Raw genomic sequence first — 57,671 nt, 5'->3', positions numbered from 1 at the left:
ATCTTCATTTTTTGATTGCCCGATAGCTCTATTTAGATTGTCGGCGGCGGTACCTGATTGTGAGCTATGTGCTTCATCTATAATTACGGCAAATCGTTTATCACTTAAATCTGCAATGCCATCTACAATAAAAGGGAACTTTTGAATCGTCGTTATGATAATCTTTTTTCCTTCCTCAAGATTCTCTCGTAGTTGTCTACTTGAATGTGCTGGAGCCACAATATTTTTTACTTCTGAGAAACCTCTTATGTTTTCTCGTATTTGCTTGTCTAGCAAACGCCTGTCAGTAACCACGATAACAGAGTCAAAAATAGGTGTATCCATCGATTTTGGACCAGCTGCGGCCTTATTCTGAGGATACGCTTCTATTAATTGATAAGCTGCCCACGTAATACTATTAGACTTTCCAGAACCTGCCGAGTGCTGAATTAAGTAACGATGTCCAGTACCATTATCACTTACGTGTTGTACAATTTTACGTACCACGCGCATTTGATGGTATCTTGGAAAAAAAAGTGTTCTAGATGGTAGTGGATCACTTGCTTTACCATCTAAGCGTACGAAATGCTGAATAATATTAGCTAGACTTTGAGGTTTAAAAACCTCGTTCCATAAATAAGCAGTTTTATGTCCAAAAGGATTAGGCGGGTTTCCTTTACCATTATTGTGACCAAGATTAAAAGGTAAAAAGAATGTCTTGTCACCAGCAAGTTTGGTCGTCATATAAACTTCATCTGTATCTACTGCCATATGTACCATACAGCGTCCAAAATGAAGAAGGGTCTCTTTGGTATCTCGTTGCTTTTTGTATTGGTTTTGCCCGTGAAGTTTGGCAGACTGACCTGTCCATTGATTTTTGAGCTCAATAGTAATGATAGGTAGGCCATTTATAAAAAGTACCATATCAATATCCTCACGAGGATTACTGGCAGAGTAGGGCACTTGACGCATTACACTAAACTGATTGCTTTCAAACTGCTTTTGAACACGCTCACTACTGCTACCTAAGGGTAGTGGATAAAAGAATTTCAAAAAAGCATCATCTATAGGTAACCCTTTTTTAAGCACGTGAATAATCCCGTGCTTTTTAATAATGCGATCTAAGCGTTGCAGTATTTTTAATTGCCAGTCATTACTGCGCTTTAATTTATTGAGTTCTTCTTCTTGTGTTTTCTCAAGAAAATCCCAAAAACGAGTTTTATCAATGGCATAAGTAGCATCATAATCTTTACGGTGGCCTATGTAATAATCTCCTTGCTTCAGGTATTGCGAATTTGATTCTTGCACGCCATTTAAAGTCTCAATTGTAGTTCCTGACAGAGCTAATTGTATAGCAGCTTCTAAAGCTTGTTCGTTGGTGTTGTCATTCATTCTTTAATCTTTATCAAGTTTCATATGCACGATGTACTCGTTAGTTATTACTTGGTATTTTTTATTCGTAAAAAAGTCATAAATCGGAATGATGTCTTGTTTGTTTTTAACAAGCCATATTTCATAATCTTTTAGATTCTGTTTACCAAAATCATACTCTGATTTTGATAGAAAAAAAGAACCTGTATCGAAGGTCTTTACTTCCACATATTTCACCACACCTTCTGCATTTGTATATCGTATGTCATAATGTAAACCTTCATTATCTTTACTTATATGGTCTACGTTAGTGAACCTCATTTTCACCAATTCATCGTAAACAATTTGTTCTGATGTATTTCCAATTATTTTAAGTTTCCTTTGGTCTTTTTCTCCAGGTGTGAAAACATTATTACTACCTTTAAAAATTCCAGCCTTTTTTGGTTTTAATAGTTTGCTGCTTAAGACTCTGGTTGTATTAGGTCTTGTAGATGGACCAGACGTCTCGTTGGAGATGGTTTCTTCCTTGGTGTTGGCTTTTTCGGCTATCAATTCTTTTTTTATCTCATCTATTTTATCCTCAAAATAAAGCAAACTTTTCAATCTTGGATTTAGGCTGATCTCATATAGTTCAGTAGTTGTAAATTTTTCTTCATTCTTACTTCTTATTAAAGCGATATTCTCTTTAGATTCTATTTTGATTGTAGGATATATTAGAGCGATATATTCCCTGTAAACAGCCGTTTTATCCACTTTGAAGTTATGCCTTAATTCGTGAGCTTTTTGTTGAGCAAATTGTAGATAATTGTTAAATCTATTACAAATATCTAAGAACTGTGCCTTTTTCTCTAGGTCACTATTTCTTAGATTTTCCCTAATAGAAGCCTTTACCAATTGGTTTTTTGATAAAATCGCATCTTTTATTGTGGACAAATGCCATTGCGCTAAACTTATCTTATAGCTGTAATGCGATGCAAATACACTTAACTCAATATCCAATTTATTGAATAACCCCTCTATTTTAACTAGTTCACTTTCGGTATTAATTTGCTCATAATCTATGGAACTACTATCGTATTCTAATCCAAAGATCTCTGCAATCCGTTTTTCAAGACTTAAATCGTCCAAGAAGTCATCATAGACTTTGTCTTTTGATAAGAATACTGCCTGCCAAAACGCTTGCTTGTAGTCTGCAAGACCTAATAATTCTCTAGCATCATTAAAAGTATCTATTCCTAGGTCATTTTTGATACTATTTTGCACATCATCAATATCACTTCTTAAAATATACTTGTATTCATTTTTATCGTTATTTACGTCAAATGCTAGAGAGATACAATTTGCAAAACTATTTGTGAACTCAACATTTCGTTTTAAAGAGTCAATTGTGTCGTGTTCGCTTATTTTTATATAATACGTTTGTTCTGAACGGTGAAGAAACTCGTAATCTGATACCACAAAGCTTTTATCGTATACTTCATACTTAATTTCAGAGCATAGTATTATCTCAATTTTTTTACAAATGGATGCTTGCGTTTTTCTTGGCTCTATATCCTCGATAACATTTAACCTGTAGCTTAATAAAAGTGGTTTTAACTCATCTAAAAGATTGCCAAAATCTGCTGTAAGTCCGTCAATTTCATTCTTATAAGTGATATTGATATTAATTGTTTTGAGATCATTTATACCAAAAAACTTTATTGCATCTGCTCCACCTGCGCGTGCTGGGTAATTAAATATTGGGTAGGCTTCTCTTAATTTATTAGGCAGCTTTATTTTATCGCTGAAATATATCTGCTCTTGAGGATACAACCTTAATTCATTACCGTTGCTGGCAAATAATGATAACGGTTGTTCGATTTCAACATTGTTCTTATTGTAGTGACTAAGAGCTCTTTTATAGAATGTCTGTGATTTAGCACCAGACGGATAAATATTAGGTAATTTATTGATGATTTCTGCCACTCTTTTAATTGATAGGTCGTTAAAATCATCTGTAGCACCTAAGCTGACTAAGATTTCATTAATTTTTGTTTTATTGAGGTTCTGCTCTAGATTAATAAGCTGGTTGTAATTGATTCTAAAATCATTCACCCAAGAGTATTTTTCATCTATAAGAAGGTCTGAAAATTTGAACTTATAATTTTTAGCTAAGTAATACTTAATGTAGGAAGGCTTGGTATAAACTGTCTTGTAATTAAAATAATAGTACTCGTATTTATCTTCGTTGGCGCTATCATATAGTTGTCGTTTTAACCTATCATCATAATAAACCCATAGGATTAGTTTTTCTATAGATAATCTATTCAGTATTTCTTCAAAATCTGTGATGTACAGAAACTCTAATTTGTAAGACGACCTATTTGTATAACCATCATAGCTTTGTACATAGTTTACATAGTCTACGAGGTTTGAGGTGATGTTTGTTCTTCTTTTATATCTCGCATAGCTATTTACTTTTATCCACTTTAGAAATTTTTCTAGTTGATATTTGTCTTCAGCATTAGGTAAACCTAGTATAGATGGACTTGCCACAAAATCACTATTATCGTAAACTTCCTCAAAGATGAGTGTAGTTTTAATACCAGTAGGATAGTCGCTTGATAGCACAAGGTTTTCAGTATCCACGATAGTACTAGCTTTTGAAATAGATGGTATTGTAATTACATCATCAGGGATTTTAGTATCCTCTTTCATTAATTTGAAATTATGATAGAGGCAACTATTCATTTCCTTAATAATTGCTATGCTTTGAGCATTATGCCGTTCTATCTGATTCTTGGTTTCCCTAATTATTTTTTGTGATAGCGTTGCTGGTTCGTAACTGTGAATATTGAAATATCCCTTAAGTTCATCATAAATAAAACGGCCTTTATTAGGATTGTCACTATCGTAAAATTTAAATTCTCTTAGCAGTGCTTCAAAAAATTTATCTCCTACAAATTGGATATCTGTAAAACTGGGTGTTTTTAAGGGATTATTTTTAGTTACTGGGGTATAGATATATTCTTTTCCCTTAATTATGGTGTTATTATTATTTACAAGAAAATCGAGTTGATTTGGTTTTGCCTTTTTTATGAATGCGGCTTTTTGAGTTAATAGCCTAATCCATTTTGCTCTTTGTCCAATGGATAGTGGTTGACTACCGATAGAATTTAAAACATCGATATAATTTTCTAATACATCTACTTGTCTATCGACCTTTTCATCTAAATCAAATTGAGTAAGTGTTTTACCTTTAAGTGGTATTAAATGGCAGTTTATAGTATCTGTAGCACTGCTCTCGATTAATAGTTGAGCAAACTCATCATTAACATACAAAATCTCTGCTATTTTTTTATATGTATTGTCTATACAAGGAAATACAGCTTCAGTATTTATTGCCTCTTCAATAATGTCATAATAGCCTAAATTTTGTAGCGTATCTGCTTTATGTTTGTGATGTAAAATTGATAAGGGCTGATAAGACACTTTTTTATCAGTAAAATATCTAGCTACTTTTGTTGTAAATGCTACTACTTTTTCTAGAATAAATCTATTTTTTTCTGAATCATTAAGTTGATTACGTGTAGCGTCCAAATCAAAGGTTGCGTGTAAGACATAAGGTTGATTGAGCTTAATGTTAGTAGGGAAAAATGAATACAGATAAGGTGATGTTTTTTCAAAATTATCTTCAACGGCAATTTTAATTTGATAAAACTCTTTTTCTGTTTTATTGACATCCTGAAACTCTAGCGGTAACTCATCTTCTTCTTCAAAAATAGACCAGGAATTGTTTGGAAATTGAATTGCTTCTTGAGGACTGAATGTTGTACTAGATTTGATATGAGCGCTTCTATTACATTTAATTTGCGGTTTGTCTTCAAAACCTATAAAATCAATTTGCTTGATGTGATTTAAAAAGAGTAAAGTTTCTGGGGTAATACTTTTGACCTGCTTATAAATATCTTTGAAGGCCTTCTCTTTATAGCTGATTACAATACTTGTTTTAAAGTTTTCTTGCGTTATTTCTTTTATGACAGGAAGGCATAAAAAAGGCATAGGAATCACGGTAGAACTTAAATTTTCCTCTTTAGCTATAGTTGCTCGTTGCTCTGTAGTAAATAAACTCTCATAACGCGCTTTAGTATTGGTTTCAGAGTATTGTAAAGAAAGGTCGTTGCTTTGAATCTCTATGGCATTGCTCCAATTTATAATAGACCTAAAACCAAGACCCTTGTTTCCTATGTATTTTCGTTTTGAAGTTTTGGACGATAGATTTGCTATAAATAAAGAACGGTAGCCTTTTTTAGAAAAAGACGTATCTCCATTATTGTTAATGCTTATCGTTTTACTTGCCGTATCTAATTTAATAGCCACTTGCGTAGCACCTTCATCGTCGGAATTTTGTAAGAGTTCTAGTAATTGTCTACCGTTATAGCCTTTAATGGTTTCTAGCTCACGGTTGTAGTCACCTAGCATTTCGCTATAATCATCTTTATAGCGTTTAGTTTTTTTAGTACTTAATTCTTGTATAAATTCTTTCAAATTGCTTTTTATTCTTGTACTGTGTGCTTTATTATTATCCTAAAACTAGGATTCCATTGTGCTTCCCTTCGTGCAACAGATATTCTATTATTCATATTTAAACCTACAAAATCATCAGGTTCTTTGTTATCGTTGTTTTCTTCCTCATTAAAATCATTATGGCCTTTTTCTGTTTTTAGAGTGTCAATAAAATTATCTTTTAAAGGATAATAATTTCTGCAGTCTTCTTCTATTTCTTGAATGGTAAAACAATTCTCGTCTGCTACGTCATTATGATAGCAACAGGTTAGAACTCGCCAAGGCTCTGCTAGGTCTGGATGAAAGCTTTCATAAGTGGCTTTTATGAATTGTCCTCTGATATTTTTACGGTTAGCCACAGCTTCTACATCATCTAAATCTACCAAAGAACAGCCAAATTGATTTTCTCTAAACGGTCTATCACAACTATCCGTATAAATAGGGCTAGTCGCATTTCTAAATTTTCCATTAAAAAGTAAATAATACCCTTTGCAAGAGGTCATCTTTTCTAGAATTCGTAGTTTTTCCCATTGCTGTCTTGGCTTACCGTTATATCTTAAGGTTTGATATTTATTATCCTTAAACAAGACTTTAGCTTGTAATGCAAACCATTTGTAGCATCCTGGAGTAGTTTCTAGAAATATATCTATATCACCACCATAAGTAGCTTCATCTTTTGCAGCACGAGCATACACATCAAAATTTTGCTCATAGGCTGTCCTAAAGTTGCGAATGTCTGCAATAATTTTTGCCGTGACGCCTATTTCTGGTTTGTTTACTGACACGTTATGATGATAAACTATATCATCCCATACCTCAGCTGCAATGCCTTGAAATAATTGACATCTAAGTGTTTCTTCTATTCTTTTTGATGGCATACAATTTATTTTTAACAAACCCTAACCTTACCAGTTACAACCCCATTTATCAAACTCCCCTTATACTCCTTTAACTTCTCAATCTCTTGCTCCTTTAAACCAATAGCCGTTTCTATCTTTTGAGAAGCAGTTTCTATATATTCAACAATCTCTTTTTGTTCATTGAAAGGTGGATAGGGCACTTTTACATTTCCGAACTTATCAAAATATAATCTTAACCTCATATCCATTATACCTCTAGAATGTTTTTTTAACTCTGATTTACAGTTAGGTGTTCTAAAAAGATTGTGATAGAAATAACCTGCTATTGGTCTGGTGGGTCTTAGAATATCATACGCAGGACTTGTTACACCATTATAATCTGATATCCCTATTGCTCCCATCCACGCAAGTAATTTATTAACAACGATGTCATTTTTTTTAACTAACCAATAACCATCAGTAGTTGAAGCCTTATTGCCTCTTTCTTCTAATTCTTTCCTTGGTTTAACGCCAATATCTGTATAAACTGAGAGTAATTCATAATCATTATTTTTTGCAGCAGGTTCAATTACTAACCTAAAAATATTTTTAACTTTTATAAATTCCCAATGCACAGGAATCTCCCCAATCCACTCCACACCAGTATCTTTTAACTTCACACGATCAACCAGACCACGAGTTACTGCTTTGTGTATTAAAATTTGTTTGCGTTCTTTAAGAAGATTAATTTGTTGCTCTTTAATAGCAATAGCATCATCTATTTTGGTGGTTTTATCGTCTAAAAATTGGGCTATTTTGGTTTGTTCTTTAAGTGGTGGAAGCAGCATTGTTAGATTATTCAAAACTCTTCCGTTAACGTGAGGAATACCCATTCCAATTGTATTTTTTCTTAATTCAACTTCTAGAACTTTTGAATGATACCAAGAAAATTTCTGGTCAATATTATTAAAAAGAATATGTGCTACAGTTGATGAGATAACACCTTTTCTGCTTTTTAAAAATTCACCAGAATTGGAACCATCCCAAAGTAATAAAATTTCATTTTCATTAATTATTAGAGCATCTTTATCCTTAACCCACTGATTTTCTTCACCGCCACGTAAATATTCCATACTCATATAAGGTGGTAAACTGTCATCATTAATAGACACTATATTTTTTGGCAGTTTCCCTTTATTAGCATTTGCTAAAAATTTAAATCTTTTCATTTTCCAATGTTCAGGAACTTCTCCCAACCATTCTACCCCAGAGTCTTTATAGGTATCGTAACGTTGTACTTTATTTTCTATTGCTACCATTACACCAAGTTTAAAATTTCAGAAATTAAACCATCGCTTAGTTTTTCTAAGTCTAAAATATCTTTGGTTACGTCGTCTATATTACGTAAAGGTGTGTGCTTGTAAAAGTATTTATTAAAGCTGATCTCATAACCTATTTTAGTAGCGTCTAGATTGATCCAAGCTTCTGCTACGTGTGGTTGTACTTCGCGTTTAAAGTAGCTGTGTATGTTGTCTTTAAGTGGTACGTTTTCGGTATCGCGTAGGTCGCTTTCGGTCTCGTAAACAATGTACTCTCCTTTTTTAGCAGTACCGTAATAGCCAAAGTCCGCAAGGTCTTCTTCTTTACAATCTAAGTGTTCTAGAAGTTGGGTGAGTTTATCCCCTGTGAGTTTTACTATTTTTTTAATTACCTTTTCGGCAGCTGCGTCGTACCAACTCACTGCATTTAAAATTGCTTTTTTATCACTAGCAGCGATGGCTATTTTTTGTGCTTTAAGCGCATCATCTACTTCCTTTTTAAATACATTATAATCTGTGTACACGGTATCGCCAAAGATATTTTGCAACTTCTTTGCTGTGGTTACCTGTCGCAAGTGTTTATCCCACGTATCTTGCTTGCATAACTTGGTTTTATGTGCAGAAGAGAGGTTGAGCTCTTCTTTTTCCACCCATTCTAGAAGTTCCTTTTGGTGCTTTTTTATATCTCGATACACGCTATCGCCATACGTTTCATACGCATATTGCATCGCTTCTTGCAACACGCGGTCGTAGCGCAGTGTTTCTATACGGGCATCTGTACATTGTGCCTTAAGACGTTTTGGCCGTTCTATTGTTGCTTTATAATACCCAAAATCACTATTATCAAAAACAAGACTCTCTAGGGGTAGCTCCTCAGTACGCTTTCGCGAAAGCGCACTCATATACACCTCTGTTATTTTATCAATATGTTTCTTTGTAAACTCACAGTTTTTATTCCCTAGATTCTTGCGTAGTTTTTTATATAAATCACTCGCATCTATGAGTTGTACTTTTCCTTTACGAGCGGCGGTCTTGTTATTACTCAATACCCAGATGTAGGTGGTAATTCCCGTGTTATAAAATAAATTATTAGGTAGCTGTATGATGGCTTCTAGCATATCATTTTCTATAATGTAACGGCGTATGTTACTCTCGCCACCACCAGCATCACCTGTAAATAAGCTAGAACCGTTGTGTATACTCGCAATGCGTGTGCCCGTAGGAGATTGCTCCAGTGTTTTCATCTTAGAAACCATCTCCATAAGAAACAGTAATTGACCGTCTGAGGATCTAGGTACCGCATCTACATCTTCTACCGTACCCCAGTAATCTGTCAGTTGTATTTTAAAACGTGGGTCTATCACGTCTTTACCATCCTTAATATACTTTTGCTCACTGCTCCACGATTTACCATACGGAGGGTTAGAAAGCATAAAGTCAAAGCTTGTTCCTGTAAACTCATCTGTAGAGAGGGTAGAACCTACACGTATATTTTCTGGGCTATTGCCCTTAATCATCATATCACTCTTACAGATGGCATACGTCTCGTCATTTATTTCCTTTCCGTATAAATAGACATCTCCCGTAGCTTTTATAGCGCCTTCTGGATCTTTTATAAAGTTTTGACTCTCTGTAAGCATCCCACCACTACCACAGGCAGGATCATAAATAGTCATCACAGGTGGTAACTGGTCTTTTATAGGCTCAAAAATAATATGCGTCATAAGCTCTATTACCTCACGTGGTGTAAAGTGCTCTCCCGCTTCCTCATTATTTTCTTCATTAAACTTACGTATGAGCTCTTCAAAAACGTATCCCATCCCAAGATTAGATAAGGCAGGGAGTTTACGTCCTTCTGGGTCTTCCTTTTCAAAAGGGGTGAGGTTTATGTGTGAAGAAGTAAATTTTTCTAGTACATCTAGCAATACATCTTTGCCAGCCATATGCTTAATCTGGCTCACTAGGTTAAATTTATCTACTATCTCTTTTACGTTAGGGCTAAAACCTAGTAGATAGTCTTCAAAATTGGCCAGAAGTATACTTTGGTTATTAGATGCGGTGTCTTTTAATAATTGAAGTGTCCACTTACTTGTGTTGTAAAACACATAACCAGAAGCTGCTTTAAGGCCTTCATTTTCTAGTTCTGTAAATCCAGCTTCTACTTTCTGGAAGTGTACCTCGTCCATCACCTCTTTTTTAGTAGGCTCAAGCAGTGCATCTAGACGGCGTAGTACCACCATAGGTAGTATCACGTCACGATATTTACCACGTACATAAACGTCACGTAGGCAGTCGTCTGCAATAGACCAGATAAAGGAAATAAGTTTTGAGTGGGATGAGTTATTCATAAGTTATAACTGTATGCTTAAGGTGTTTTTATAATCGTTTTGCCAAGATACTATTTATAGATTGTACGTCTTTACGTGTTTCCGTAAAAGTGTAAGATTTTACTGTTAAAATTCAATAATTCATTAGTTGGAGTTTAATGTCTAAACGCACAAAACCCCGCAACAATGTTGCAGGGTTTTGGATATCAAAAATTGACTTTCTACAAGCTATTTTTTAAGCGACTAACACCTACTTATTCCCCACGGCAAACTCAGCCGTAGTATTTATATATAAAATCACTCCTTGTGCACCAGCACTAATCTGGTGTTGTGAGACTCCCTTAGCGCCAAAATAGCTACCCAGCATCGTAGTCACCGGTGTAGTCGCTGTTGCTGCTTTATAGCTCGCATCACCGCTCACAATAACTGCTTTAAAATCTCCCTCACCCGTGGTGATGTTTCCTGTAAACCCAGGCGCGAGACGTAGGTAAAAACCTTTGTGCTTTTTACTAGTTTGTGATTGCCACAAGGCTGCAAGTGACGCTCCTTTTAGAGCACCTGTTTTGTTAAGCCAGTTTATGTCTTTGCCATCTAGCCATACTACGTTTGTATCGTGTACATTAATAGGTCGCTCTGTGGTTTCAAAAGCCTCCTCAACAGGTTTTACTACGTAAGGCCCGTTATCTATCTCTACAAAAGCCATATTAGTCGCTGCGCGTGCTGCTGTGATGTGCGTCTCTCCAGAAGGTTGCGTCCAGAAAGAGCCATCTGGCATCCAGAGTTCGCGGGCATCCTTATCTGCATTGTGAATCTCTCCATCTAGTACAATTGCTCTATAGGTCGCATCGTGTATGTGTGGAGGAGAAGCAAACCCTTCTTTAAATTTTACCAGCATACCAGAAGGACCTTCTTTAGTACGATCTCCCCATAGGTTGGTCGCGCGCGGTCCATTCTCACCACGTGCTGGGTTAAGTGCTCCCCAGGTAACATCTGTAGCGAGCATAAGCTCATAGGTAGCCTCGTTATAGGAGATGGCTTCTGTAGGTGGTGTGTCTTTTGTTTCTTGTTGTGACGTTTGCTCTGCGCAGCTTGCCGTAAGTAAGGCAAGTGCTGCTGTGGCGATGAGATGTTTCATAGGTCTCGATTTTTGTGTTTTATGATATGTTTTTTAAAATCTGTTGTGTTGTGGCGATTAAGTGTGTGCGTTTTTCCTTACTGTAGGCATCTGTATGCGCCCTGCCAAAGCTTCCTTTGTCATTATCAAAATAATCACCGCTATGGCTCGCATAGTTAGGGTTTGTAGCCAGGTCTTGTAAAATAGTCGCCCCTTTATCTGCTGGTGACCAGTGATGACCGTAGGCTTCTTTTACCATATTTGTATTAAGCAAAGAACCTGGGTTTACAGGGATAACCGTAAGTGCTGGCTCTTGTATTGCTAGGTCAAAGCTCCACATTAATAAAGCAAGCTTACTCTGTGCGTAGGTCTCCTGCTGGCTCTCTTCTTTAGTACCTGCTAGCACGCTATCTATTACAGATGACTGTGCTGCAGAGCTCAGGTTTATAATGCGCGTGCGGTCGCCTTTTTTAAGAAGATCGAGTAGGGAAGTGGTGAGCAGGTAAGGCGCTATATAATTTACCGCCATACGCATATCAAGCCCATCTGCCGTAAACAGCTCGCGGCTTTTAAAAACCCCTGCGTTGTTTATGAGTACATCTAGCGTTGTGAGTTTTTCGTTTACCTCACTAGCCATAGCGCGCACTGCTGCCATACTAGAAAAATCTGCTACAAAACCGTCTATGTGTTCATTATTAGATTCGGCTTTTATGGTGGCAATGGTCTCTGCTACTTTTGTGGCATTACGACCGTGTATGTACAAGGTATGTCCCTGTTTTGCTAGCTGTATGGCGGCTAGTTTACCTATGCCGTCAGTACTTCCAGTAATTAATATGGTCTTGCTCATTGCTATATATTTATGTTGATGAAAACTGGCACTCCTTGTATTGCCAGTTCTTTTAATTTTATTCTTGTTCTAAGATAATCATTACGGCTGCGTTTCTTAAAAAGGTGCAGCGGTATCTTTAGGACCATCAGGTAAACTCCATCGCTGGCGAGCGGTTACGTTTTCTAAAGCAACATCTTTAATGGTGTCGCTGTTGCTAATATTTCCGTAACTACTATTACTACCACGTGGTATCTGCATACGGTCTCCATATAACCACACCACTAAATTACTACGTTGTCCGCTTGTAATGGGATGTGTTGCGTGTGGGACATTACCTCTATGGATGATTGCTTTACCCGGCTCAAAAATAGCTTGTACCGTTTTTCCTGATTCTTTATCATAAAAATCAACCTCAGATCCTGTAAACTTTTCATCTGGTAAGTTGATATTGATATTCAAGGTAGCAGCAGAGGCATCGGTATGTGCGTGTAAATCCTTGTCTTTATCTGGGTTGTACTGGATTGAAAAACCAAAAGTCTGACTGTCATAACCGTAAGTTCCTAATAACAAACGCGCTATAGGACGCATAAAACGATCCATCATATCATTATAAAATGCCTGAAAATGAGGTGCTGCCAGATGACCTTCAGAACGAGGGTCTAACATCATTCCATATCGGTTTAATTGTATTCCATAAGGTGCACGTTTTGGCACTCCAGAGTTTGCTACGGCTTCTAGATAGTTACGAAAATCTGCTAAGCGATCTAGATCAAAAAACTGTGCTACATAAACACCAGGTATAATTTCTTCCCACAAATCGGCAACAGCAGATTCTTTTTCTGGGTTTTCCCAAGCGTCTTTAATAACTTGACGTAATCTTGGGTCTAGGAAGGTTTCGTCAGGAACTAATAAATCATCTTTGTTTTCGATTTCCCATTCTGCCCAAGCAGCTTCTAGTAATTTACGATTTTCGTTCCAAAATTGATAAACAGATGGATCGCGTCTTAATGATAATTCTCGTGATGGTACTTTTAAAGCACGAGCTTCTGCAAGTGCATTTGTATGTTCTATGGTATTCATAATTATATGTTTTACGTACTGCCTTAATAAGCTTATTAACGCGGTTTTAGTTAGTTACCACTACTTTACCTATGGCTTTTCCACTCTCTAGTCTTGCATAAGCATCGCCTACATTGTCTATCGCAAATGTGCTGTCTACAAGCGGTACTAGTGCTTTGTCTTGTGCGATGTTGCTTAGCTCTTTTAAAATCGCACCGTGCTCTTCTCGCTTGTAGTTGTGTAGCATAGGGATGAGCATAAACACGACGTGTAGTGATAACCCTTTAAAGTGTGCTGGAGTAAGATCTAGGTTGCACATAGATACTGTAGTAGCAATTTGTGCATTAAGTGCTGCTGCCTCAAAAGACTTTGTAAGGTTATCTGCACCTACGGTATCATAAATAAGGTCAAAACCTGCACCATCTGTATATTTTGCTACATATGATTCAACCGTTTCCTCTTTATAGTTAATTGCTGTTGCTCCATAACCTTCTATAATTTTTTGTTGCTTTGGTCCTCCACAAGTAGCATATACATCTGCGCCAAAGTGAATAGCTAGTTGTACCGCTACGTGGCCTACACCTCCAGATCCACCTTGTACAAGTACCTTTTGTCCTTTTTTAATCCCTGCACGCATTAACCCCTCATAAGCAGTAATTGCTACAAGTGGTAGTGATGCCGCCTCTATCATAGATAAGTTGGCAGCTTTGTGAGCAATAAGTTTACTGTCTGCCACGATATATTCGGCTAGCGTACCTTGTAAGTCGGCAAGGCCACCTACACAACCGTATACCTCGTCACCTACTTTAAAGTCATTTACACCTTCACCTACTGCTTCTATCACTCCTGCAAAGTCCATTCCTAATATAGCTGGTGCTGCTGGTGATAAAGGTAGGTCTGACCCCATCTTGCGTATCATTGTATCTACCGTGTTCACACTAGAGGCTGCAATCTTGATACTCACGTGACCTGGAGTTACTGCTGGTTTTGCTACTTCGCTTGCTGTGAATACGGCATTCTCACCGTATTCGTTTATAATCATTGCTTTCATATATGCTTTCTTTTTATAGTTTGTGATTTTCTTTGATGATACAAAAGTAGTGGGATAGGTCGCTGGTTTATTTGTATGAAAAATGGTTAATTAGGTATAAATAGAGGTTATTGGGTGTATTATGATAATTTTAACGCTATAAAACCCTAAATTTGCCCCTAAATCATACTACTATGCAAGTATTAGAAGCTTATAAACCTTTTGAAATACAAGAAATGGAGTTGTCTGAGTGGAAACAACGCCCAGTTAAAAACAACTTTTTTGAACTTGTGCTTATTGAAAGTGGAGAGGGTACGCAGTGTATTAATTACAACTTTTACGATTATAAAAAGGATAGTATCTTTTTACTACCTCCCTTAAAGTGTCACTCTTTTAATATAGAGAAGCGTACAAAATTTGTCTTTTTAAAGTTTACCAATTCGTTTTTTAAAAGCTCTAATAAGATGACGCTGGATAAGTCTGAGTGGTTTAAAGAAGCCGCCTACATCTTGTCTAACTATAACCAGCTGCCTGGCGATATCATTAAAAGTGATGCAGATAGGGAGCATCTCAAACAGCTTACGGCAATTATTTTAAGAGAGACTAGAAACTATGGAGAGGTCTCTGTATCGCTTATCTCAAGTCTTATGGTAAGTATCTTAGAAGTGGTTATTAGAAATATAAAAAAAGGGAGTCACTATGAGATTGTAAATACAACAAGTGATGATAGAGCAACAAAAATGCTCACCTACATCAACGAGAATATTGCAAAAAGTGAATTACTTAAAGTAGATAGACTTGCAGAAACATTTATGATGTCTGCCACCTACGTAAGTGAGTTTTTTAGAAAACAGGTAGGGATGTCCTTACGTGAGTATATTATGAAAGCCAAACTTAGACTAGTAGAGATACGTCTTCTCAACTCAGATTTTACCCTTACTGAAATCGCAGATGAGCTAGGCTTTACAGATGTAAGTCACCTCTCAAAAACATTTAAACGCTATACAGGCACTTCTGTAAGAGAGTTTAAAAATGCTGGGGAGTATATGCTACTTAAAAGAGCCTCTTGCGGTGTGAGTGCTTAAGATGTACTCGTTTTTTATAACCAATCAAATATTAATGTATGAGTGGTGCGCTTTCGCGAAAGCGTAAAAACTCCACACACCATTAGTCTACAACTATCTGAGGCTTGCATAAAAAAAGCCTTTACTAGCGCTTGGGAGAACTAGGAAGGCTTTGAGTCATTGGGTAAAGAACAATGAGTTGCTACCTACTAACCACAATAAAATCTGAACGTCTATTTTCTAAATACTGCACCTCTGTACAGCTATCGTCTGCCTCATCACAAATGTGTATGGGCCTTGATTCACCAAATCCTTTGGCGCTCGCAATGCGCGAACTCGAAATACCATTTTTAATCAAATAGTCTCGGGTAGAAATGGCTCTATTTTCTGATAAAGTCTGATTATATGAAGCTCCACCACGTTGATCTGTGTGGGATTCTATCTTGATGACGAGGTCTGGATACTCGTTCATAATATCAATGATGCGCTGGAGCTGTTGTGCGGCAAATATGTTGATCGAATAACGGTTAGAATCAAAATTAATAGGGTTGATTTTAATTTTTTCTATCTCACCATCTGTAACAAAAATGTCTGAAAGGTTAGCTAGTTTAAAATCTACAAAGTTAATAAGCCCATTAGGCTCTGTGCCTGTATTTAAATCCAGTTCATCTTTTGAGTAGCCTATTTTTGACGCCTTAAAGTTATATCTAATGTTACAGCCCATCTGCAAGGTGTAGGTTCCCGCAGCGTCTGTAAGTGTTTCGGCTACTTGGTTATTGTTAGTGTCATAAGCAATGATAGTAACTTCTGGAAGCGGTGCTCCCGTTTGTGAATCTGTAACGGTTCCTTCTATGGTCTGGAAGCACTCTCCTTGCTCATATACAAAGTAATAAATATCGTCATCACCTTTCCCGCCTTCTCTGTTTGAGCTAAAATATCCTTCATTTTTTGTGTTACTAGCCACATAAGCAAAGTCGTCTGCATTACTATTAATGCCTAGCCCAAGATTACGCGCATTGCTATACACACCATCTCTAAGCTTTGCTTTATAAATATCAAGCCCGCCAAAACCCACGTGACCCTTAGAGGCAAAATAGAGTTCTTTATTTTTTACAAAAGGAAAAAAGTCGTCATAAGGAGTATTAATCGCATCGCCCAGATTGCGAGGGGTAGAGAGCGAGCCATCCTCGCGTATATCACATACATAAATATCTGCACGGCCATAACCACCTGGCATATCTGACACAAAATACAGCTGACTACCATCTATAGTCACAAAAGGCTGCCCTACTGAAAAGCCGTTTCCGTTAATAGGGAGTTCCTCTTTATCAAATTTGTTATCGTTAATCTGCACACGGTAGAGCTTAAAGAAGTTTCTCTTGTTCTTTGTGTAAATTTTACGTGAGCCAGATTGTGCACTTGATGCATATACGAGTGTTTGGTCATTATTGTAAAAGGTTGCAGTTGCATCGTGGTATTGTGTCTCTAGATCCTCACTAAAAAGTTTAATATTTGAATATGCACCAGTACTATCTACCGTGGCCTCATAGAGCGATAGGTACGGGGTGTTATCTCTTTTATAGAGTTTATTTTCTTTTTCATTACGAGCAGAGGAAAACACCAGTTTATTTTTATATAAAGAACCACCAAAATCTGCATAACTGGAGTTTATCTCAAGGTTTCTAATCTGATAAAGCGTGTCATTTGCTATAATATCATTGAATCGAGATTTCTCCTCATAATATCTATTGAGCTCCTTGTCTTTTTTTGAGAGCTTTAAATAAGCTACATAAAAATCATCTGCTTGGTCATACTTTTTTAAGAAGCGCAGCACATCAAAATATTGCCAAATGTGTGCAGGTTCCATCGTGTATCCTAACGCATCAAAGGTTTTTGTGTATGCAATTTCTGCACGTTCATAATTTTTGAGATTGTAATGCGTATCGGCTATATGCTGCCAGGTTGCTGGCGATACCTTTTCTGAGTTATTGAGATGCTGGTCATAAAGCACTGCAGCATCTGCATACATATGTCTATCATAAAGCTCATCTGCTTTTTTTAAATCATTCTGTGCATAACTGGAGCATACACACAAAAGGAATAAAATATATAGTGATTTCTTCATAGTGGTTTGATATTAAAAGAATCTAGGTGAGAATGACATTCCCTTTTTCTTCAATAAAGAGAACTTTAAAATAACTTCGTGGGTTCCATCATTATAATTTGTAAACTCAGTAGTGTTATAATCAAAGGAATAGCCTAAAAACAGACTATCAGAAATTTGAAAACCAGCCAGCGCACTTACTGCAGCATCCACTTGATAACTAGCTCCTACGGTAAGTTTATCATAAAAGAGAAAATTGGCCGAAAGATTATATCGCAGCGGACTACCATTTACATAATTTACAAGTACAGCAGGTTTAAAGCGGATGTTATCAGTAATGCCAAAAACATAACCAGCAGTAAGGTACGTTTGCAACTCATCTGCTACGACAGCTTCCTCTACATTATTATAATACTCATCGTTAAAGAAATCGGGGACAGAAACACCTAGGTACCAATTGTATTTATATAAAAATGCACCTGCGCCCAGCGTAGTAAGTAACCTATTCTCAATGTTATTAGTAAGTAGGGGATCGCCTTGATTTACAAACTCCCCTTTTGAAAAGTCAACATTGAGTAACTGAGCACCTCCTTTTATTCCAAATGCCAAATTAAGATCTCTATCCAACTGAATATTATAAGAGAAATTACCATCAAAGTTGAATCTTTCGGCAGGACCGTTTACATCTTTTGTGACATTAACGCCTATACCTACACGATCATTGAGCCGCGTTTCAACACTGAGGTTATACGTCTCTGGAGCGCCATCAAAACCAGCCCACTGAGATCGATATATCCCCACCATATTTAAGCCGTCTGAAGATCCTGCGTATGCTGGATTTATAGCCATAGTGTTATACATGTATTGTGTATAATTAGGCGCTTGTTGCGCAGAGATATGTATGCTTATACAACACATAATAAGCATTAAATAAACCTTATATATTTTAAACATAGTCGTTGTTTTAAGTTAGGTTATTAAAGTGCAATGTATACCCAGCCAGTAAGCGGCTCACTACCATCTTTTAAGTCTAGAATGTAATAGTAAGTAGATGATGGAAGGCCGTCATCTTTATTTACAGTACCATTGGAAGTAGAAGTTCCTGCCCACACATTTGCATATCCATCCATCTCATATACTAAGTTACCAGCGCGATTGTAAATTTTCAAGTTGTTTTCTGGATATGACTCAATACAGTGTATCGTAAAGGTGTCATTAAAGCCGTCTCCATTGGGTGAGAATTCATTAAACACTTTAATACAGCTAGGCGTGATATCTACTTGCGATACATTGTTAGTAAGGTCACTATCCATAGGGCTAGACTGCGTGATGGTCGCGATATTTAGGTAATCTCCTTCCTCAAGTACGACAGCGGTTATTTCTAACACCACAGTAGCACTGGCCACCACCGCAGGAACTAGCCAGGTACCTGCTGCATTATCAAAAGTTCCACTATCTGTCACCGCCGAGACAAATTGCAATCCGGATGGTAATATATCTTGAACCTCAACATCTGTAAAATCCGTGTCACCTACATTAGTCACTGTAATGGTATACACAACCTCCGTATTAAGTTGCGGCAGGGCATTATTTACAGTTTTAAGAATCGTAAGGTCAGAACAAGAGGCAACTTCCACGTCTAGTGTAGCGTCTGCTAAAGGCATACAACTATTGGAAGATTCATAGTTTACAGCAACAGATTGCTCGCCAAGTTCGTCCCATATGACCGTAACAAAATCATCTGTAAGATCACCACCAGTGATGATTGTTCCTCCAGAAGAAATGGTCCATAAATAATCGTTCATGTCGGATTCAGTCTGATAAGTGATTTCATTACCCACACAAGTCATTTCATTACTGCTCGTAATGCTTGCCGTAGACGTCTCATCTATCGTAATACTCACCTCTAGACGAGTGCTACTCTCACAACCATTATTTACTAGAGCCCCGTAATAATTACCAGTAACTAGAAGTGCATCTGCTGCCAGTGGAGTGCCCCCTGTTGCTTGAGCATACCATATCACATCAGGTTCATTTACGTTAATATCACTTACGGTAGCCAGAGTATCAATACAAAATGATTGCATACTAGCGGTGGTAGTAGGCGTAGGCGTACTGATAATAGTAACAGTAATAGCTAGCCTATTTGCGCTCTCGATTCCATTTGTAACAAGTGCCGCATAATAAATAGTGTTGTTCATCAATGCAGTATCGTTAGTTAAAACTGTTCCACCAGAAGCACTGAGGTACCAATTTACAGAGGTCTCATTTACCTGAATATCTGCAATTGTTGGGTTTTCGCTTTCGCAAAAAAGTTGCTGGTCATTTTCTGTCGTTACGATACCTGATTGTATGGTAAGCTCATCTACCGTAGTATCTGATGCCATATTTCCTGCTAAATCCTCTGCAGTTGCTTGCACATCGTACGTGCCATCTCCAAGTTCATTTTCATCTGGAATCTGCAAGCTCCAAGTATCATCACCGTTGTCGGTCAGGTTACCATCACCTTCTGTGTAGGTGATTCCATTTACGATTACTGCTAGCTCATCATCAGAATCTGCCGTTCCTGTGATCATTGGAGTAGTGTCACTCGTATCTTGAGGAGTCACCGTAGGCGTAATAGGAGTAGTGGTGTCAACTGTTAACTCATTAGTAGTTACATCTGATGCCGAATTTCCAAACATATCTTGAGTTGTGGCTTGTACATCATAGGTACCATCTGCAATGTCATTAGCTCCTGGAATTTGTAAGCTCCAGGTATCATCTCCATTATCTACAAGATTCCCATCGCCTTCTGTGTAGGTAACTCCATTTACGATTACTGTTAGCTCATCATCCGAATCTGCTGTACCTGTAATCAATGGTGTGGTATCATTTGTAATTTGCGGATCAACCGTTGGCGTTGTAGGCGCTGTTGCATTAATAGTTACTTCATCCGTAGTGGTATCTGTAGCCGTATTCCCTACGTTATCTTCCACAGTAGCATCTACATCATAAGTTCCATCTGGTAGTTCGTTTCCATCAGGGATTTGTAAGCTCCAAGTGTCATCTCCATTATCGATAAGGTTTCCATCACCTTCGGTGTAGGTAACTCCATTTACGATTACTGTTAGCTCATCATCCGAATCTGCTGTACCTGTAATCAATGGTGTGGTATCATTTGTAGTTTGCGGATCAACCGTTGGCGTTGTAGGCGCTGTTGCATCAATAGTTACTTCATCCGTAGTGGTATCTGTAGCGGTATTTCCTGCGTTATCTTCCACAGAAACATCTACATCATAAGTTCCATCTGGTAGTTCGTTTCCATCAGGGATTTGTAAGCTCCAAGTGTCATCTCCGTTATCGGTCAGGTTTCCATCACCTTCGGTGTAGGTCACTCCATTTACGATTACTGTTAGCTCATCATCAGAATCTGCTGTACCCGTAATCAATGGTGTGGTGTCATTGGTAGTTTGCGGATCAACCGTTGGCGTCGTTGGGGAAGCAGAGTCAATGGTTAATTCATCTGTTGTAATATCAGAAGCCGTATTCCCAACGGTATCTTCCACAGAAACATCTACATCATAGGTTCCATCTGGTAGTTCGCTTCCATCAGGGACTTGTAGAGACCACGTATCGTCTCCATTATCGGTCAGATTCCCATCACCTTCGGTGTAGGTCACCCCGTTTACGGTTACCGTGATCTCATCATCCGAATCTGCTGTACCTGTAATCAATGGTGTGGTATCATTTGTAGTTTGCGGATCAACCGTTGGCGTCGTTGGGGAAGCAGAGTCAATGGTTAATTCATCAGTTGTAATATCAGAAGCCGTATTCCCAACGGTATCTTCCACAGTAGCATCTACATCATAGGTACCATCTGGTAGTTCGTTTCCATCAGGTATTTGTAAGCTCCAAGTATCATCTCCATTATCGATAAGGTTTCCATCACCTTCGGTATAGGTCACCCCATTTACGATTACTATTAGCTCATCATCCGAATCTGCTGTGCCTGTAATCAATGGTGTGGTATCATTTGTAGTTTGCGCAGTAACTGTTGGAGTCATAGGCGGTGTTGCATCAATAGTTACTTCATCCGTAGTGGTATCTGTAGCGGTATTTCCTGCGGTGTCTTCTGCAGTAACTTCCACATCATAGGTTCCATCTGGTAATTCGTTTCCATCAGGTATTTGTAAGCTCCAAGTATCATCTCCATTATCGATAAGGTTTCCATCACCTTCGGTATAGGTCACCCCATCTACGATTACTGTTAGCTCATCATCCGAATCTGCTGTACCTGTAATCAATGGTGTGGTATCATTGGTAGTTTGTGCTGTTACCGTTGGAGTAGTAGGTGCTGTTGCATCAATAGTTACTTCATCCGTAGTGGTATCAGAAGCCGTATTTCCAATGGTATCTTCCACAGAAACATCTACATCATAAGTTCCATCTGGTAGTTCGTTTTCATCAGGTATTTGTAAGCTCCACGTATCATCTCCATTATCGATAAGGTTTCCATCACCTTCGGTATAGGTCACCCCGTTTACGATTACTGTTAGCTCATCATCCGAATCTGCTGTACCTGTAATCAATGGTGTTGTATCATTTGTAGTTTGCGGATCAACCGTTGGAGTAGTAGGTGCTGTTGCATCAATTACTAGCTCGTCTGTTGTTGTATCGGAAGCCGTATTTCCAACGGTATCTTCCACAGAAACATCTACATCATAGGTACCATCTGGTAGTTCATTTCCATCAGGTATTTGTAAGCTCCACGTATCATCTCCATTATCTACAAGATTCCCATCACCTTCGGTATAGGTCACTCCGTTTACGATTACTGTTAGCTCATCATCCGAATCTGCTGTACCTGTAATCAATGGTGTGGTATCATTTGTAGTTTGCGGATCAACCGTTGGCGTCGTTGGGGAAGCAGAGTCAATGGTTAATTCATCAGTTGTAATATCAGAAGCCGTATTCCCAACGGTATCTTCCACAGTAACGTCTACATCATAGGTGCCATCTGGTAGTTCGTTTCCATCAGGTATTTGTAAGCTCCACGTATCATCTCCATTATCGGTCAGATTCCCATCACCTTCAGTGTAGGTCACCCCGTTTACAGTTACCGTGAGCTCATCATCCGAATCTGCTGTACCTGTAATCAATGGTGTGGTATCATTTGTAGTTTGCAGATCAACTGTTGGAGTCGTAGGCGCTGTTGCGTCAATTACTAGCTCGTCTGTTGTTGTATCAGAAGCCGTATTTCCAACGGTATCTTCCACAGAAACATCTACATCATAGGTACCATCTGGTAGTTCGTTTCCATCAGGGATTTGTAGAGACCACGTATCATCTCCATTATCGATAAGGTTTCCATCACCTTCTGTGTAGGTCACCCCGTTTACGATTACTGTTAGCTCATCATCCGAATCTGCTGTACCTGTAATCAATGGTGTTGTATCATTTGTAGTTTGCGGGTCAACCGTTGGAGTAGTAGGTGCTGTTGCATCAATTACTAGCTCGTCTGTTGTTGTATCAGAAGCCGTATTTCCAATGGTATCTTCCACAGAAACATCTACATCATAGGTTCCATCTGGTAGTTCGTTTCCATCAGGTATTTGTAAGCTCCACGTATCATCTCCATTATCGATAAGGTTTCCATCACCTTCTGTGTAGATCACCCCGTTTACGGTTACTGTTAGCTCATCATCCGAATCTGCTGTACCTGTAATCAATGGTGTAGTATCATTTGTAGTTTGCGGATCAACCGTTGGAGTAGTAGGTGCTGTTGCATCAATTACTAGCTCGTCTGTTGTTGTATCAGAAGCCGTATTCCCAACGGTATCTTCCATAGAAACATCTACATCATAGGTTCCATCTGGTAGTTCGTTTCCATCAGGTATTTGTAAGCTCCACGTATCATCTCCATTATCGATAAGGTTTCCATCACCTTCTGTGTAGGTCACCCCGTTTACGGTTACCGTGAGCTCATCATCCGAATCTGCTGTACCTGTAATCAATGGTGTGGTGTCATTGGTAGTTTGTGCTATTACCGTTGGAGTAGTAGGTGCTGTTGCGTCAATTACTAGCTCGTCTGTTGTTGTATCAGAAGCCGTATTTCCAACGGTATCTTCCACAGAAACATCTACATCATAAGTTCCATCTGGTAGTTCGTTTCCATCAGGTATTTGTAAGCTCCACGTATCATCTCCATTATCGATAAGGTTTCCATCACCTTCTGTGTAGGTCACCCCATTTACGATTACTGTTAGCTCATCATCCGAATCTGCTGTACCTGTAATCAATGGTGTGGTATCATTGGTAGTTTGCGCAGTAACTGTTGGAGTTGTAGGCGCTGTTGCATCAATTACTAGCTCGTCTGTTGTTGTATCAGAAGCCGTATTTCCTGCGGTATCTTCTGCAGTAACTTCCACATCATAGGTTCCATCTGGTAGTTCGTTTCCATCAGGGACTTGTAGAGACCACGTATCATCTCCATTATCGGTCAAGTTTCCATCACCTTCGGTGTAGGTCACCCCATTTACAATTACTGTTAGCTCATCATCCGAATCTGCTGTACCTGTAATCAATGGTGTGGTGTCATTGGTAGTTTGCGGATCTACTGTTGGCGTGGTGGGATTAGTAATGTCTATTGAATATGTTTCGGTGTCTGTTACTGTTACAGTACACATATTTGCGGTAACAGTTATAGATGCCTCAATTGTTAAGTCGCTATCTAAAACAAGTTCATTACCTGGTATAAGAATTGAATAATTCAAATTCACATCAAGCGTTGCTGAATAATCAACATTATTTACAGTTATAATTACGTTATCATTCTCTTGAGCGTCACCAGTTACTGTACCGGATATATTAATATCACCATCTTTCTCTGTATTATTTATAGTATCATCAGCTGTAATATCATCAGTAATATCTAATGTTACTTCTGGGCCATCTGCAATGGTTAAGGAAACAACTTTTAATTCGTTATCCTTATTTTCACATCCCGTTACAGGGTCAATTACAGATATGTAGATTGTATTAGGGTTATTAGTTGTATTAAGACCACTAATAAAAAGTTCACCTTCAAGGTTGATTGTGTAGTCTATTCCGTTAAGATTTAGTCCATTGGTAATCGCAGAAGTCTTACTAGAATCAAAATAATACTTAAATTCATTTGATATCGAACTGGTAGGCGAAATACTTATAGTTTCTGTTAAACAAATGTCGTCATCAAAACCTGTTACGTCTATGTCTGATGCCCCAGGGGTGCTATTTACTACCACCACGACAGGAGTTCTTGCCGATTCTTGTGTACAACCATTTTTTATCGAAGAGACATAAAATGTAGTGTCGTCTTGTAAAGGCACTGTGATAAATGCTTCTCCACTTTCAACAGTAGCCAATAAATTTCCATCTTGCGGACTATCGTACCATTTTAATTGAGTATTTGCGGCTGTCGTAGTAGCAATAAGACTTGCAGTTTCACCAGAACAAATAGACAAGTTTTGTGATGCAGCTCCAATTTCGGGTATATTCGGCGTTAGGGTAACTTCATATAAGTCTAATCGTTGACTTAATGAAGTATTTAATAGTGCTGAGTACCTTACAACCACTCTATTTATAGGAGAAGAAGTTTCAAAGCCTATATCAATAGGAGAATTACTTTGTAACAAATTTAAAAGCTCTAGATTAAGTAGAGAGTTTAAGTCTAGGGATGCAACTAATGTGGCTCCATTATATGCTTCAAATTCGATATTATTTGCAACTCCAAGAGCAAGCAAGCTAGGATCTACTGCTAATCTGATTTTCACGTCATCAGTAGCATCTGATTGATTTTGGAAATAAATAATTTGCTCAATAGACGCAGCTACAGAAACTATTCCCAAACTTAATTCTGAATAGCTAGTTGGGTCGTTATCAATAGCATTTTCAATATTTGTAACTCCAGCGCCTCCTAGGTTTATTAAATCTAGGTTAAGTCCCGTCCCATCAAATGAAGTGAAATTTGGCGCATTACAATCGGGAGCAGTACTACCATAAAAAGCACCGTAAACTCGTAAAGATCTTTCTTGATTCAAACCTATAAGAGATCCAATGTGATTTGTTATTTCAATACTACTATAGGCTTGACTTGGCGTCAGAGCTATATAGTAATTTCCATCTATATCTGTAATAATACGCGTTCTATTTCCACTAAATGAATTTGGATCTGTAGAAGTCGCACTAAGAACCTCCGTATTTCCATCTTTTGCAGTTACTGTGAATTCTTGATTTCCAATGAGAACTACACCTAATACATCTGCAAGTAAATTACCAAGACTACCACCTAAAAGCGTAGGTAGTAAATCATCTTCGGTTTCTATTTTAATATATGATGTAGTATTTGCAGGCAGTAGTTGTCCATATGATAACTCAAGTACACCGTCATATGCATTAAAAATAAGTGTTCCAGAGCTTGCTCTAACCTCAGCAAAATCGGTTAAGTTGCCATTCACAGAAAGATTTGCATTGTCAACATTCTCTTGATTAAGAATGGTGGTTGCAAATGATTGTTCTTGCGCATTTATTGAGAAGCAGGCAAGTAAGAAAATCACAATGAAGCTGTTCAAGGGCGATGGATAGGTAGTTTTTCTCATCATAGTAGTCGTTTTAAATGATTTTAATAAAACATTTGATTAATGAATGTCGAGTACACATCATTAAAACAATAAAATTCAAATTTGATTAATGTATAAGAGTCCGTTTAATCAAAGCGATACCTACCGCTAGTTTTGTTTAAGACTAGTGTTTGGCATCTGTGTAATTAAGAACTTTTACTTGTACAAAATTGGTTGTAGAATATTGATTTATACAAGTTTAATATGTAGGAAAATTAATTATTTGCTTTAGTAAAAGCAAGACTAAATACTATTAAAATAAATAAATTAACACTTTACCTTAAGGAATTAACATTTCACAGAATTTCACAAGTATAAAGTAATGAGATTGTTAACTCTGATTTATATAATTACGCTTTCGCGAAAGCGTGATTAAACAAAACTGTTAATAAAAGTAATTCTGCTTTATAACATTATACTTGTATAATAATTGATTTGTTTACATTTTGAGTTAAAAATGACCTATAATATTAGTAGCAATTCCCTCGCTTGATAATTTGTGTAGTAAATTTCATAGTTACTGGTGAGTGGGTAATCAAATTTTTGGTCTAATTTGAGATGGGTGTTATACTCGCGCTCGTCTGTATCACCCTCGTAGCCTACATTATTTACCGTAAGGCAGCTTCCTGCTCTTGATCGTATAATCTAGCAGAGCCAGACAATGAAAGCTTGTAACTAAAGTTATAATACACACGACCTTTTACAGTGTAGTTTACAAATGGATTTACTGTCTGTCCTTCATTTTCTGGTGTGAGATCATAACCATTGCTAGAGTTTCGGTTTGCAAACAGGGCATATCTCAATTTTTCAAACCCCTGCTTGATGCTGGCTTGCACATCTTGTGTGTTATTTGAGCCTATGCGATAGGACACATCACCATCTAGCTGTTCTGATCGTGGCTTTTGTAATAATATTCATAACTCCGCCCAGCGCCTAATAAAGAGTGTGATTAGTGGGAGGGAAGATAACTGTAGTTTTGTACAAGTAGCTGTGAGGATCACATCTTCTAGTTCTTCTGGTGTTACAGCCTCTGGTTGCTCTTGAGAAAAAGTGTTTCTGAGGTTATAAGAAGTACTCACCTTATTGCTAGAGTCTTAAGATTCATTTTATTTAGATTGACTCTTAATAGTAAATAGATTAAGTAATTATTGTTATTTAGATTTAATAAAAATAACTATTTTTACACCACAAATTACTTAACAACATCCCTATCAGATGAAAAGGATTTTATTTACCCTACTTATAATAAGTATAGGATTACAAACCACAGCACAGACTAATAAGAAGGAGCTCGATAAAGAAGCCATAAAGAAGATGTGCGGCTGCTTTGAAGTGACTTTTAACTTTGCAGAGACCTTTAATTATAGTAATGACTCATTATATAAGCCTTCAAAAAATAAGGTAAGCAAAGGACTAGAGTGGGCGCAACTCGTTACAGATAAGGGGGATCAAATTGAGATACAACACTTATTACAAGTAGGAAGTCCAGAACAACCTATGATTGTAAAGCACTGGAGACAAAACTGGCTTTATGAAATCACAAACCTCTACTCATACAATGCAGATAATGTATGGACTTATGAGAGTAAAAGTGCAGATGAGGTAGCTGGACAGTGGACACAAAAGGTGTATCAAGTAGATGATAGTCCGCGTTACGAAGGCTCTGCAACCTGGGTACACGTAGATGGTAAGAGCTACTGGGAGAATACCGCAAATGCACCTTTACCTAGGCGAGAGTATACTACTAGAAGTGACTATAACCTAACGGTACGTGGTAATCGCCAAGAGATCACTCCTTATGGATGGGTACACGATCAAGATAATAGTAAAGTAGTGCGCACCGCAAATCAAGAAGATCAAGTAATAGCCAAAGAAAAAGGATACAACACCTACAAGCGTGTAGATGATAGTAAATGTGCTGCCGCTGCACAGTGGTGGGTAGATAACAAAGAAAAATGGGCGCTTGTGCGTGCTAAATGGGATGAAGTTTACAATAAGAACAAAGACCTACACCTAGAGCAAAAAGTAGATAATAAAGTATTATACAAGCACCTTTTTGGCGAAGGATATGAAGATCAAGAAAGTATAAACCAACTTATAGAATCATTTGTAAAAGAATAATTATGAAAAGAGCACATAACATATTACTACTGGCTATTCTTCTAGCAAGTACGCTAGTAAACGCACAAAATGATAACATTTTTCTAAATAGAGATTTTTGGAAAGGTGATGTCACAGTAAGTACCGTCGCACAAAAAATAAAAGAAGGTAACGACCCAGCAATGCTCAATGCAAACGCCTTTGATGCTACGGTGTATGCACTACTTGAAAAGAAAGATGTAGCTGTAATTAAATATCTCCTGGCACAGCCAGGTAATGACGTAGCAAAAAAGACACACGACAGCCGTATCTATTTACACTGGGCTGCATATGCGGGTGATGTAGCGACTGTAACCTATTTACTTAACGAGGGGTCTAGTACAACAGCACTAGATAGCCATAGTTTTACTCCGCTAGCTTTCGGGATTAATGCTGGGCAGGTTAATCCAGCCATCATTGATGCTTTTGAAGATGCAGGCGTAAACCTCACCGCTCAAAAAAGTGATACAGGTGTAAACTTACTTTTACTTGCAGCACCATCATTAAAAACAGATGAAGATCTTGATTATTTTTTAAATAAAGGTTTTGACATAAATGCTACAGATATTAAGGGGAATGGCATTTTTAACTATGCCGCAAAAAAAGGAAATATTGATTTTCTTAAAATCCTTGTAGCACGTGGCGTGGCTTATAAAGAGCTAGCAAGTGATGGAGGTAACGCATTTATGTTTGCAGCTCAAGGTGGTCGTGGTTACAGTAACTCGCTAGCCGTTTATGAGTATTTACAATCGCTAGGTCTTGAGGCAAATGTGGTTACAAAACAAGGTACAACACCTTTACACCGTCTTGCGTATAGCAACAAAGACGCAGCTATTTTTAATTTCTTTATAAATGCAGGCGTAGATGTAAATCAGAAAGATAAAAGTGGTACAACCGCCTTTCACAATGCTGCTGCCAGAAATAATCTCGCAATCGTGCAGTTACTCGAAAAGCAACTTACAGATATCAATACAGTAAATGATAAGGGGCAAACACCTCTTATGCTTGCTGTAAGTGGTAATGATATAAGCGTTGTACAATATATACTAGATAATGGTGGTGACGCTTTCGCGAAAGATAAAGCCGGTAACTCACTAGCATCATACCTTGTACAATCTTATAGCGCTAGAAATTCAAAAGCTTTTGAAGCTAAACTGGCTCTATTAGATACCAAAGGCGTCTCACTAACCACTACACAAGCCGAAGGAAATACACCATTACATCTTGCAGTTTTAAAAAATGATGTAAACCTTGTAAAGCAGCTTCTCGCATATAAACCAGCCATTAATGCAAAAAACAGTGAAGGACTTACCGCACTTCACATTGCAGCAATGAAGGCAAAAGACGACCGTCTTATGAAGTTACTCATAGCTAGTGGCGCAGATCACACAGTAAAAACAGATTTTGAAGAGTCTGTACTAGACCTCGCTACCGAAAACGAACTATTACAGCAAAATAACATCCCTCTAACATTTTTAAAATAATGAAAAGTATCTATAAAATCATACCAGCCCTGTTACTCACGGGGCTTTTATTAAGTGCGTTTACCACAGCGACTACAAAACCTGTAAAGTGCCTTATCCAGATGACTAACTATAGTGGAGAAGGAGCCTACCTTGTAGTATCGCTTCTAGATCCTACCGGTGCGTATCAAGAGACACTTTATGTGCAAGGTAAAGACAGCGAGTGGTATAGTGAGATTACTGCCTGGTGGCAATTTTATGGGAAGCGCCGCCCTAATATAGATGCAATTTCTGGGGCTACCATAAGTGGTGGTGAGCGCACAGTAACTGTATTACAAATACCAGAAGATAAAATTGATCAAGGTTATAGTTTACGTTTTGAAACCTCTGTAGAAGATCAAGAATATTATGAGGATGATATTCAATTTGAGCTTACTTCAGAAAACCTGAAAGCCAAGAAAGAAGGTAAAGGTTTTATACGCTACGTAAGAATGTTACCTCAGTAAGACACCTATGACCCTATCTATCTGGCGATATAGTCACTTTGTACTAGCCTTAGTTTCATCTTTATTTTTACTTGTCGCAGCTATAACGGGTGTTATACTTGCGGTAGAACCTATTGCTCATCAAGCAAAAGGATATGATGTACGCGAGTTAGATAGCATATCACTAGGCACTACAATAGGTGTAGTTAAAGAAAACTATGATGAGGTTTTTGCGCTAGAGGTAACCACTGCCGGATTTGTAAAAGCGGCTGTGCTTACCTCAGAGATGGAGACGCAAGATGTCTACATTGACGCGCTTACGGGTGAAACCCTTGCCATTGTACAAGAGCGCCCAGCCATCTATAGCTTTGCGACTAACTTGCACAGATCACTGTTTTTAAAAACCCTAGGACGTGTCTTTGTAGGTATAATAGCACTATTATTACTCGCTATAGCTCTTACAGGTTTTCTATTGCTTATACAGCGACAAGGTGGTTTAAGAAAGATATTTACCAGAGTACATAAAGATTACCCAGAGTTACGATATCACGTTGTGCTTAGTAGGTGGTTTATCATCCCCATAATCATAATTGCTTTTACAGGCGTCTATCTCTCTGCCGAAAAGTTTGAATTAATACCTTCTCCAGAAACAGAACTAGTGGAGTACACTCCTCAAGATAATGCTGTGAGGTATGATCGTGTTACTGAGATACCCTTTTTTAAAGAAACAATGCTCAGTGACGTGCGTGAGGTCGCTTTTCCATTTTCTAGTGATCCAGAGGAGTATTATGAGATTGCACTTAGAGATAAAGAGGTTTATGTAAATCAAGCTACTGGTGAGATTGTAAGGAGTACTACATATCCATTTATAGAAGCTGTATCTAAGATAAGTTGGGTATTACATACCGGAGAAGGAACCGTTTTATGGTCTATCGTACTACTACTGGCTAGTATTTCTATTTTATATTTTATGTACTCGGGTTGTGTAATGAGTATAAAACGACTGTCAAAGAAGGGGAGAACGCTCAAAATGCCAGATAAGGATGACTGTGAGTATATCATTCTTGTAGGTTCGGAGACGGGTACAAGTCATTCATATGCACGCGCCCTGTATCAAGATCTTACTGCTGGCGGTAAAAATGTGTTTATGACGATGCTTAACTCGTATTCCGCTTTCGCGAAAGCGCAACACATCATCATTTTTACATCTACATATGGAGAAGGTGAGGCACCTACAAATGCCAGAAAGTTTATTGAAAAATTTAAAACCATATCACAACCCAACGAGATTGCCTATGCTGTGGTAGGTTTTGGCTCACGTGAGTATCCAGACTACTGTAAGTTTGCCATACAAGTAGATGGACTTTTACAGGCTCAACCCGGTTTTGTACCCCAGCTACCGTTACATAAAATTAATAATGGAGATGTGGCTCAAGTAAAAGAATGGGGCGCACAATATGGAAAATATATAGGTGTAACATTACCGCTAGACACTAAGAAAAAAGTAAAAAAGGCAGCCGCTTTACAAGACTTCAAAGTCCTTAAAAGAACTGAAATAAATGTAGATGAAACCTTCATTATTACCTTACAGCCTGTAAAAAAGACCTCATTTACATCTGGAGATTTACTTGAAATCATTCCACCAGATACAACAGTCGCTAGACAGTACTCCATTGCTAGGGTAGGAGACACCATAGTTTTAAGTGTAAAAAAGCACAGTATGGGTAAAGGGTCTTCTTATTTATACAGTCTTAATGAGGGTTCTATTATTAAAGCGAGTATAAATCATAATAGCCACTTTCACTTACCTAAAAAAGCTAGACAAGTGGTAATGATTGCAAATGGTACTGGTATCGCACCTTTTATAGGGATGCTAGATACAAAAGCACCTACGGAGTTTTACGTGTTTTGGGGGAGTCGTACAGGGGCATCTACTGCGCTTTATGACGATTACCTCTTAGAAAAGTATGCAACAAACCCGCGTGTACAATTTTATAAAAGCTACTCCAGAGAGGGGGACAAGCAGTATGTGCAAGATGCTTTAAGAATACGTCGCGACGTACTGCTTAAAGTGATAGAGGATAAGGGTGTCATAATGATATGTGGATCGCTGGCGATGCAAAACGATGTACTTGACCTTCTAGAAGAAACGCTTGCACAATATGGCACAACAGATATTGCAAGCCTTAAGGAGTCTGGACAGCTAAAAACAGATTGCTATTAAAAACAATGCTTATGTGTACAAATCTCAAAACACTTTCAAAAAATATAGAAGGAGAGCTCTCATACTGCAAGGGGTGTAAGGTATATCATCTCTATTTTAATAATATATACCTTCAGTTTACTCCTAGAGAGTTTAAGGCGTTTACCACGTTTGTTTTTGAGATTGATGTTGCATATTGGGAAGCTTCTTGCCAGCGTGCATTGCTCAAGCGTAAGATACCTATACAGTCTATGCAACAAAATCTGGCAATGGTTTTTAATCAAAGTGAGCTCAACGCACTTAAGGACTTATTAAAAGTTAAGACCAAAACAAACCGTTTTCTTAAACCCTACGAGATAGACTATACCTCTTTTTTGAATTAATAGAGCGAAGGCATAAAATCTATAATATATTACAAGTTTATATTTTGTAATTAAAAATAAAATTGCTAAGTGGTTAGCAGTCAGCCAGTCGTATCGCTATGAGACTAAATACTAGTATAAAATATCATTTTGCTTTCGCGAAAGCGTAAAAAACACCCTTTTTTACCACTCGTCGACACTTATCTACCATCCGTCGACAGTAAAATATGTGTTCAACTAATTTTTACTAAGGGATTGATTTTTAATTTCCATATTTGTTCACATTTAAAAATAATGGTTTGGGGTCAAAAAAATTAAAAGTTCTTTTAATAGAGGACGATGCTATTGAAGTTATGAAGCTTAAGAGAGCGATAAAGAAGCTCAAGATGCAACATGACCTCATAGAAGCAAAAAATGGAGAAGAAGCGCTTGCTATTCTTAAGGATGAAAATGTGGTTCCAGATATCATATTTTTAGACCTCAATATGCCACGTATAAATGGCATTGAATTCTTAAAAATATTAAAAGAAGATGAGGTACTTAGATATCTACCTACCATTATTCTTACTACATCAAGTAACAGAAAAGATGTGCTAGAGTGCTATAAGCACGGAGTTGCTGGTTATATCTTAAAGCCACTTAAATATGATGATTACGTTCAGAAAATAGAACGCACACTTAATTACTGGAGTCAGAACGAACTAATAAAAGCATAATGAAAGGAATCGTATTTACAGAATTTTTAGATCTTGTAGAAGATAAGTTTGGACTAGAAATGGTTGATACCATATTATCTAATTCCGATCTCCCTTCAAATGGTGTTTATACTGCTGTAGGAACTTACAGCTTTGCAGAAATGGTAAGCTTACTCACCAATCTCAATAAAGAAACAGGTATCGCTATAGACGACTTATTATTAGTTTATGGAGAGCACTTTTTTAGTGTAGTAAAGAGAAGTTATCCAGAGTTTTTACTTCAGTTTACAGATCCTTTACAGATGCTTGCATCTATAGAAAATCATATACACGTAGAGGTGATAAAAATATATCCAGACGCAGAGCTACCTACCTTTGAAATCGTTAAACAGACTGAAAATGAGCTGGTAATGATTTATACATCTAGTAGAGCAATGCACTCTTTTGGAAAAGGATTAATGAATAAAACTTTTGAGCATTTTAATCAAAAAGCTACTATCTTAGTCGAGAAACTTAATGATCAGGGAACTGAAGTTAAGTTTAGTATAACGACTAATGAGTGAAGATAAATTAAAAATGTATGAACGAGCGCTCGCTCGTGAAAAAGCAGCCCGTAAAGAGGCTGAGCGTATACTTGAGGATAAGTCACGAGAGCTTTTTTACAAAAGCCAAGAACTTCAAAAAGCAAACATTCAGCTTGAAAGACTTGTTCAAGAAAAAACATCTGAGCTTAAAGGTGTTTTTGAAAATATAGTAGATGCCTATGTGGTGACTAACTTACTGGGCGATGTCTTAAAAATGAATGAAGCAGCAGAAGCTTTATTAGATTTTACTATCGAGGATAAAAAAAATCTAATGGATACGCTTCATCCAGATGATTATGAAAAGGCTGCTAGTGGTTTTCAAAAGTTATATAAAACGGGCTCTCTTACTGGTTTTAATATACGCATTGTTGCACACGGTAACACAATCCTTCTAGAGCTTAATGCTAGTATTGTATACGACGAAAACAAACAACCTATAGCCGCGCAAGGAATTGTAAGGGATATTACACAACAGAAAGCAGCAGAACAAAAACTCATTAATTCTGAAAACAGACTATCTGCAGTGATCTCAAATCTTGAGAGCGGGATATTACTAGAAGACGAAAACAGAAAAGTAGTTATTGCAAATGAGCGTTTTTGTGACTTCTTTAGTCTAGCTATTACTCCTGCTGAGCTCATAGGTCAAGATTGTACAAATGCAGCAGAGCGATACAAACACCTTTTTGAGAATGAAGAGCGTTTTGTAACTAGAATTAACACACTTATTAAACTTAAAGAGCAAGTGGTAGGTGATGAGTTACAACTCAAAGATGGTAGGATACTAGAAAGAGATTTTATACCCATCTATGAAGAAGGCATTTACAAAGGTCACCTTACCACTTACAGGGATGTAACACTTCATAGAAGGTTTAGAAAAAATATTGAGGCAGAAAGAGCTAAGTATAGTAGCATTATTGCAAATATGGAACTGGGTCTTGTTGAGGTAGATACTAATGACAAGATACTTATGGTAAACCAAAGTCTCGAAGAAATGTCTGGATATGAAGAACAAGAGCTTCTAGGCAAAAGAGGTCGAGATATACTATTAGATAAAGAATCACAACAAAGACTTTTAGAAGAAAATAAAAAGCGCCTTAAAGGTACTTCAAACTCATATGAAGTGGTTGCTATTACAAAACAAGGAGAAAAGAGACACTGGCTTATCAGTGGCGCTCCAAATTACGATGTAAGTGGGAACATTATAGGTTCGATAGGTATCCATCTTGATATTACAGCCATTAAAGAACTTGAATTACAAAAAGAGAGTTTATTACAAAAGCTAGCTTCTAGTAATCACGAGTTGCAAGAATATGCACACGTGGTTTCTCACGATTTAAAGTCTCCATTACGCAGTCTTGATGCCCTATTAACTTGGGTAAAAGAAGATAATGTAGATGTGCTATCTAGCGACAGTTTAGAAAATCTAGACTTAATGGGTACGACCCTGGAAAAGATGGAGCAACTTATATCTGATGTATTAGAATACTCAAGTGTCTCATCAGATGATAAAGAGGAGGAAGATGTATCTGTCTCTGGAGTAATAGATGATATAGAAAAGTTACTCCACATCCCTGATAATATACGTATAGAGCGAGAAGACACCTTACCTATCATTAAGGCAGATAGGGTACGTATACAACAACTCTTTCAGAACTTAATGAGTAATGCCATACGCTACTCAGATAAAGAGATGGGCATTATAAAAATAGGATGTGAGCAAGGTAAAGTGTATAATACATTCTCTGTATCTGATAATGGAATAGGTATCGAAAAGGAATACCACGATAAAATATTTGAAATTTTCCAATCACTTAACAAACACAAAGATTCTACAGGTATAGGTTTATCTATAGTTAAGAAAATAGTAGATCTTTATTCTGGTAAAATCTGGTTAGAAAGTACTCCTGGAGAAGGAACAACATTTTTCTTTACATTAAAAAAATAATAATATGAAAACAGTACAGTTACAGCGACAAAAAGATAAAGAATGGCAGTACCTGTCTGAAAATGTTTTGTTAAAATCGCCTTTGGTTCTCGTTTTTGGTAACAGGTATTTGCTTGAGGATGCTGCTATTTATGAAGAAGTACGATCACTGTTTCCAGATGGCCACCTCATTTTTGGTTCTTCTAGTGGTGAGATTGTTGCTGGTGCGGTAAATGATGAGCACATTACAATTACAGCAATTGAGTTTGAAAAGACGCGATTTGAAGTACAAACAACATCTATTATAGAAGCTCATAATGATAGTGAGCAAGCGGGAAGAACTGTGGTAGATAAGCTTAGTAAAGAGGGGCTTAAGCACATTTTTGTAATTTCTGAAGGTAGCTCTGTAAATGGATCTGCACTTACAAAAGGAATGCAAGAGGCCGCACCAGATGTTCTTATCACTGGAGGTCTTTGTGGTGATGATGCTCGTTTTGAGAGAACGCTTGCTTCATATAACCAGCAACCCAAAGAGGGTGAGATTATAGTTATAGGTTTTTATGGAGAAACATTTGAAGCCTCCTTTTCAATCTATGGTGGTTGGACACCTTTTGGACCAGAGCGACTTATTACTAAGTCTGAAGGAAACGTTCTTTATGAAATAGATGGTAAACCGGCTTTAGATTTATACAAGAGATACTTGGGAGATAAAGCAGCGGAGTTACCTGGATCTGCACTTATATATCCGCTTAATGTGAAAAGTGAGGAAAATGAACAATCTTTTGTGCGCACAATACTTAATATAGATGAGGAGCAAAATGCGATGATACTTGCTGGTGATGTACTGGAGAAGGCTACAGTACAACTTATGATGACTAATATGGATAACATAGCCGTTGCATCAGAGACTGCAGCAAGTAGAGCGATGGAAGGAAGAAAAACACCTCCAGAGCTTGCGCTACTTATAAGTTGCATAGGGCGTAAACTCGTACTAGACCAGCGTGTAGAAGAAGAGGTAGATGAAGTAATGAGCGTGATAGGTAATGATACCACCATAGCCGGTATGTATTCTTATGGTGAGATTGCACCATTTTATGGTGAGCATAGTTGTAAATTGCATAACCAGACAATGACTATCACTTTAATAAGCGAATAGATGAACCCTCTTTTAAAAAGACAATTACGTAAATATCTACCTGATGATCTTAAGGATAGAGAAGATCTTGATGTTTTTTTAGAGGCAGTAAGTGGTTCATACGATACCCTTGAAAATCAGTTCAAAATGACCCAGAGAGCAATGATGCTTAGTTCAGAAGAGCTTTTTGAGGCAAATAAATTATTAAGACAAGAAACAACTCAACAAAAGTCATTACTAGATAGGTTACAAGCTGTAATTCATAAAGCAAATCCAGATAATATTGATGAGAATGCAGAGGAGAGAAACCTAGCAGAGTACATAAGTGAGCAAGCAGAAGAGCTTATACGGGTTAATGAAAATCAAGAGTTGTTATTACAAGAACTTGCATTACAAAATCAAGAACTTAATGATTATGCTCATATCGTTTCTCACGACTTAAAATCACCACTGCGCAGTATAGAAGCTCTCATAAGCTGGCTACAAGAAGATTATGAAGAGGCACTAGGTGATGATGGTAAAGAGCAAATAAAACTCATTGTATCACATCTAGAAAAGATGGACGCCCTCATCTCTGGTATATTGAGCTACTCCTCTATAGACAAGGACTTACGTAAAGAGCGAGAGATAGATCTTAATGTATTACTAGATGATGTGTTAAATCTACAAGCTGTACCTAGTAATGTTGAGGTAATTATAAAAAAACTACCTACTATCGTGGCAGATAAGGTAAAAATCCAGCAATTATTTCAAAACCTCGTAGGTAATGCCATTGCAAATATGGATAAACCAGAAGGTAAGGTCACCGTAAGTTGCGAGATTGTCGCTGGGGCTCCCAGATTTAGAATAGCAGATAATGGTAAGGGTATCAACAAAGCCTACTTTGAGAAAATTTTTCAGATTTTCCAAAAATTAGATAGTGATACTTCAGGTACCGGCATAGGGCTCTCCATAGTAAAAAAGATTGTAAGCTTTTACGGTGGTAAGATCTGGCTCGAGAGCGAAGAAGGAGTGGGTACAACTTTTTATTTTACATTACCATATACTACATAAATGGAAAAGCCTAATCTAAGCTACATACAAGAACTTTCAGGTGGAGACGCATCTTTTGAAAAAGTACTCATCGGGGTGGTACAAGCGGAGCTTCCTGTAGAGATCGCAGAGTATAAAGAGAATATGAAGAATTCCGCTTTCGCGAAAGCGGCAGAAAACGTACATAAAATCAAGCACAAACTAGGCATAGTAGGGCTCGTAGATGGGTACGAACTTGCCATCACTTATGAAGCCGAACTCAAAGAAAATAACACACGCCTGGAACAAGCATTTAAAGACATCTTAAATAGCGTCATAGATTTTATAAAAGATTTATAATCTGTAAATTGCATATACAATACTAAATGCCTCATATGTTGAATTGTATAATTGTAGATGATGAAACTGCTGCGAGAACTATAGTCTCGCATTTATGTAATCAAGTAGATAACCTTACTGTAGTAGATGACTTCCCAAACGCGATGCAAGCGATTAAGTTTTTAAATAAAAACGAGGTCGATCTTATATTCTTGGATATACATATGCCAGATTTTACGGGTTTTGACTTTATAGACTCGCTTAAAAATCCGCCAAAGATCGTTCTCACCACTTCAGACCGTGACTTTGCTATAGAGGCTTTTGAGTACGATTGTATTGTAGATTACCTAGTAAAACCTATTACATTACCTAGATTCCTTAAGGCAATGCAAAAGGTAGAAAGCTTTAAACCACCTGTAGTTCAAAAAGCAGCTCCTGTCGTACAAGAAACTAAGCAGGAGCAGTCAGAAAAGGAGATGTATGTTAATATAGACAGGCGTCTCATAAAGATTGAGTTTGATAAAATCTTTCTTGTAGAAGCCAAAGGTGACTACGTACTCATAAAAACCGAAGGGAAGAATTATACAGTACACTCTACACTTAAAAAGATAGAAGAAAAACTGCCAGACAGCTTATTCTTAAAAGTACATCGCTCTTACATCATTAATATTAAGAAAATAGTTGATATTGAGGATAATAGCGTCCTTATAGCAAGAGATGTAATCCCTATAAGTCGTTCTAATAGACCAGAACTTATGAAGCGACTTAACTTGTTGTAATTTAAGTATTTCCATTCGTCTACAGAAAACTACCACTCGTCGATATCACGACTAGTGCTATCGAAAATTAAAAAATACAGGGTATAAACGACCTAATTTTGTTTCTATAATCAAATCCATAGAAGCATTATGAAATCAAATCTTTACTCACTAGCACAACAAGTTCTTTTAGTAGCTTGCTTAGTATGTACTTTTAATGTAAGTGCACAAAACATCCCATTTAACTGTGATTACAGTGCATACTTATTTCAGTATAATGATGTATATGCGATTGACCTTGCCTCTGGAAACTCTTTTCTAGCGGCCGAAAATGTAACCACTGGTAATATTAACGCTGCAGCATATAACCCTGCAGATGGTTTTATATGGGGATATTTATCTAGCCCATCAAAATCTATTGTGAGAATAGGTAAAGACTTTAATACAACCGTTTTTACTATAGATGCACTTACCACGGGTAATAAGTATGTAGGAGACATAAGCGCTACGGGACAGTATTATTTTAAAGCTGGTGGTAGTACCTACTATAAAGTAGACTTAGACCCAACCTCAAGTACCTATACAGAACTTTTAAGCACAGAGACGCTATCACAAAGCATTAACGTGCACGACTGGGCTTTTAATGCAGTAGATAATCAATTATATACTGTAGAAAAAGGTACAAACATAATATATAGAATAAACCCTGATAATGGTGTTGTTACACCACTAGGTATTGTACCAATTCTTTCAGGATTAAACTACACCTATGGTGCTGTATATTTTGATGCATCAGGGAGGTTTTATGTTTCTGCAAACCAAACAGGAACTATCTATGTAATACAAAGTGTACAAGACCTTGATGGAATTAATGTTATAGATTCAAACCTCTTTGCTTTTGGACCATCAAGTGCTAGTAATGATGGCGCGCGTTGTCCTACTGCACCAGTGTTACAAGAAATATGTGATAACGGTATAGATGACGACGGTGACGGTCTTACAGATTGTGAAGATCCATCTTGCTCTGGATATGGAGACTGTGCAACTATAGACCCAGAAGCTTCTACTGGTAATAAGGGCGGTCTTGAGAGTAACAATAGATTATCTAATGCGATTGCAAAACGTAATTTTAATCGTGCAAAAGAGAGCTATACATTTAATAAAGACCTAGCCCCACTTAAAGAAAAAACAGCAAACTATGGAGTGAGAAATGCACAGTCATTTACACTACAAGATTTCATCCCTCTAGAAGAAATAGATGAAGATTATGTAGTAGAGTCTACTCCAGAAGACCTTGTTGATATTACAAACGCTACAGAAGTATATGCTGTAGACTATATTAAAAATGATATCTCTACTGCTTCTATACTAGCACTCAAAACTGAAAATGGCGTATATGAGCACACTAAGTATATCTGTGATCGTTTACTAGGAGCAGAGCTTACCTCTGTGTCTACCATAGAGATTAATGGACAGCAGTTTATTAAATCCCTTATAAGAAATATAGATGGTAGTGTAGAATTTGTTTTAAGCCTTTCGGCGAAAGAAGTAAATAACGGAGCAGAGTTTGCCGTAGAGAGCCACTGGAATCTAGATCGCTATGAAGAAGAGGTAACTTTTTACAACTTCCAAATATGGGCAAACTCAATAGATGACCTTCATAAACTAGGACAACAATTATTAAACTTACTTGAAGTACAAAAACCAGTAACATCTTATGAGGTAACAACACCACCTACAGTTTTTGTAAAAAGTGGTAGCTATACAAATGGTGCATTACAACTAGAGATTGTAAACACAAATGCAACAGAGAGTGTAACCTTTGATGCAGGTATAAGAGCTACAGAGACAAGTGATCTCGTGACAACTACCTCTACAATAGATCTAGGAGAACAGTACATCACAGAAGTTACTATTGATACAGGGTATTTATTTGACATAGGCTTTAGAATAGGTGACGGCATTAATACTCCAGATGACTTATTTCTATCTGACGGTCCTTGGGGAGTAGATGCTTCACAAGATGGTACAGAAGTACTCTCTTATGAGATTACAGAAAATGAGAATACGTATAGTGATGAGGTATATGCTATAGAGCGTAACCTTGCCTTCACAGCAACAACAACGAGTTATGTAGGAGCTTACAGAGCACTTACACCACGTTTTCAAGCGGTAGATGTAAGTAACTATAACGCACTACAGATGAGTGCGAAAGGAACAGGTAACCTAGAAGTAACTTTTGTAAAAGCAAGCATAGAAAACTGGGAAGAGCAGTACAAAGCAACCATTGAGCTTACAGATAGCTATCAAGAGATAGACTTCTCACTAGAGAACTTTGTAAACGGCTCTGGTGCACCACTAGTTCTTGATGATCTTGTAACGATAGTATTTACAATGGTATCTCAAGACGGAACAGCACAAACTAAAGAGATGTTCCTTAATGACATAAGATTTGCAAACTCTGAAGCTCTTTCGGTAGAAGATGTAGATGCTACAGTAGAGGCGCTAGCCTTAACAAACTATCCTAATCCTTTTATAGGAGAAACTACGATAAGCCTAGCAAAAGCAAGTGCAACGGTACAAATCACAGTAGTAGATATGCTAGGACGTATAGTAGACACGCAAGATATAACAACAAATAATGGAGGGTTAACAGCTGTATACACAGCTCCAAACCTACAGACAGGCATCTATACCTATAAACTAATAGATAGTGCCTCACAACAACACAGTGGCAAGTTTGTCATAAGGAAATAAGTAAGTAGTTTTTTTGATTTGATGTTTGGCCATCACCGGGGACGGTGGTGGCTTTTTTTTGTGGGGTGGGGTATTAGGTTGCATTGCTTAGTAAGCTTTATAGCTACGCTCTCTCGGTGGTCGTAAATCTCACAAGTTCGCTTTCGCGAAAGCATACCTCAAGTAAGAGAAATAAAAAGAACTCATCACAGAGGTAAATAAACTTTCCAAATTAGCCATTGTATTCAATGAAGTAGTAAGACCAAGTTGCTAGAATTATAGATTAAGATTAGCTTAGAAGTATTTATTGAGGTGAGTTGAGCTAGGCTTGTGTTTTAACTGAGTTGTTTGTTGGGGGTAGTTTTTATAATTTCATTAAAAGGTCAATTGCCTTCTGTCTAATATTTCGATAAAGGGAATTAAAGTTATCAGGAAATGTATAAATATAAACGTCAAGTTTTTTTTCCATTCCAAGTAGCGATTGTGTATCATCTTTCATTGTACCATAAGAATTTGGTTCCGTTCGAAAATGCTCTAATGAACTTTCTATTCCTAAAATGGTATGATGCATTACAATTTTGCATTCAAAAAAACCCTCGCTATTTTCCATTTCTTTTCTGACTAAATCTACGGTTGCTTTTCTTAAAGTGTAGGGGTTTATATCTATTTTATTCCAAGATACTATTACATTTTAGATTCGATAATCACAATTTTTGGCCTCTGCCGACTTAATACCTTGAATTTCATTTAAACAGAATTGTTTAAGTTCAATAAAATCATACTTTTTCGACAGGTCAAATAAATCACTTATTATCACAGAAATTTTTTCTTCTCCTATAGTAAGTTGTTTTATATAATTTGATATTTCATCATTTAAAGAATTTGACTCGTTCTTTTTGGGTAACGATTTTAGCCAATCATAGATTCTAATAATATCAAAAGCATTAGCTTCTGTATTTGAAGTACCGTTTCGGTAATAAACTTTTCCGACTTCAAGTCCTTTTAGATCTTTAATTGTGGGAACAATAGGGAATTCATATCGCCTAATAGGAAATTCAAGAATTCCATATTTTTTATCATTAAAGTCGATTGTGTAAAATGAAAAATCCGGTCTAGGAAAAACTTTGTCTTTTACTTTATCCTGGAGAATTGCATCATCTACTTTTTCATTAATTCCTTTATGTTCAATGTCTCCATTATCTAACTCTTGAATTCCGAAAATAATAAATGATTTTTCTGTTCTTATTGTATTCGAAAATGAAATTACATCTTTCACAAATTTTGCTGTAACTGAATTATTTTTGTCTTTTTTAAAATCATAAAATTCTCTTTTAAAGTCTAATATTGAACTTTCATTTTTTTTAATTAAACTCTTGAATTCATTTTCTGTTATCATTTCTCAAATGGGTTATTACAGACCTCTATATAAAGCGAGTGTAGTTATCGGCGATATGGGTTTACTTTAAATTTTGATGTTGTAAGTTTGATCTAAATATACAATGAATATTGTAGTTCTATGTTTCTTAAAACTAATAGCATACTAACACTATGAAGAAGTATAATCTGTATATTATAACAACAAAAAAACGCCCAGCTGGGCGTTTTTTTAATATCAAATAGCGTCTTGAAGATTACATCTTTATAATTCCTTTGTCAAGCACTTGCCATCTTAGTTTTAGACCTACTTCCATAAATTCAAATCCTGCTGCGGTTGCAGAGGCAATGTTACTGTACTTACCATAAGCACCCATCTGGAAGCGGTTTGATATCGCATATTGTACTCGGGCTTCTACGCGAAAAAGGGTAGTAGCCTCATCATCTTCTACTACTTGTAAACCTCCTGCAGCGTTTGCTGCATAGCTCCACTTTCCTGCCTGCCCAGTAAGATCTAAAAACAACTCAACTGCTTGATATTTTGACGGGCTAAAGTACAACGTAGGTACTTGATCCTTAAAACCTACATACTGGTAATTGATACCACCTTTAAGCGTTGGGTTTTTTGTAAAGTTGTAGTATAAAGAAGTAAATAATAAGTTACGAGCGTTTCCATCTGTTTGCTGCGTGTGCATTAAACCAGTGTACCACCCTAGATTTATGTTTGTTCCCATATTGTAGTTAAGGGAATAGTTATTCATAAAGATTTTTTCATCTATTAGTGCTGCGTTGAAATCTTGTAACGTCCTGCTGTAACCCACCTCTAAAAACTGAAGCGGAAAAGGTCTTGACTTTACAAAAATAGATCCATTTACATCTGTATACTCATTTGCATCTGCATCTGCCTTTACAAACCCTAGTGTTCCTTCTAGCCAGGTATTATTTATGACTCTATAATGAGCTCCAAGGCTTGCATTTGTGTTATAAGCCATCGTGTTTGTGGTCATATTTTCGGTAGTACGGTAGTTGTAAGAAAATATAGCCTTAAACCTACTTGTAAATGGCAAGGTAGCGGTAAGACCAGCCGAGTATGCCTGGTTATCACCATTATCTTCGGTGTATGCAGCTCGTGTTTCGATCACGGGAGCGAGGCTACTTTCTATTGTTTTCATTAAACCAGTAGCGTCTTTCTGGTTAGGGTAGAAGGTTAAGGTGTTTTTCGCGAAAGCGTAAGCCTCATCCAGATTACCTTGTGCACGGTATGCATTTGCAATCCCGAGATTTCCGTCAAAAGAGGCACTGTCCTTCTCAAGGATACCGTTATACACCTGGATACTCTTTTTAAAAGTCCCCGTGTACATCCCTAAAGTTGCCTTAAGTGCAGCCACGCGGGCATTAGTCGGGAAGGTGCTTTTAAGATCTGCAATGGCAGTTCTTGCGGTGGCATATTTTCCGTTCCAGATGAGTGCTTGTATGTAGCGCTCGTTTGCGGTAATGATTTTTGTAGTGTCCGCTTTCGCGAAAGCGATACTCTCCTGCGCCAGTGATAATGCAAGCTTGTCGTCCTTCTGTAAGTGAGCAACTAGTGATTTACCCACTTGCGATGTTAAGGTATCTGACAGCTTGCTGTACATTGTGTTTGCATTCTCATAATCCTTCTTTGCGATATAGGTATTTGCAAGCGCGCTTATGATTTGCTCATCGTTAGGCATATCCTCAAGAGCACTTTTAAGTAATTGTATTGCCGCATCATATTGAAAGGCAGTTGTGAGTTGGTTTGCCTTACCTAAACGCATAAACTTTTTTGACACCGCAGCATTTGCGTTACCAGGTTGTACGGTAAGCGCCTTGTTTACATAAGCGATTGCCGCGTCATATTCTTTGAGATTAGAAAGCGTGTTTGCATAGCCGAGTAGGGCAGAGAAGCTTGTACTGTCTTTGGCAACGAGGGTTTCATAAAAGTCTTTTGCAGCGCCAAAATCACTATCCCATAAAAGAGACTCGGCGTAGTTTAAGCCCACTTCAAAATCTGCAGGGTAGTCTGCTTTAAGGTTTGTAAAAAGTGTTCTTGCTTTGCCACTTTCACCACTCAACCCTAGAGCGCGACCGTAACAGAGTCTTGCCGTTTTATTATCTGGGTAATCTTCAAGCACTTCGCCAAAAAATGTTTTTGCCTCCTCATATTTTCCAGTTTCTAATAAAGTGAAACCAGCAGACATATCTTGGCTGTATGCTGTTGCACCTAGTAGGAAAAGAATAATATATGTTAGTTGTCTCATTGCGTATGTTTTACAAGTGCAAGTTATGGCAATATACAAAGGATTCAATCTTAATATATCTGCAATTCGTCGACACTTATCGTCGACTGGTGGAGGTTGCGTAAAGTGTGAATGGAGTTTTGAGGGAAGTGAGCTTCGGACATCTCCCCAACCCCTCTTCGAAGAGGGGCTTTTTTTCTCCTCCTCTTCGAAGAGGAGGCTGGGAGGAGATGTTTTGCGTGTGAGTAGGAAGATGGCTGCGAACATCTCCCCAACCCCTCTTCAAAAGAGGGGCTTCAAGTTGACACTCCTCCTCTTTGCAGAGGAGGCTGGGAGGAGATGTTTTTGAGTTTGATTGAGTAATATATAAATGTCTGGAGGACATGTTTTTGCGCGTGAGTGAGAAAAGCAACAACTAAGTAAACTACAATGACTCTTGAATTTTGTCTTCTATTGCTGTAAGTACGACATCTATTTCTTCAAAAACCTCTTCATTTTTAAATCTCAAAAAGTGTACACCTTTTTCTTCTAATCGTCCCTGACGGATTCCGTCTTGCATAACTTGATTGTCGTGTATGTTACCATCAATTTCGATAGCTAGCCCAATCTCGTGACAGTAAAAGTCTACTATATAGTCAAGAAGAGGAACTTGCCTATGAAATTCTACACCCAAAGATTTACGACGAATTTTATCCCAAAGAGCCAACTCTGCAAGTGTCATATTTTTTCTAAGCTCTTGAGCACGCACTTTCAAATCTCTTCGATATGGAATTAATCTCTGCAATATTTTTCTATAAATATAAGTAAATCAATATTGTATAATTTTCAATTGCCGCCAACATCTCCCCAAATATACCTTCCTCTCGTTCATACTTCACTCGTCGGAGGCGAGATCAAAGAGGGGCTTCATTTTTTCAATCCTCCTCTTAGAAGAGGGGGCTGGGAGGAGATGTTTTGCGTGTGAGTGAGTAATATATAAATGTTGGGAGGAGATGTTTTACGTTTGAGTAGGAAGATGGCTGCGAACATCTCCCCAACCCCTCTTCAAAGAGGGGCTTCAAGTTGTCACTCCTCCTCTTTGAAGAGGAGGCCGGGAGGAGATGTTTTGCGTGTGAGTGAGTAATATATAAATGTCGGGAGGAGATGTTTTGAGTTTGAGTAAGAAGATAGTTATTAACCTCTCTTCAAAGAGGGGCTTCAAGTTGACACTCCTCCTCTTCGAAGAGGAGGCTGGGAGGAGATGTTTTTCCGTTTGAGTAAGTAATACATAAAGTTCGGGAGGAGATGTTTTTTCGTGCGAGTAATAACCACACCCCAAACCCCCAAAACCCAGTCCTTATATAGTATCACATTAAACTTTCGCGAAAGCGACATATCCACAAAATATGCTTTAAAGATAAAACACGACCACTCGTCTACAGTAAAATTCTACTCATCGAAATTTCAACCGAAAGCCTCTTAATTGCTCGCATCTTTGTACCAGAAACAAACAACAAAACAATTATGGGACTTACAGTAATAAATAACTCAAACACATTAAAAGTAGTACACAACGCTAGAAATACACAAGCTAGTAATACATTAAGTGTAGTACATAGAAAAGTAGACAAACCAGTCATTCAATTAATGACTTATTAGTAACTTGCTATGATCGCTATACAACACAAAATCAAAAAGTTACTTACCCCTGAGCAAATATTTATGCTCAGTGCCTTTGTGGTAAATGGAGGAAACTACCTCTATAATTTAGGACTGGGTAGAGTACTAGGCCCTGGTGCCTTTGCAGATGCTGCTATACTTATCACCTTACTACTTGTACTATCATTTGTTGCAATGACTTTTCAGCTAGCAGTTGCAAAGTTTACAACGGAGTTTGACAAGTCAAAAAAGGAAGCATTTGTACAAAGAGCTTATAAACAAGCGACCACCTTTGGAATCATATTAGGTGCGGCAATTGTAGTTTTTGCAGGATCGTTGCAAACACTTTTTCAAACAGAGTCTTCTGTAATGTTTACCATTTTTGGAATAGCAGTCCCTCTTTATTTCATAATGAGCGTAAACAGAGGAAACCTTCAAGGACGTAAATCCTTTATTGCATTATCAATCACCTACCAATTGGAAATGGTATGCAGACTCGCACTTACATTTGCATTATTACTTTTCTTCAATATAGAATCGTCTGTCGCAGTAGCTACAGCAATCGCAATCTCTTTTATAGCAGGTGTGTTTCCATTTAAAAAATTAACGTCTAAAAAGGCAGTGCAATCTGCCCTTACCTCAAAAGAGAGCAAGGCAGTTATGAACTTCTTTGTACTTACTGCGTGCTATGAGCTTACCCAGATCATTTGTAACAACAGTGATATACTCTTAGTAAAACACTATTTTCCATCTTATGATGCAGGGTTATATGCATCTCTAGCGCTTATAGGTCGCGTAGTTTACTTTGTAACCTGGATGTTTGTGATGTTACTATTACCTACAGTAGTATCTATGCGCAAGGAAGGCAAGAACTCTGTACCTGTACTTATGAAGTATGTAGGGTACATCACAGCCCTTGCTAGTGGTATCGTGTTGTTTACATTTCTGTTTCCATCATTTGCAGTACAAATATTATTTGGAGAACAGTATATGTCTATTGCTCCATTATTAGGTTGGTATGCACTTGCGACATCTTTTTTTGCCCTATCAAACATTTTTGCCTACTACTATCTATCCCTAGATCATTATAAACCTATTGTAATTGCTGCCATTTTTGGAGTGTTACAAATAGTATTAATCATATTATTCCACGATTCATTGTTTGAAGTTGTTTTAGCCCAAGTAGTTGCAATGGGAAGTTTACTCATTGCTCAATTACTTTATTTCTGGAAGATGCAAGTAAAGTAACAGTTTCCCCAAATTGTAGTTGCCCTCTTACATAAGCATTTGCTTTTGTGAGAGGGTTTTTGTTTTGACTAACTCAAGCCTATTATGGAGGGCTCTAACATCCCTTTATATACTACTTACCTATATCAAATCTCTATCTGGTGATATCTAATCTTAGTGGCTGCATTATAGTGACTTAGCCTATGTGAGCTGTAATTGTAAGAAAGTCAAAAATCGTTTATCGAAGGTCAAATACCATTCGTCTATACTAACGGTCGAGTAAACGTTTTTCGTCCGCTTTCGCGAAAACAAAGCCCCATATTTGTACTATCAAAAAAACATAACTACTTAAAAACAAATATTATGGCACTAGAAATAAACAACATTTACGGAGTAACTTGTATCAAAGGAAAAGTATCAAATACACACGTGCAAGAAGTAAAAGGATACTTTAAAGCATTATTATCTGTAGAAGATAATGTCATCATAAATTTATGTGGGGTTAAAAAAGGAGCTAAGAAATTAGTAAGAGTTTTAGAAAGCTTACAAGCCGAAATCTCAGAAGAAAAATCACTTAAGTTTTTCAGCTATCCAGAGCCAGCAGTTGCCGAATTATATGCGCAAATTAATAACCAGGCTAACTATTATCAGGCAGCAGCATAAAACAAAATAAATTACAACAACATCAAATCTATATATTATGAAACTAGCAATCGTAACGGCTTATCCACCGAGCAAAGTAACTTTAAACGAATATGCATACCACTTAGTAAAGCACTTTCGTCAAAACCAAGAAGTAACAGAACTGGTACTTCTTACAGATGTAACTCCAGACCAAGCAGATATCACTTTTGAAGAAGATGGATGTGAGATTACAGTAAAGCAATGTTGGAAATTCAACAGCTTAAAAAATGTATTCTCTATCGCAAAAGCCGTAAGAGCAACACAACCAGACGCAGTACTTTATAACCTACAGTTTATGAAGTTTGGAGATAAGAAGGTAGCTGCAGCGCTAGGATTGTTTTCTCCTTGGGTATCAAAAATGATGGGAGTAAAAACAACGGTATTACTTCACAATATAATGGAAACTGTAGATCTTGACAGTGCAGGTTTTACAAGTAATAAATTAAAAATAAAGGCATATAACTTCATAGGCGAGATGCTTACTCGTGTGGTACTTAAAGCAGATACTGTGGCGCTTACCATCAGTAAATATGTAGACATACTAGAAGAGAAGTATAACGCAAAAAATTGTGTACTAATCCCTCACGGTACCTTTGAGATTCCAGAAGAGCCATCTTATGATGTAGCACCAGGTCCTTTAAAAATAATGACCTTCGGAAAATTTGGAACGTATAAGAAAGTAGAGATACTTATAGAAGCTGTTCAAATCGTAAGAGAGCAAACTGGTCGTGATCTTGAGATAGTAATTGCTGGTACAGATAGTCCTAACACGCCAGGATACCTAGCAGAAGTTCAAGAAACATATAAACACGTTCCTAATCTTACATTTACAGGTTATGTAGAAGAAGAAGATGTACCTGTAATCTTCTCAGAAAGTGCGATGGTTGTTTTTCCATACACATCTACAACGGGAAGCTCAGGAGTATTACATCAAGCAGGAAGCTATGGTAAGGCAGTAGTAATGCCAGACTTAGGAGATCTAGGTATTCTTGTAAAAGAAGAAGGATACAGAGGTGAGTTTTTTAATCCAGAAAGTATGCACAGTCTTGCTACAGGAATCCAAAATCTAGTAACAAACGAAGCTTACAGAACAGAAATAGCAAAAGCAAATTATCAAGCAGCAACAGCATTACCTATGAGCCGTATTGCTCAAATGTATATAGATGTTTTTAATGGCACATCAAGAAGAACAAAAATCACCACAATAATGGCAGCATAATTACCGGTTCTTAATGACCAAATAGGCATCGTCTTTCACCCCAAGTGTATTAACAATTCCAAAAAAAGCCTGTTTGTTCTTTCGCCACGGTAATCTACCAGCCACTTCACTCGGTATATCCCTAAAATCATAAAGTGTCCAAGAGAGATAGTGTATACTATCTCTTTTCTGGGTTTTATAAAACTCGGTATAATATGCCGCTTGGTCTTCTTCATCTGGGCCTATAGGATTCCATAAACCGTGGTAAGCGGCAAGACCAAATTCTTGTAAAACCACAGGTTTACTAGTTACATCTGTAATTGATTTGTGAGCAGCACTTAGGTCCTTGAGATCTTTATAATAATGATATGAGATAAGATCTACCTTCTCTTCTAGATGTAATGCAGCCTCTGGCGAAGACCAGCCTATGGTTACTGGATGCTCGTTGTCTAAGGTTTTAAGGTAATCTATCGTTTGACTCAGCCAAGATAAAACCTCACGTTGCCCACGACTTTCAAAATCTAGATTAGGCTCATTTTTTATATCCCATCCTAATAAAGCAGGATGGTCTTTTATATGTGTCACGATACTATAGAGATGAGCATTTGTAATAGTCCAGTCTTGTATGCGATAATCTCCATAAAAGTCAAAAAGGGTGACGACAACCTTAAGATTTGCTGCTTGCGCTTCATCTAGAAGTGATGTGAGTTTCTCAAGCTTTTCTCGCTTAACACGCGCTTTGCCAAAATCCTCAAACCCCACAAAGACTCTTATAGAATTAAGCTTAAGATCATTAATAATTTTAAAATCTGTTGCAAGTGTGTCTTTACTAAATGTAGCTCCAAAAGTATCCCAAGGGCTCCCTTGCGGGTAATAGTTAATTCCTTCTAGCATTGCAAGATCAAGTGGGATTGTCTCTTTTTGGGCATCATCTACTGGATGTGAGGCTACTTTTTCAAAATGTCGCACTCTCCAGAAGCCATCTTCTAGTAGTAGTATGATTTTATAATCATCATTAAAAGAGCGCTCTACTAGAAATTGCTCATTTTTAAAAACGCGTTCTACACCTGTGACGTTGCGATCTGTAAGTACTACCAGTGTACCGTCTGCACTATAAAATTCTAGCGAGAGGTGATGGGTGAGGGTCGTACTTTCTATATATACGTTTTCCTCATTGTTTAAGATGATTAAGTCCTCAACTTTACCGCGGGCTTGCTCTGTAAAATGATCAAAAACTCCAGCATTTTCACCTGTGTAAAAAGCTCTATTCTTTACATACCAAGCGTCTAGATAATCCTCTTCTATGCTTTTAAGATTTGCTTCTTCCATAGGTCTGCCAGGATTCTCTATAGACTCCCACGTCACCTGGGGTACATAGTGACGCTCTTTTGTTTCATCTAGGTGAAGCATCTTACTTCTGTCTGCACCCGTGTTTAAAAAAGCAATCACCTGACTGATACCAAAGAGGATACCTGCATTTATGAGAATAAATCCAGCCAAAATTAAGATGCGATATAGCGTTTTATTGGTTTTCAATCTGTAATGGTGATTTTGTAGGTAGCCTCGAGTCCTAGGGTCTCAATGTTTACATCATATGTTCCTTTGGGATAGTCTTCTTCTTTAAGATAAAAGACGGCAGACCCATTTTTGGTTAAGCCGTTGTAGGTGTTATTGTTTACAGTAATTTGTACGTCTATTCCATTTTGCACTAGCTGGCCTAGGTAACTCGTAAGTGGGCCTACGGTTAAATTTCTTTCAGTGATTTGTGGTGCAGGGATGCTGTCTATGATAGCTGTAAACTCTTGAGTAATGGTTTTGCTCTGTGCAATGCCTGTCGCTGCTGCTCGTACATTCCAAGTGGTAGGGAAGTGTGGGTGTAACGCTTTCGCGAAAGCGTACCCATTTATAGTACTCGCTGTAATCTGCCAGTGAGCACCTGTAGCATTTGTCATAAAAAAGGTAACGAGTGTCCCGTCTGTCATTACATTACCGTGTGCATCGCGTATTTGCGAACTATTAAATGTGATGATTTCATTACCATCTGCATAGTTGTGATTACTACTTGCGGTGATAATAAAATCTTGAGCAACATCTGGAAATACATCTGCAACCAACTCCTTAGACGAAATATTTTCAATCGTACTTCCCGTACTTACTCGGCCGGTCTTAAGTGGAGCATAAATGCGTTTCCACACAAAGCCAGATGTAACCCCGTGAGATGTAGTTGTAATTTTAGATTTAAACTGCGACTTGAGAGCCACTTCTGTATTATCTGGCAGCGTGTTATCTAGTGTATCTGTCGGGATACTCACGAGCATCGTGTAGTCACGCACATTTGCAACAATACTACGTGGCCCAAGATAAGTTTCTACAGTGCCCAGTTGAGTAGGGTTGGGCAGTAGTCTAAAACTTCCTTCTTGCGTAACCTTATCATTAAGATATAAGCTATAATTTACCACACCACTGCGTTTTGTAAAACTAGGAGGAATATAAAACTGTGGTGTATTATTAATCGCTTCGGGCTCTATAACAATCGTACCATAGGTACTAGAGACAATGAGATAAGCCTGTCCAGCAGCAATAGTAGTGTCACCCATCGTGGTAATGTAGATTCCCTTTTCTGTAACTGTAGTATCCTCTATGTTATTTATAGATAGTGTTATAGGCGTAGATGTTACTTCAACGGATTCTTCTTTACAACTAGACATACCGAGGCATATGAGTATACTCATATATAAAAGTAAATGCGATATGTGGGTGTGGCGCTTCATTATTTTGGGTTACCTACATAGTTATTTGTGATAATGGTGATATATGCATACGGCATACCTGCTACAGGTATAAACGTACGGTTAGTTCCAGCATCATTGCGTTGAGGCACCACCTTATCAGAAATACTCTGGTTAGGTAGTCCATTTACAGAGGCCGTTGCTAGTCCAGATGCAACCTCTGTAGGTAATGCATCTTTATAAAGTACTTCAGAAAAAGGGCGTTTGCGTTGCTGGCGCACGCTCTCATCTATATATCTGCTTTCTACCCATAACAACTCCTTGTCTTCATTATAGTAACCTATGAGTAGTTGTGGTATGGTCGCTTCTTCTATACTTGTATTAAAGAGAAAACCATTTAAGGTTGTGTCTTTTTGTGTGACATTAAAAAGGTCTGCAGCTTGGTAAAGATCTGTAGTTGCTACGTTTGCGCTTACTTGTACCTCAAAGTTTACTGGGATGTCTGTAAGATCTACCTCTGTAAATGTATCTGGCTCGTAGGTAGTAGGCTTTTCTTCTAGCGCAGATGCCCAAGCAATACCCTCAAAGTTTATACGATATAGCGTTGTTTCCTTAGGCAGTAGTTTATGCTTTACTACATCTTTTGCATTAAATCTTGCCAGCTCCTCATTTTCTTCATTATACAAAGCTCCTGTCACAGAGATATCTGCAGGGATATTATCTACATTCTGTATTTCCCCTACAATAGCATAGGTTGTGTCTAGCTGTACCAGTCTCGCAGAGAGTACCTCAACAACGGGTTGTTTAAGTACATCTTCGTGAAAGGTTTGCTCTGAGGTGACGGCACGCTTACCGTGATTATAATACCTAGTGCCACTTTGTATGAGTAATTGCTCTGGTGGGATGTCTGGATCTACCTTTTGAGGTATAATGTACCACTTGCTCTTCTTTTTAATGAGCTCCAGCTCATCTTGAGTTTGTATCTCCTTGAGGGGTGTAATCCAGGTAGCATCTACAACACCTTGAGCAGTAGTGTCTGTATTAGGTGTTATATCTATGTGCAAGCTATCTAGCTTTGCATATGAACTTAACAGACCATCTGAGACTGATATCTCAAGCATAAACTGTGAGAGTTTTTTATCACTCTCTGGATCAAGATAAGAGTGCGCACGCTCAAACTCTTTAAAATCTACAGCATCATAATAGGCCGTGACCACATTTCTTGCAGAGAGTTGTGTGGTGTTTTTTACATAAAATAGATATCCTGCATAGGCTATTATAATGAGTAAAACAATCGTCCATAAAATAGAAGCCCAGTATAATAAGGAGGGTGCTCGTTTGTATTTTGCAGCAAATGCAAAATATAAGGGAAGCTCATTTTTTCTATTAAAAGATCGCGTCCACAAGGCACCTAGATGCAATAGTATTGCGAGTATTACTGTTGAAAATGGAATGATGCCCCACATAAGTTTTAAAACTAGCGGTGCATCTTCTCTAGGCAGCACACTAGGTAAGGGAGCAATACCTGCTTTTTCCCAAACCATAATACCGTTTTCTAGTAAGCTCAATCTATGCCAGCCAGCAAAGTAGAGTAGTGGGTCATAAAATTTATCATTAGAAAACACATATTTTAAATGATACTTTTCTGGTACCGTGAGAAACTGCTGTAGCGAGCCTATTCCTTCTATACCTCTATATTTTGAGTTTTCGAGACGCTCTACCGCTCGTGTGGTAAGCTCTGGCAGCCTTCTAGCAGAGTGATAATCTCCATCTACCGTGGTTGCCTTAGTTTGTGCAGAGAGCCACGCCATCTGGTCTCCAAAACCTAGTGGTAAGTATCGCCATTTATAATGCTCATCTTCATTTAAGAAGTTTACAATAGGCGTCATCTTAATTACATCTGGTTGGCTCGGTCTAAATTTTCCTAGGGTAATTGTAAAAATGGCAATAAAAATAAATAGTAGCGATAAAAATGCTCCAGATGCTCTATGCACCAGCGTTCCCCATTTTTCTTGCAAGTAGTCCTTATAATCTCCCTCTACAAAGCGGTAACAAAATTCGCCAAAAACCGGTAGCGCCATTATAGATGCCCATAATGTAAAGCGGTCTAGTGTAAGGATATTAAAGGCATTTTCTCCTAGCATTGCCAGCGGTATAGGTGTAGTACCACCAGTACCCAAAATAAAAAGTAACGTAAATGAGATGCCAAAAAATAGAAGGCGCTTGCTATAATATCTATAAAAGAAATAAGGAAGCAAGAACATTAAAAGTCCCCAAGGGATCACAAAGAACACCAGTCCAGAAGAGAGTACTTCAAGAAAGCTGTCACGCGATCCGTGCGGTATAGGCACCTGCGTGATAGGATTATTTTTAGTATTTACCCAGTACGGCAAGATGCACGTGATGATAAGAAACAAGGAACATCCTCCAAATATGATGATGCGTCTTAAGTGGGTCCATACCGCTTTCGCGAAAGCGATAACAGTCACCTCCTTCGTACTATTAACCTTTTCTCTCGCAGCATCCATTACCACCATTCCTAACAGTGGGAATATGAAGAAAACCATACCAAAGATAGGAGTCACGTGATGTGAAGTAACCGTTACCGAGAGTAATGCCAGTGCTTTAAAGAGGTGTCGTTTGCGCGCAGTTTTTACCCAGAGATATATCTCCGGCAGGCAATGCATTAATACAGAGATACCTATAATGCTTGGAAGTTGCCCAAATATATGGAGCGTTTCTACAAAGGAAGAACTAAATACGGCTAGCACCGCAGCATAACCAGCGACTTTTTTATTAGGTATAAGCACCATCGTAAAGCGATACACTCCAGTAATAAATAGTACGACTCCCGTGAGGGCGACGGTAAACATCCCAAATTTAAGACCACCTATATAAGACAGTGCTCCTATAGTTTGATGCACCAGTGGTGGGTATCCCATTACTGTAAATCCAGTATACCAGCTATAACTCCACGGCTCAAACCAGTTAGTCGCATAGTGATTTGCAAAAAACAGATGTATAAGAGCGTCATAAGTGCGCTCTACAGTAAAAAACATAGCCGTCCCGTGGAAAATCATTCCGAGGAGTACGGCACTTACTAAATATTTGTTAGTTCTGGACTGTTTCATTTGGGAGTGAAAAGATACCCTTTTTAATATTCTGATTCAAAGATAGTTCTTTCGATGAATGGTTCATCCTTCGACGAATGGTAACCGTCGATACAAAGAATCCAGCCATCGAAAATTCAAAAAAATAGCTGGAATCTGGAGGTATGTTTGTCTTGTAAAACAATAACAACACACAAAAACACACATTATGAAAACTGGAATAATCATCCCTTGCTACAACGAAGAAAAGAGACTTAACACAGAAGCATTTGTAAAATTCATTAAAGAAAATCGCGATTACCACCTATGTTTTGTAAACGATGGAAGTAAAGATAAAACACTAGAGGTTCTTTATAGTATGAAAGAACAAGCGCCTAATGCAATAAGCATTGTAGATGTAAAAAAGAACTCTGGTAAAGCAACCGCAGTAAGAGCAGGAGCTAGATTCTTATACAGCAAGTCTACTATCTCTACGATAGGATTTATGGATGCAGACCTTTCTACAGACTTCAGAGATTTTAAGGACCTCGTTAAAACTCTGAATACTGAGGGAAAGCTCGTAGTTTTCGGTTCTAGAAACGCTTTAGGAAGCGGTGAGATAGAACGTAACTTTATGAGAAATATGTTTTCAAAATTTGTGAAGCAGTTTATCTTATTAATCTTAGGATTACCCATAAGAGACACGCAGTGTGGAGCAAAAGTATTTACAAGAAGCATCGTACCTGCAGTATATGATAATGCTTTTACTAGTAGATGGTTATTTGACGTAGAGATCTTCTTACGTCTTAAAAAGTACTTAGGTAAAGAAAACACGATGAACAACATCTTTGAGCAGCCACTTATGAGATGGGTACACGTAGATGATTCAAAATTAGGAATGAAAGACGCTTTACAGATCCCTATGAATCTTACACAGATCTGGTTTAACTACGCAGTAAAGAATAATGCAGCTGTTAAGGTGATACCTACAGAATTTGCACTAGATACTATGACGCCAGAACTTTCTATAGCAGCATAATAATTACCGTTTCCTAGTCCCCGTAAAACATCATTTATCCACATCAAATCTACTATTATGAACATCTATCCAATAAAATTTGAGCCTATCCTTCAAGAAAAAATTTGGGGAGGATCAAAACTACAATCGGTACTTAACAAGAAATGTACTAGCGATACGACTGGTGAAAGCTGGGAAATATCTGGAGTAGAAGGAAATATATCACAAGTAGCAAACGGAGATTATAAAGGTGAGTCATTAGTATCGCTTTTAGAAAACCACACCAGTGAGTTTGTAGGAGCTGCAAATTATGAACGTTTTGGAAATGAGTTTCCACTGCTTATAAAGTTTCTAGATGCAAAAACAAATCTTTCTGTACAAGTACATCCAGATGATGAGATGG

At 37.7% G+C, this 57,671-nt stretch carries 40 protein-coding genes (2 of these 40 running past the window's edge); 21 read left to right on the top strand and 19 right to left on the bottom strand.

Annotated features, from left to right (window positions below):
- The 9 genes from ABVM49_RS13125 to ABVM49_RS13085 all read right to left on the bottom strand — a co-directional run.
- Window positions 1-1,371, bottom strand: partial view of a type I restriction endonuclease subunit R gene (locus ABVM49_RS13125; protein ID WP_405202327.1) — the 5' end (the start) only. 1,698 nt of this gene lie to the left of the window's left edge; 1,371 of the gene's 3,069 nt are visible here — the first part of the coding sequence; the start codon lies at window positions 1,369-1,371; its stop codon lies off the left edge, out of view.
- A gap of 3 nt (window positions 1,372-1,374) precedes the next feature.
- Window positions 1,375-5,877: a DUF3883 domain-containing protein gene (locus tag ABVM49_RS13120; protein ID WP_405202326.1), complete on the bottom strand. Its 4,503-nt coding sequence runs from the start codon at window positions 5,875-5,877 to the stop codon at window positions 1,375-1,377.
- Between the two features lie 8 nt (window positions 5,878-5,885).
- Window positions 5,886-6,773, bottom strand: a complete 888-nt coding sequence (locus ABVM49_RS13115; RefSeq protein WP_021779353.1) for a hypothetical protein — start codon at window positions 6,771-6,773, stop codon at window positions 5,886-5,888.
- 11 nt (window positions 6,774-6,784) lie between these two features.
- The gene (locus tag ABVM49_RS13110) at window positions 6,785-8,053 is read right to left on the bottom strand and encodes a restriction endonuclease subunit S (protein ID WP_405202325.1); all 1,269 of its coding nucleotides are present in this window, start codon (window positions 8,051-8,053) and stop codon (window positions 6,785-6,787) included.
- The gene (locus tag ABVM49_RS13105; RefSeq protein WP_405202324.1) at window positions 8,053-10,401 is read right to left on the bottom strand and encodes an N-6 DNA methylase; all 2,349 of its coding nucleotides are present in this window, start codon (window positions 10,399-10,401) and stop codon (window positions 8,053-8,055) included. Before ABVM49_RS13105 ends, ABVM49_RS13110 begins: the two co-directional genes overlap by 1 nt.
- 229 nt (window positions 10,402-10,630) lie before the next feature.
- Window positions 10,631-11,515 (bottom strand): DUF4437 domain-containing protein, encoded by an 885-nt coding sequence (locus tag ABVM49_RS13100; protein WP_405202322.1) that lies wholly within the window; start codon window positions 11,513-11,515, stop codon window positions 10,631-10,633.
- A 19-nt stretch (window positions 11,516-11,534) separates the two neighbouring features.
- Window positions 11,535-12,341, bottom strand: a complete 807-nt coding sequence (locus ABVM49_RS13095) for an SDR family NAD(P)-dependent oxidoreductase (protein WP_405202321.1) — start codon at window positions 12,339-12,341, stop codon at window positions 11,535-11,537.
- 96 nt (window positions 12,342-12,437) lie between these two features.
- Window positions 12,438-13,403 (bottom strand): 2OG-Fe(II) oxygenase, encoded by a 966-nt coding sequence (locus tag ABVM49_RS13090; RefSeq protein WP_405202320.1) that lies wholly within the window; start codon window positions 13,401-13,403, stop codon window positions 12,438-12,440.
- A 46-nt stretch (window positions 13,404-13,449) separates the two neighbouring features.
- Entirely contained in the window at window positions 13,450-14,433 is a 984-nt protein-coding gene (locus ABVM49_RS13085) for a zinc-dependent alcohol dehydrogenase family protein (protein WP_405202319.1), read from the bottom strand.
- A gap of 173 nt (window positions 14,434-14,606) precedes the next feature.
- Here ABVM49_RS13085 and ABVM49_RS13080 point away from each other — a divergent pair, with 173 nt between their 5' ends.
- Window positions 14,607-15,497 (top strand): AraC family transcriptional regulator, encoded by an 891-nt coding sequence (locus tag ABVM49_RS13080; protein WP_405202318.1) that lies wholly within the window; start codon window positions 14,607-14,609, stop codon window positions 15,495-15,497.
- Window positions 15,498-15,678: 181 nt separating this feature from the next.
- On the opposite strand, the gene ABVM49_RS13075 is transcribed toward ABVM49_RS13080, so the two are convergent.
- The 4 genes from ABVM49_RS13075 to ABVM49_RS13060 form a co-directional block, all read right to left on the bottom strand.
- Entirely contained in the window at window positions 15,679-17,601 is a 1,923-nt protein-coding gene (locus tag ABVM49_RS13075; RefSeq protein WP_405202316.1) for an OmpA family protein, read from the bottom strand.
- Between the two features lie 12 nt (window positions 17,602-17,613).
- Complete coding sequence (locus tag ABVM49_RS13070) at window positions 17,614-18,507, bottom strand: type IX secretion system membrane protein PorP/SprF (RefSeq protein WP_405203683.1); 894 nt, start codon at window positions 18,505-18,507, stop codon at window positions 17,614-17,616.
- A gap of 50 nt (window positions 18,508-18,557) precedes the next feature.
- Window positions 18,558-26,201, bottom strand: a complete 7,644-nt coding sequence (locus ABVM49_RS13065; protein ID WP_405202315.1) for an Ig-like domain-containing protein — start codon at window positions 26,199-26,201, stop codon at window positions 18,558-18,560.
- Between the two features lie 626 nt (window positions 26,202-26,827).
- On the bottom strand, window positions 26,828-27,091 hold the full coding sequence (locus ABVM49_RS13060) for a hypothetical protein (protein WP_405202314.1): 264 nt from the start codon (window positions 27,089-27,091) through the stop codon (window positions 26,828-26,830).
- A gap of 343 nt (window positions 27,092-27,434) precedes the next feature.
- Here ABVM49_RS13060 and ABVM49_RS13055 point away from each other — a divergent pair, with 343 nt between their 5' ends.
- The 13 genes from ABVM49_RS13055 to ABVM49_RS12995 all read left to right on the top strand — a co-directional run bounded on the left by ABVM49_RS13055 (window position 27,435) and on the right by ABVM49_RS12995 (window position 42,074).
- Window positions 27,435-28,340 carry a DUF6607 family protein gene (locus ABVM49_RS13055; protein WP_405202313.1) on the top strand — a complete coding sequence of 302 codons (906 nt, stop codon included), beginning with the start codon at window positions 27,435-27,437 and terminating at the stop codon, window positions 28,338-28,340.
- Between the two features lie 2 nt (window positions 28,341-28,342).
- Window positions 28,343-29,842, top strand: a complete 1,500-nt coding sequence (locus tag ABVM49_RS13050) for an ankyrin repeat domain-containing protein (RefSeq protein WP_405202312.1) — start codon at window positions 28,343-28,345, stop codon at window positions 29,840-29,842.
- Window positions 29,842-30,327: a DUF2271 domain-containing protein gene (locus tag ABVM49_RS13045; protein WP_298351139.1), complete on the top strand. Its 486-nt coding sequence runs from the start codon at window positions 29,842-29,844 to the stop codon at window positions 30,325-30,327. The genes ABVM49_RS13050 and ABVM49_RS13045 overlap by 1 nt, the downstream gene beginning before the upstream one ends.
- A gap of 7 nt (window positions 30,328-30,334) precedes the next feature.
- On the top strand, window positions 30,335-32,530 hold the full coding sequence (locus tag ABVM49_RS13040) for a PepSY domain-containing protein (protein ID WP_405202310.1): 2,196 nt from the start codon (window positions 30,335-30,337) through the stop codon (window positions 32,528-32,530).
- An 11-nt stretch (window positions 32,531-32,541) separates the two neighbouring features.
- A complete protein-coding gene (locus ABVM49_RS13035) occupies window positions 32,542-32,892 on the top strand; it encodes a DUF6686 family protein (protein WP_405202309.1) in 351 nt (116 codons plus the stop codon).
- 278 nt (window positions 32,893-33,170) lie between these two features.
- The gene (locus tag ABVM49_RS13030; protein WP_405202308.1) at window positions 33,171-33,587 is read left to right on the top strand and encodes a response regulator; all 417 of its coding nucleotides are present in this window, start codon (window positions 33,171-33,173) and stop codon (window positions 33,585-33,587) included.
- On the top strand, window positions 33,587-34,129 hold the full coding sequence (locus tag ABVM49_RS13025) for a heme NO-binding domain-containing protein (protein WP_405202306.1): 543 nt from the start codon (window positions 33,587-33,589) through the stop codon (window positions 34,127-34,129). Before ABVM49_RS13030 ends, ABVM49_RS13025 begins: the two co-directional genes overlap by 1 nt.
- On the top strand, window positions 34,122-36,095 hold the full coding sequence (locus ABVM49_RS13020; protein WP_405202305.1) for a PAS domain S-box protein: 1,974 nt from the start codon (window positions 34,122-34,124) through the stop codon (window positions 36,093-36,095). Before ABVM49_RS13025 ends, ABVM49_RS13020 begins: the two co-directional genes overlap by 8 nt.
- Before the next feature lie 4 nt (window positions 36,096-36,099).
- The gene (locus tag ABVM49_RS13015) at window positions 36,100-37,230 is read left to right on the top strand and encodes an FIST signal transduction protein (protein ID WP_405202303.1); all 1,131 of its coding nucleotides are present in this window, start codon (window positions 36,100-36,102) and stop codon (window positions 37,228-37,230) included.
- Entirely contained in the window at window positions 37,231-38,262 is a 1,032-nt protein-coding gene (locus ABVM49_RS13010; RefSeq protein ID WP_405202301.1) for an ATP-binding protein, read from the top strand.
- Entirely contained in the window at window positions 38,263-38,580 is a 318-nt protein-coding gene (locus ABVM49_RS13005; protein ID WP_405202300.1) for an Hpt domain-containing protein, read from the top strand.
- Between the two features lie 38 nt (window positions 38,581-38,618).
- A complete protein-coding gene (locus ABVM49_RS13000) occupies window positions 38,619-39,338 on the top strand; it encodes a LytR/AlgR family response regulator transcription factor (RefSeq protein ID WP_405203682.1) in 720 nt (239 codons plus the stop codon).
- Window positions 39,339-39,467: 129 nt separating this feature from the next.
- On the top strand, window positions 39,468-42,074 hold the full coding sequence (locus tag ABVM49_RS12995) for a DUF6923 family protein (protein WP_405202299.1): 2,607 nt from the start codon (window positions 39,468-39,470) through the stop codon (window positions 42,072-42,074).
- 670 nt (window positions 42,075-42,744) lie between these two features.
- Here the strand turns inward: ABVM49_RS12995 and ABVM49_RS12990 are convergent.
- Both ABVM49_RS12990 and ABVM49_RS12985 read right to left on the bottom strand, forming a co-directional pair.
- The gene (locus ABVM49_RS12990; protein ID WP_405202297.1) at window positions 42,745-43,449 is read right to left on the bottom strand and encodes an ATP-binding protein; all 705 of its coding nucleotides are present in this window, start codon (window positions 43,447-43,449) and stop codon (window positions 42,745-42,747) included.
- Between the two features lie 235 nt (window positions 43,450-43,684).
- A complete protein-coding gene (locus ABVM49_RS12985) occupies window positions 43,685-45,706 on the bottom strand; it encodes a tetratricopeptide repeat protein (RefSeq protein WP_405202296.1) in 2,022 nt (673 codons plus the stop codon).
- 25 nt (window positions 45,707-45,731) lie between these two features.
- Here ABVM49_RS12985 and ABVM49_RS12980 point away from each other — a divergent pair, with 25 nt between their 5' ends.
- Window positions 45,732-46,034 (top strand): hypothetical protein, encoded by a 303-nt coding sequence (locus tag ABVM49_RS12980; RefSeq protein WP_405202295.1) that lies wholly within the window; start codon window positions 45,732-45,734, stop codon window positions 46,032-46,034.
- Window positions 46,035-46,109: 75 nt separating this feature from the next.
- On the opposite strand, the gene ABVM49_RS12975 is transcribed toward ABVM49_RS12980, so the two are convergent.
- Window positions 46,110-46,469 carry an endonuclease domain-containing protein gene (locus tag ABVM49_RS12975; RefSeq protein WP_405202294.1) on the bottom strand — a complete coding sequence of 120 codons (360 nt, stop codon included), beginning with the start codon at window positions 46,467-46,469 and terminating at the stop codon, window positions 46,110-46,112.
- A gap of 719 nt (window positions 46,470-47,188) precedes the next feature.
- On the opposite strand from ABVM49_RS12975, the gene ABVM49_RS12970 reads away from it, so the two are divergent.
- The 4 genes from ABVM49_RS12970 to ABVM49_RS12955 all read left to right on the top strand — a co-directional run bounded on the left by ABVM49_RS12970 (window position 47,189) and on the right by ABVM49_RS12955 (window position 50,453).
- The gene (locus ABVM49_RS12970) at window positions 47,189-47,323 is read left to right on the top strand and encodes a hypothetical protein (protein ID WP_405202293.1); all 135 of its coding nucleotides are present in this window, start codon (window positions 47,189-47,191) and stop codon (window positions 47,321-47,323) included.
- A 9-nt stretch (window positions 47,324-47,332) separates the two neighbouring features.
- The gene (locus ABVM49_RS12965; protein ID WP_405202292.1) at window positions 47,333-48,571 is read left to right on the top strand and encodes an oligosaccharide flippase family protein; all 1,239 of its coding nucleotides are present in this window, start codon (window positions 47,333-47,335) and stop codon (window positions 48,569-48,571) included.
- 342 nt (window positions 48,572-48,913) lie between these two features.
- On the top strand, window positions 48,914-49,213 hold the full coding sequence (locus tag ABVM49_RS12960; RefSeq protein ID WP_405202290.1) for a hypothetical protein: 300 nt from the start codon (window positions 48,914-48,916) through the stop codon (window positions 49,211-49,213).
- Between the two features lie 37 nt (window positions 49,214-49,250).
- A complete protein-coding gene (locus ABVM49_RS12955) occupies window positions 49,251-50,453 on the top strand; it encodes a glycosyltransferase (RefSeq protein ID WP_405202289.1) in 1,203 nt (400 codons plus the stop codon).
- Here the strand turns inward: ABVM49_RS12955 and ABVM49_RS12950 are convergent, their stop codons facing one another.
- From ABVM49_RS12950 to ABVM49_RS12940, 3 genes are read right to left on the bottom strand one after another with little or no spacing between them, the layout of a single operon-like run.
- The gene (locus ABVM49_RS12950; RefSeq protein WP_405202288.1) at window positions 50,454-51,968 is read right to left on the bottom strand and encodes a glycoside hydrolase family 2 TIM barrel-domain containing protein; all 1,515 of its coding nucleotides are present in this window, start codon (window positions 51,966-51,968) and stop codon (window positions 50,454-50,456) included. It lies immediately after the preceding gene.
- Window positions 51,965-53,164 (bottom strand): hypothetical protein, encoded by a 1,200-nt coding sequence (locus tag ABVM49_RS12945; protein ID WP_405202287.1) that lies wholly within the window; start codon window positions 53,162-53,164, stop codon window positions 51,965-51,967. The genes ABVM49_RS12950 and ABVM49_RS12945 overlap by 4 nt, the downstream gene beginning before the upstream one ends.
- 38 nt (window positions 53,165-53,202) lie before the next feature.
- Entirely contained in the window at window positions 53,203-56,292 is a 3,090-nt protein-coding gene (locus ABVM49_RS12940; protein ID WP_405202286.1) for a hypothetical protein, read from the bottom strand.
- Between the two features lie 187 nt (window positions 56,293-56,479).
- Between ABVM49_RS12940 and ABVM49_RS12935 the strand changes: the two genes are divergently transcribed.
- Together ABVM49_RS12935 and ABVM49_RS12930 are read left to right on the top strand one after the other, a co-directional pair.
- Window positions 56,480-57,289, top strand: coding sequence for a dolichyl-phosphate beta-glucosyltransferase (locus ABVM49_RS12935; RefSeq protein WP_405202285.1), 810 nt, complete (start codon window positions 56,480-56,482; stop codon window positions 57,287-57,289).
- A 57-nt stretch (window positions 57,290-57,346) separates the two neighbouring features.
- Window positions 57,347-57,671, top strand: partial view of a type I phosphomannose isomerase catalytic subunit gene (locus ABVM49_RS12930; RefSeq protein WP_405202284.1) — the beginning only. 644 nt of this gene lie beyond the right edge of the window; the window shows 325 of its 969 coding nt (coding positions 1-325); the start codon lies at window positions 57,347-57,349; its stop codon lies off the right edge, out of view.

It is taken from the genome of Dokdonia sp. LLG6352-1, from assembly GCF_045055815.1.
GTDB lineage: Bacteria > Bacteroidota > Bacteroidia > Flavobacteriales > Flavobacteriaceae > Dokdonia > Dokdonia donghaensis.
Note: the sequence above shows the minus strand (reverse complement) of the source record. Positions and strands in the feature narration are given on the sequence as shown.

What these genes read in the sequence shown, in the direction of transcription:
- ABVM49_RS13115 (WP_021779353.1), bottom strand. Translation starts at nt 6,773, where the DNA reads ATGCCATCAAAAAGAATAGAAGAAACACTTAGATGTCAATTATTTCAA.
- ABVM49_RS13110 (WP_405202325.1), bottom strand. Translation starts at nt 8,053, where the DNA reads ATGGTAGCAATAGAAAATAAAGTACAACGTTACGATACCTATAAAGAC.
- ABVM49_RS13105 (WP_405202324.1), bottom strand. Translation starts at nt 10,401, where the DNA reads ATGAATAACTCATCCCACTCAAAACTTATTTCCTTTATCTGGTCTATT.
- ABVM49_RS13100 (WP_405202322.1), bottom strand. Translation starts at nt 11,515, where the DNA reads ATGAAACATCTCATCGCCACAGCAGCACTTGCCTTACTTACGGCAAGC.
- ABVM49_RS13095 (WP_405202321.1), bottom strand. Translation starts at nt 12,341, where the DNA reads ATGAGCAAGACCATATTAATTACTGGAAGTACTGACGGCATAGGTAAA.
- ABVM49_RS13090 (WP_405202320.1), bottom strand. Translation starts at nt 13,403, where the DNA reads ATGAATACCATAGAACATACAAATGCACTTGCAGAAGCTCGTGCTTTA.
- ABVM49_RS13085 (WP_405202319.1), bottom strand. Translation starts at nt 14,433, where the DNA reads ATGAAAGCAATGATTATAAACGAATACGGTGAGAATGCCGTATTCACA.
- ABVM49_RS13080 (WP_405202318.1), top strand. Translation starts at nt 14,607, where the DNA reads ATGCAAGTATTAGAAGCTTATAAACCTTTTGAAATACAAGAAATGGAG.
- ABVM49_RS13075 (WP_405202316.1), bottom strand. Translation starts at nt 17,601, where the DNA reads ATGAAGAAATCACTATATATTTTATTCCTTTTGTGTGTATGCTCCAGT.
- ABVM49_RS13070 (WP_405203683.1), bottom strand. Translation starts at nt 18,507, where the DNA reads ATGCTTATTATGTGTTGTATAAGCATACATATCTCTGCGCAACAAGCG.
- ABVM49_RS13065 (WP_405202315.1), bottom strand. Translation starts at nt 26,201, where the DNA reads ATGATGAGAAAAACTACCTATCCATCGCCCTTGAACAGCTTCATTGTG.
- ABVM49_RS13055 (WP_405202313.1), top strand. Translation starts at nt 27,435, where the DNA reads ATGAAAAGGATTTTATTTACCCTACTTATAATAAGTATAGGATTACAA.
- ABVM49_RS13050 (WP_405202312.1), top strand. Translation starts at nt 28,343, where the DNA reads ATGAAAAGAGCACATAACATATTACTACTGGCTATTCTTCTAGCAAGT.
- ABVM49_RS13045 (WP_298351139.1), top strand. Translation starts at nt 29,842, where the DNA reads ATGAAAAGTATCTATAAAATCATACCAGCCCTGTTACTCACGGGGCTT.
- ABVM49_RS13040 (WP_405202310.1), top strand. Translation starts at nt 30,335, where the DNA reads ATGACCCTATCTATCTGGCGATATAGTCACTTTGTACTAGCCTTAGTT.
- ABVM49_RS13035 (WP_405202309.1), top strand. Translation starts at nt 32,542, where the DNA reads ATGTGTACAAATCTCAAAACACTTTCAAAAAATATAGAAGGAGAGCTC.
- ABVM49_RS13025 (WP_405202306.1), top strand. Translation starts at nt 33,587, where the DNA reads ATGAAAGGAATCGTATTTACAGAATTTTTAGATCTTGTAGAAGATAAG.
- ABVM49_RS13020 (WP_405202305.1), top strand. Translation starts at nt 34,122, where the DNA reads ATGAGTGAAGATAAATTAAAAATGTATGAACGAGCGCTCGCTCGTGAA.
- ABVM49_RS13015 (WP_405202303.1), top strand. Translation starts at nt 36,100, where the DNA reads ATGAAAACAGTACAGTTACAGCGACAAAAAGATAAAGAATGGCAGTAC.
- ABVM49_RS13010 (WP_405202301.1), top strand. Translation starts at nt 37,231, where the DNA reads ATGAACCCTCTTTTAAAAAGACAATTACGTAAATATCTACCTGATGAT.
- ABVM49_RS13005 (WP_405202300.1), top strand. Translation starts at nt 38,263, where the DNA reads ATGGAAAAGCCTAATCTAAGCTACATACAAGAACTTTCAGGTGGAGAC.
- ABVM49_RS12995 (WP_405202299.1), top strand. Translation starts at nt 39,468, where the DNA reads ATGAAATCAAATCTTTACTCACTAGCACAACAAGTTCTTTTAGTAGCT.
- ABVM49_RS12990 (WP_405202297.1), bottom strand. Translation starts at nt 43,449, where the DNA reads ATGATAACAGAAAATGAATTCAAGAGTTTAATTAAAAAAAATGAAAGT.
- ABVM49_RS12985 (WP_405202296.1), bottom strand. Translation starts at nt 45,706, where the DNA reads ATGAGACAACTAACATATATTATTCTTTTCCTACTAGGTGCAACAGCA.
- ABVM49_RS12980 (WP_405202295.1), top strand. Translation starts at nt 45,732, where the DNA reads ATGGCAATATACAAAGGATTCAATCTTAATATATCTGCAATTCGTCGA.
- ABVM49_RS12970 (WP_405202293.1), top strand. Translation starts at nt 47,189, where the DNA reads ATGGGACTTACAGTAATAAATAACTCAAACACATTAAAAGTAGTACAC.
- ABVM49_RS12965 (WP_405202292.1), top strand. Translation starts at nt 47,333, where the DNA reads ATGATCGCTATACAACACAAAATCAAAAAGTTACTTACCCCTGAGCAA.
- ABVM49_RS12960 (WP_405202290.1), top strand. Translation starts at nt 48,914, where the DNA reads ATGGCACTAGAAATAAACAACATTTACGGAGTAACTTGTATCAAAGGA.
- ABVM49_RS12955 (WP_405202289.1), top strand. Translation starts at nt 49,251, where the DNA reads ATGAAACTAGCAATCGTAACGGCTTATCCACCGAGCAAAGTAACTTTA.
- ABVM49_RS12945 (WP_405202287.1), bottom strand. Translation starts at nt 53,164, where the DNA reads ATGAGTATACTCATATGCCTCGGTATGTCTAGTTGTAAAGAAGAATCC.
- ABVM49_RS12940 (WP_405202286.1), bottom strand. Translation starts at nt 56,292, where the DNA reads ATGAAACAGTCCAGAACTAACAAATATTTAGTAAGTGCCGTACTCCTC.
- ABVM49_RS12935 (WP_405202285.1), top strand. Translation starts at nt 56,480, where the DNA reads ATGAAAACTGGAATAATCATCCCTTGCTACAACGAAGAAAAGAGACTT.